This is a genomic window from Pseudomonas sp. HY13-MNA-CIBAN-0226 (assembly GCF_040310305.1).
GTDB classification, from domain to species: Bacteria; Pseudomonadota; Gammaproteobacteria; order Pseudomonadales; family Pseudomonadaceae; genus Aquipseudomonas; species Aquipseudomonas gregormendelii.
The window spans coordinates 113,546-171,216 of the sequence record NZ_JBEOPS010000007.1; the positions used below are offsets into that span (position 1 = coordinate 113,546).

At 54.5% G+C, this 57,671-nt stretch carries 51 protein-coding genes and 2 pseudogenes (2 of these 53 running past the window's edge); 30 read left to right on the top strand and 23 right to left on the bottom strand.

What is annotated here, in order from left to right; genetic code table 11:
• The 7 genes from AAEZ05_RS09695 to AAEZ05_RS09725 all read left to right on the top strand — a co-directional run.
• A protein-coding gene (locus AAEZ05_RS09695; RefSeq protein ID WP_045058950.1) for a hypothetical protein crosses the window boundary here: on the top strand, positions 1-154 show its end. 359 nt of this gene lie to the left of the window's left edge; only the last 154 of its 513 coding nucleotides appear in the window; its start codon lies beyond the left edge, outside the window; it ends in the stop codon at positions 152-154.
• A gap of 158 nt (positions 155-312) precedes the next feature.
• Positions 313-945, top strand: coding sequence for a TetR family transcriptional regulator (locus AAEZ05_RS09700; protein ID WP_205891998.1), 633 nt, complete (start codon positions 313-315; stop codon positions 943-945).
• A 179-nt stretch (positions 946-1,124) separates the two neighbouring features.
• On the top strand, positions 1,125-1,625 hold the full coding sequence (gene ureE, locus AAEZ05_RS09705) for an urease accessory protein UreE (RefSeq protein ID WP_045058946.1): 501 nt from the start codon (positions 1,125-1,127) through the stop codon (positions 1,623-1,625).
• The gene (locus AAEZ05_RS09710) at positions 1,622-2,296 is read left to right on the top strand and encodes an urease accessory protein UreF (RefSeq protein WP_350647052.1); all 675 of its coding nucleotides are present in this window, start codon (positions 1,622-1,624) and stop codon (positions 2,294-2,296) included. The genes ureE and AAEZ05_RS09710 overlap by 4 nt, the downstream gene beginning before the upstream one ends.
• 9 nt (positions 2,297-2,305) lie before the next feature.
• Positions 2,306-2,920 (top strand): urease accessory protein UreG, encoded by a 615-nt coding sequence (ureG, locus tag AAEZ05_RS09715; RefSeq protein WP_045058944.1) that lies wholly within the window; start codon positions 2,306-2,308, stop codon positions 2,918-2,920.
• Between the two features lie 31 nt (positions 2,921-2,951).
• Entirely contained in the window at positions 2,952-3,524 is a 573-nt protein-coding gene (locus tag AAEZ05_RS09720; protein ID WP_045058943.1) for a HupE/UreJ family protein, read from the top strand.
• Positions 3,525-3,763: 239 nt separating this feature from the next.
• Positions 3,764-4,891: an AGE family epimerase/isomerase gene (locus AAEZ05_RS09725; protein ID WP_350600584.1), complete on the top strand. Its 1,128-nt coding sequence runs from the start codon at positions 3,764-3,766 to the stop codon at positions 4,889-4,891.
• Between the two features lie 111 nt (positions 4,892-5,002).
• On the opposite strand, the gene AAEZ05_RS09730 is transcribed toward AAEZ05_RS09725, so the two are convergent.
• The 8 genes from AAEZ05_RS09730 to amaB all read right to left on the bottom strand — a co-directional run bounded on the left by AAEZ05_RS09730 (position 5,003) and on the right by amaB (position 15,041).
• Complete coding sequence (locus AAEZ05_RS09730; protein ID WP_350647055.1) at positions 5,003-5,773, bottom strand: SDR family oxidoreductase; 771 nt, start codon at positions 5,771-5,773, stop codon at positions 5,003-5,005.
• 836 nt (positions 5,774-6,609) lie between these two features.
• Complete coding sequence (locus AAEZ05_RS09735; protein WP_122841576.1) at positions 6,610-7,326, bottom strand: ABC transporter ATP-binding protein; 717 nt, start codon at positions 7,324-7,326, stop codon at positions 6,610-6,612.
• Positions 7,323-8,195 carry an ABC transporter ATP-binding protein gene (locus AAEZ05_RS09740; RefSeq protein ID WP_045058939.1) on the bottom strand — a complete coding sequence of 291 codons (873 nt, stop codon included), beginning with the start codon at positions 8,193-8,195 and terminating at the stop codon, positions 7,323-7,325. Before AAEZ05_RS09740 ends, AAEZ05_RS09735 begins: the two co-directional genes overlap by 4 nt.
• Positions 8,192-9,475, bottom strand: a complete 1,284-nt coding sequence (livM, locus tag AAEZ05_RS09745) for a high-affinity branched-chain amino acid ABC transporter permease LivM (RefSeq protein ID WP_045058938.1) — start codon at positions 9,473-9,475, stop codon at positions 8,192-8,194. Before livM ends, AAEZ05_RS09740 begins: the two co-directional genes overlap by 4 nt.
• A gap of 3 nt (positions 9,476-9,478) precedes the next feature.
• On the bottom strand, positions 9,479-10,393 hold the full coding sequence (locus AAEZ05_RS09750) for an ABC transporter permease subunit (RefSeq protein WP_045058937.1): 915 nt from the start codon (positions 10,391-10,393) through the stop codon (positions 9,479-9,481).
• Between the two features lie 241 nt (positions 10,394-10,634).
• Positions 10,635-11,768, bottom strand: a complete 1,134-nt coding sequence (locus tag AAEZ05_RS09755; RefSeq protein WP_045058936.1) for a branched-chain amino acid ABC transporter substrate-binding protein — start codon at positions 11,766-11,768, stop codon at positions 10,635-10,637.
• Positions 11,769-12,132: 364 nt separating this feature from the next.
• The gene (gene amaA / locus AAEZ05_RS09760; RefSeq protein WP_045058935.1) at positions 12,133-13,416 is read right to left on the bottom strand and encodes an L-pipecolate oxidase; all 1,284 of its coding nucleotides are present in this window, start codon (positions 13,414-13,416) and stop codon (positions 12,133-12,135) included.
• 134 nt (positions 13,417-13,550) lie between these two features.
• The gene (amaB, locus tag AAEZ05_RS09765; RefSeq protein WP_045058934.1) at positions 13,551-15,041 is read right to left on the bottom strand and encodes an L-piperidine-6-carboxylate dehydrogenase; all 1,491 of its coding nucleotides are present in this window, start codon (positions 15,039-15,041) and stop codon (positions 13,551-13,553) included.
• A gap of 175 nt (positions 15,042-15,216) precedes the next feature.
• On the opposite strand from amaB, the gene AAEZ05_RS09770 reads away from it, so the two are divergent.
• The 7 genes and pseudogenes from AAEZ05_RS09770 to AAEZ05_RS09800 all read left to right on the top strand — a co-directional run bounded on the left by AAEZ05_RS09770 (position 15,217) and on the right by AAEZ05_RS09800 (position 24,595).
• A complete protein-coding gene (locus AAEZ05_RS09770; RefSeq protein WP_045058933.1) occupies positions 15,217-16,128 on the top strand; it encodes a LysR family transcriptional regulator in 912 nt (303 codons plus the stop codon).
• A gap of 228 nt (positions 16,129-16,356) precedes the next feature.
• Positions 16,357-17,583, top strand: coding sequence for a nicotinate phosphoribosyltransferase (gene pncB / locus AAEZ05_RS09775; RefSeq protein ID WP_045058954.1), 1,227 nt, complete (start codon positions 16,357-16,359; stop codon positions 17,581-17,583).
• A gap of 4 nt (positions 17,584-17,587) precedes the next feature.
• Positions 17,588-18,112 (top strand): annotated as a pseudogene (gene nadE / locus AAEZ05_RS09780) (NAD(+) synthase); the annotation flags it as partial.
• A gap of 138 nt (positions 18,113-18,250) precedes the next feature.
• Entirely contained in the window at positions 18,251-19,525 is a 1,275-nt protein-coding gene (locus AAEZ05_RS09785; protein WP_350647057.1) for a tyrosine-type recombinase/integrase, read from the top strand.
• Positions 19,522-21,957 (top strand): tyrosine-type recombinase/integrase, encoded by a 2,436-nt coding sequence (locus tag AAEZ05_RS09790; protein ID WP_350647059.1) that lies wholly within the window; start codon positions 19,522-19,524, stop codon positions 21,955-21,957. Before AAEZ05_RS09785 ends, AAEZ05_RS09790 begins: the two co-directional genes overlap by 4 nt.
• A complete protein-coding gene (locus AAEZ05_RS09795) occupies positions 21,954-24,092 on the top strand; it encodes a site-specific integrase (RefSeq protein WP_350647061.1) in 2,139 nt (712 codons plus the stop codon). Before AAEZ05_RS09790 ends, AAEZ05_RS09795 begins: the two co-directional genes overlap by 4 nt.
• Entirely contained in the window at positions 24,089-24,595 is a 507-nt protein-coding gene (locus tag AAEZ05_RS09800) for a hypothetical protein (protein ID WP_350647063.1), read from the top strand. The genes AAEZ05_RS09795 and AAEZ05_RS09800 overlap by 4 nt, the downstream gene beginning before the upstream one ends.
• Before the next feature lie 286 nt (positions 24,596-24,881).
• On the opposite strand, the gene AAEZ05_RS09805 is transcribed toward AAEZ05_RS09800, so the two are convergent.
• Both AAEZ05_RS09805 and AAEZ05_RS09810 read right to left on the bottom strand, forming a co-directional pair.
• Positions 24,882-25,463, bottom strand: coding sequence for a hypothetical protein (locus AAEZ05_RS09805; protein ID WP_350647065.1), 582 nt, complete (start codon positions 25,461-25,463; stop codon positions 24,882-24,884).
• A gap of 865 nt (positions 25,464-26,328) precedes the next feature.
• Positions 26,329-26,844 carry an antitoxin Xre/MbcA/ParS toxin-binding domain-containing protein gene (locus tag AAEZ05_RS09810; RefSeq protein ID WP_350647067.1) on the bottom strand — a complete coding sequence of 172 codons (516 nt, stop codon included), beginning with the start codon at positions 26,842-26,844 and terminating at the stop codon, positions 26,329-26,331.
• 173 nt (positions 26,845-27,017) lie between these two features.
• Between AAEZ05_RS09810 and AAEZ05_RS09815 the strand changes: the two genes are divergently transcribed.
• A complete protein-coding gene (locus AAEZ05_RS09815; protein ID WP_350647069.1) occupies positions 27,018-27,920 on the top strand; it encodes a Fic family protein in 903 nt (300 codons plus the stop codon).
• Positions 27,917-29,020 carry an endonuclease gene (locus AAEZ05_RS09820; protein ID WP_350647071.1) on the top strand — a complete coding sequence of 368 codons (1,104 nt, stop codon included), beginning with the start codon at positions 27,917-27,919 and terminating at the stop codon, positions 29,018-29,020. Before AAEZ05_RS09815 ends, AAEZ05_RS09820 begins: the two co-directional genes overlap by 4 nt.
• A gap of 410 nt (positions 29,021-29,430) precedes the next feature.
• Here AAEZ05_RS09820 and AAEZ05_RS09825 read toward each other — a convergent pair whose 3' ends face one another.
• The 3 genes from AAEZ05_RS09825 to AAEZ05_RS09835 all read right to left on the bottom strand — a co-directional run bounded on the left by AAEZ05_RS09825 (position 29,431) and on the right by AAEZ05_RS09835 (position 31,742).
• Positions 29,431-29,865, bottom strand: a complete 435-nt coding sequence (locus AAEZ05_RS09825; RefSeq protein WP_350647073.1) for a hypothetical protein — start codon at positions 29,863-29,865, stop codon at positions 29,431-29,433.
• A 126-nt stretch (positions 29,866-29,991) separates the two neighbouring features.
• Positions 29,992-30,186: an AbrB/MazE/SpoVT family DNA-binding domain-containing protein gene (locus AAEZ05_RS09830; RefSeq protein WP_350647075.1), complete on the bottom strand. Its 195-nt coding sequence runs from the start codon at positions 30,184-30,186 to the stop codon at positions 29,992-29,994.
• A 227-nt stretch (positions 30,187-30,413) separates the two neighbouring features.
• Positions 30,414-31,742, bottom strand: coding sequence for a hypothetical protein (locus AAEZ05_RS09835; protein ID WP_350647077.1), 1,329 nt, complete (start codon positions 31,740-31,742; stop codon positions 30,414-30,416).
• Between the two features lie 206 nt (positions 31,743-31,948).
• On the opposite strand from AAEZ05_RS09835, the pseudogene AAEZ05_RS09840 reads away from it, so the two are divergent.
• From AAEZ05_RS09840 to AAEZ05_RS09845, 3 genes and pseudogenes are all read left to right on the top strand, one after another.
• Positions 31,949-32,083, top strand: a pseudogene (locus AAEZ05_RS09840) (hydrolase); the annotation flags it as partial.
• Between the two features lie 167 nt (positions 32,084-32,250).
• Complete coding sequence (locus tag AAEZ05_RS30705) at positions 32,251-32,568, top strand: DUF7693 family protein (protein ID WP_502947761.1); 318 nt, start codon at positions 32,251-32,253, stop codon at positions 32,566-32,568.
• A 54-nt stretch (positions 32,569-32,622) separates the two neighbouring features.
• A complete protein-coding gene (locus tag AAEZ05_RS09845; RefSeq protein WP_350647079.1) occupies positions 32,623-32,865 on the top strand; it encodes an AbrB/MazE/SpoVT family DNA-binding domain-containing protein in 243 nt (80 codons plus the stop codon).
• A gap of 578 nt (positions 32,866-33,443) precedes the next feature.
• Here AAEZ05_RS09845 and AAEZ05_RS09850 read toward each other — a convergent pair.
• Both AAEZ05_RS09850 and AAEZ05_RS09855 read right to left on the bottom strand, forming a co-directional pair.
• Positions 33,444-35,900: a YbcC family protein gene (locus tag AAEZ05_RS09850; RefSeq protein ID WP_350647081.1), complete on the bottom strand. Its 2,457-nt coding sequence runs from the start codon at positions 35,898-35,900 to the stop codon at positions 33,444-33,446.
• The gene (locus AAEZ05_RS09855; RefSeq protein WP_350647083.1) at positions 35,897-37,432 is read right to left on the bottom strand and encodes an NADH-quinone oxidoreductase subunit L; all 1,536 of its coding nucleotides are present in this window, start codon (positions 37,430-37,432) and stop codon (positions 35,897-35,899) included. Before AAEZ05_RS09855 ends, AAEZ05_RS09850 begins: the two co-directional genes overlap by 4 nt.
• Positions 37,433-37,536: 104 nt before the next feature.
• On the opposite strand from AAEZ05_RS09855, the gene AAEZ05_RS09860 reads away from it, so the two are divergent.
• Positions 37,537-38,409, top strand: a complete 873-nt coding sequence (locus AAEZ05_RS09860; RefSeq protein WP_266019649.1) for a LysR family transcriptional regulator — start codon at positions 37,537-37,539, stop codon at positions 38,407-38,409.
• A gap of 553 nt (positions 38,410-38,962) precedes the next feature.
• On the opposite strand, the gene AAEZ05_RS30710 is transcribed toward AAEZ05_RS09860, so the two are convergent.
• Positions 38,963-39,250, bottom strand: coding sequence for a hypothetical protein (locus AAEZ05_RS30710; RefSeq protein WP_502947762.1), 288 nt, complete (start codon positions 39,248-39,250; stop codon positions 38,963-38,965).
• A gap of 438 nt (positions 39,251-39,688) precedes the next feature.
• Between AAEZ05_RS30710 and AAEZ05_RS09870 the strand changes: the two genes are divergently transcribed.
• Positions 39,689-40,552 carry a diguanylate cyclase domain-containing protein gene (locus AAEZ05_RS09870; RefSeq protein ID WP_350647085.1) on the top strand — a complete coding sequence of 288 codons (864 nt, stop codon included), beginning with the start codon at positions 39,689-39,691 and terminating at the stop codon, positions 40,550-40,552.
• A gap of 66 nt (positions 40,553-40,618) precedes the next feature.
• Positions 40,619-41,287, top strand: a complete 669-nt coding sequence (locus tag AAEZ05_RS09875; protein ID WP_350647087.1) for a hypothetical protein — start codon at positions 40,619-40,621, stop codon at positions 41,285-41,287.
• 88 nt (positions 41,288-41,375) lie between these two features.
• On the opposite strand, the gene AAEZ05_RS09880 is transcribed toward AAEZ05_RS09875, so the two are convergent.
• A complete protein-coding gene (locus AAEZ05_RS09880) occupies positions 41,376-41,711 on the bottom strand; it encodes a hypothetical protein (protein WP_350647089.1) in 336 nt (111 codons plus the stop codon).
• A gap of 465 nt (positions 41,712-42,176) precedes the next feature.
• Between AAEZ05_RS09880 and AAEZ05_RS09885 the strand changes: the two genes are divergently transcribed.
• Positions 42,177-42,644: a 3'-5' exonuclease family protein gene (locus AAEZ05_RS09885; protein ID WP_350647091.1), complete on the top strand. Its 468-nt coding sequence runs from the start codon at positions 42,177-42,179 to the stop codon at positions 42,642-42,644.
• Positions 42,645-42,652: 8 nt separating this feature from the next.
• On the opposite strand, the gene AAEZ05_RS09890 is transcribed toward AAEZ05_RS09885, so the two are convergent.
• The gene (locus AAEZ05_RS09890; RefSeq protein WP_350647261.1) at positions 42,653-44,212 is read right to left on the bottom strand and encodes a diguanylate cyclase domain-containing protein; all 1,560 of its coding nucleotides are present in this window, start codon (positions 44,210-44,212) and stop codon (positions 42,653-42,655) included.
• A 1,486-nt stretch (positions 44,213-45,698) separates the two neighbouring features.
• Between AAEZ05_RS09890 and AAEZ05_RS09895 the strand changes: the two genes are divergently transcribed.
• Entirely contained in the window at positions 45,699-46,271 is a 573-nt protein-coding gene (locus tag AAEZ05_RS09895; protein WP_350647093.1) for a TetR/AcrR family transcriptional regulator, read from the top strand.
• On the top strand, positions 46,268-47,245 hold the full coding sequence (locus AAEZ05_RS09900) for a DMT family transporter (protein ID WP_350647095.1): 978 nt from the start codon (positions 46,268-46,270) through the stop codon (positions 47,243-47,245). Before AAEZ05_RS09895 ends, AAEZ05_RS09900 begins: the two co-directional genes overlap by 4 nt.
• Positions 47,246-47,478: 233 nt before the next feature.
• On the opposite strand, the gene AAEZ05_RS09905 is transcribed toward AAEZ05_RS09900, so the two are convergent.
• Entirely contained in the window at positions 47,479-47,979 is a 501-nt protein-coding gene (locus AAEZ05_RS09905) for a lactoylglutathione lyase family protein (RefSeq protein WP_350647097.1), read from the bottom strand.
• A 97-nt stretch (positions 47,980-48,076) separates the two neighbouring features.
• On the opposite strand from AAEZ05_RS09905, the gene AAEZ05_RS09910 reads away from it, so the two are divergent.
• The gene (locus tag AAEZ05_RS09910) at positions 48,077-48,982 is read left to right on the top strand and encodes a LysR family transcriptional regulator (RefSeq protein ID WP_350647099.1); all 906 of its coding nucleotides are present in this window, start codon (positions 48,077-48,079) and stop codon (positions 48,980-48,982) included.
• A 354-nt stretch (positions 48,983-49,336) separates the two neighbouring features.
• Complete coding sequence (locus AAEZ05_RS09915) at positions 49,337-50,419, top strand: alcohol dehydrogenase family protein (protein ID WP_350647101.1); 1,083 nt, start codon at positions 49,337-49,339, stop codon at positions 50,417-50,419.
• Between the two features lie 589 nt (positions 50,420-51,008).
• Here the strand turns inward: AAEZ05_RS09915 and AAEZ05_RS09925 are convergent.
• On the bottom strand, positions 51,009-52,001 hold the full coding sequence (locus AAEZ05_RS09925; RefSeq protein ID WP_350647103.1) for a TerC family protein: 993 nt from the start codon (positions 51,999-52,001) through the stop codon (positions 51,009-51,011).
• A 358-nt stretch (positions 52,002-52,359) separates the two neighbouring features.
• Between AAEZ05_RS09925 and AAEZ05_RS09930 the strand changes: the two genes are divergently transcribed.
• Positions 52,360-52,581, top strand: a complete 222-nt coding sequence (locus AAEZ05_RS09930) for an AbrB/MazE/SpoVT family DNA-binding domain-containing protein (RefSeq protein ID WP_350647105.1) — start codon at positions 52,360-52,362, stop codon at positions 52,579-52,581.
• Positions 52,581-52,943 (top strand): hypothetical protein, encoded by a 363-nt coding sequence (locus AAEZ05_RS09935; protein ID WP_350647107.1) that lies wholly within the window; start codon positions 52,581-52,583, stop codon positions 52,941-52,943. Before AAEZ05_RS09930 ends, AAEZ05_RS09935 begins: the two co-directional genes overlap by 1 nt.
• A gap of 340 nt (positions 52,944-53,283) precedes the next feature.
• Here AAEZ05_RS09935 and AAEZ05_RS09940 read toward each other — a convergent pair whose 3' ends face one another.
• The 3 genes from AAEZ05_RS09940 to AAEZ05_RS09950 all read right to left on the bottom strand — a co-directional run bounded on the left by AAEZ05_RS09940 (position 53,284) and on the right by AAEZ05_RS09950 (position 56,418).
• Complete coding sequence (locus AAEZ05_RS09940) at positions 53,284-53,886, bottom strand: hypothetical protein (protein WP_350647109.1); 603 nt, start codon at positions 53,884-53,886, stop codon at positions 53,284-53,286.
• Between the two features lie 1,049 nt (positions 53,887-54,935).
• Positions 54,936-55,166 (bottom strand): hypothetical protein, encoded by a 231-nt coding sequence (locus AAEZ05_RS09945; protein WP_350647111.1) that lies wholly within the window; start codon positions 55,164-55,166, stop codon positions 54,936-54,938.
• Between the two features lie 532 nt (positions 55,167-55,698).
• Positions 55,699-56,418 (bottom strand): DNA adenine methylase, encoded by a 720-nt coding sequence (locus AAEZ05_RS09950; protein WP_350647113.1) that lies wholly within the window; start codon positions 56,416-56,418, stop codon positions 55,699-55,701.
• A gap of 555 nt (positions 56,419-56,973) precedes the next feature.
• Here AAEZ05_RS09950 and AAEZ05_RS09955 point away from each other — a divergent pair.
• A protein-coding gene (locus tag AAEZ05_RS09955; RefSeq protein WP_350647115.1) for a hypothetical protein crosses the window boundary here: on the top strand, positions 56,974-57,671 show its 5' portion. Its footprint extends 454 nt past the window's final position; 698 of the gene's 1,152 nt are visible here — the first part of the coding sequence; its start codon is at positions 56,974-56,976; its stop codon lies off the right edge, out of view.

The window sequence follows — 57,671 nt, forward strand, 5'->3', positions numbered from 1 at the left end:
TCCACAAGGTCAAACCCTGGCTGCTGACGGTTCCGATCGCACTCCACAAGGTCAAACCCTGGCTGCCGACGGTTCCGATCGTACCCCACAAGGCCAGACGCTTGCCGAAGGTGGTGGTGACCGTGTAATCGAACGCAACAGCGCCTTGAGCTGAGCCCATGGCGGCCCTGAAAAAAAGCCCAGTCTGTCGATTGGGCTTTTGACTTTCTGAAAGTAGCAAATCCCCCGCTTTACCCCTCGATAGTCGTTCGACGCAGGCAAAGCCGATTTGCTAGAGTGCGTCGCTGTCCCTGTCCAGAAATCACCCTGCCGATGCTGCCCCGCGCCGAACAGAAACAACAAACCCGTAGTGCCTTGATGGACGCTGCCCGCCACCTGATGGAATGCGGCCGCGGATTCGGCAGCCTGAGCCTGCGCGAAGTGGCCAAGACCGCCGGCATTGTGCCTACCGGGTTTTATCGACATTTCGCCGACATGGATGAATTGGGCCTGGTACTGGTCAGCGAAGTCGGCCAGACCTTCCGCGAAACCATCCGCTTGGTGCGCCACAATGAGTTTGTCATGGGCGGCATTATCGATGCGTCGGTGCGCATATTTCTCGACGTAGTTTCAGCCAATCGCTCGCAATTCCTGTTTCTGGCGCGCGAGCAGTATGGCGGTTCGCTACCGGTTCGCCAGGCCATTGGCCGTTTGCGTGAGGACATCAGCTCAGACCTTGCGTCAGATCTGTCCCTGATGCCAAAACTGCAGCATCTGGACCTCGCCGGCCTGAATGTCATGGCCGACCTGATCGTCAAAAGCGTATTTGCCACTTTGCCGGACATCATCGACCCGCCGGCCCAAGCCCTGCCTGATCACCTAACGCCGCAGGCAAAAATTACCCAGCAATTGCGTTTCATCTTTATCGGCCTCAAGCACTGGCAAGGACTTGGCAGCACCGAATAGGTGACTTAGGCAATTCGCCACAACATGGTGCAGCACCAAAATGCAGCGCACCAACATCAGGCAAAACAGTCGAGCAGTTAAGATATTTACTACGCTTCCGACAGCTATTTCCTACACGCCGCCGATCTGGCAAGCCCCTTGCTCTAGCATGACTATCGTTCATTGCTGGAAGCTTTCCGATGCTGGTGATTCATCGCAGGATCGACCCTCAACCCGTCTGGGCCGCCGAGTTACACCTGACCTTCGAAGCCCGGAGCAAAAGCCGTTTGCGCTGTTTCAGTGCCGAACAGGAAGACGTCGGGTTGTTTTTGGAACGCGGTCAGCCGCCGCTGTATGACGGCGAATGCCTGCAGGCTGAGGACGGCCGCGTCGTGCGCGTGTGCGCCCGTCCCGAACAACTGCTGCACGTCACCTGCGCCAACGCCTTCGAACTGACCCGTGCGGCCTATCACCTCGGCAATCGCCACGTTGCGCTGCAAGTCGGCGACGGTTGGCTGCGCCTGCTCGATGATTACGTGCTCAAGGCCATGCTTGAACAGCTGGATGCCAAGGTCGAAAACATCGAAGCGCCGTTCCAGCCGGAACACGGTGCTTACGGCGGCGGCCATCACCACTCGCGCCACGGCGATGAAGATTTCAACTACCCGCCGAAACTGCACCAGTTCGGCGTGCGTTTATGAATCCGGCCTGGGCGCTGCTGCGCCTGGCCAGTCCGCAATTGCCGATTGGCGGCTACAGCTATTCCCAGGGACTGGAAATGGCGGTGGACAATGGCCGGGTCCATGACCCGGACACCGCCCGCCAATGGATCAGCGACCAGTTGCTGCTCAACCTGGCTCGTTTTGAAGCGCCGCTGCTACTGGCCCATTGCGAGGCGGCCGCCGCCGACAACTGGGGCGAATTGCTGCAACGCTGCGAGGAACACCGCGCCAGCCGCGAAACCCGCGAGTTGCATCAGGAAAGTCGGCAGATGGGTTATTCCCTGCAGCAGTTGCTCAATGGCTTGCCCGAGCTTGATCCACCGGCACGGGCCTTTCTTGCACAGCGCCCGGAACCCCACCTGGCCCTGGGCTGGGCCCTGGCCGCTCGCGCCTGGCAGATCAGCCCGCAGGACGCTTTGGCCGCCTGGCTGTGGAGCTGGCTGGAAAACCAATTGGCGGTGTTGATGAAAACCCTGCCCCTTGGCCAGCAGGCCGCCCAGCGGCTTACCAGCCAATTGCTGCCCCTTCTGCAGCAGGGCCAGCAAAACGCCACGCGTATTACCCCTGAACACTATGGCAGCGCCGCTTTCGGCCTGTCCCTGGCGTGTATGGCCCACGAGCGCCAGTACAGCCGTCTATTCCGTTCCTAGGAGAATCACATGAATACACAACCCTTGCGCGTAGGGATCGGCGGCCCGGTCGGCTCCGGCAAAACAGCCCTGACCCTGGCCCTGTGCCTGGCCCTGCGTGATCGCTACAACCTCGCAGTGGTGACCAACGATATCTATACCCGCGAAGACGCCGATTTCCTGGTGCGCAACGAAGCCTTGGCCCCGGGACGCATCATTGGCGTGGAAACCGGCGGCTGCCCGCACACCGCAATCCGCGAGGACGCTTCGATCAATCTTGAGGCGGTGGATCAGTTGAACCGGCGTTTCCCGGGGCTGGATCTGATCCTGGTGGAGTCCGGCGGCGACAACCTTTCGGCAACCTTCAGCCCCGAGCTGTCCGACCTGACCATCTACGTGATCGACGTATCGGCCGGCGACAAGCTGCCACGCAAGGGCGGGCCGGGGATCTGTAAGTCCGACTTGCTGGTGATCAACAAGATCGATCTCGCGCCATTGGTAGGCGCGTCCTTGACGTTGATGGACAGCGATACCACACGCATGCGTAACGGCAAGCCGTTCGTCTTCAGCAACCAGAAAACCGGCCAGGGCCTGGAAGAAATCATCGCTTTCATCGAGCGTCAGGGCCTGCTGACCGCGGCCTGACCCTTTCACATTTTCAACAAGGAAGCTCTACATGACACTCAAACGCATTCTCGGCGCCATCGTGCTGCTGCTGACACCGGCTGTCGCCTTTGCCCACCCGGGCCATGGCGACAATGGATGGATCGCGGGTATCAGCCACCCGATCGGTGGCCTTGATCACTTGCTGGCGATGGTTGCCGTGGGTTTGTGGGCGGCGCAGCAGCAAGGCGCCGCGCGCTGGGCACTGCCTTGCACTTTCGTCGGCACCATGTTGCTTGGCGGGATATTGGGCTTTGAAGGTTTGAGTATGCCTGCGCTGGAAAGCGGGATCGCGGCGTCGGTGCTGGCCCTGGGTCTGGCAGTGGCTTTGGCGGTACGTCCCCCTTTGGCCATGGCGGTCGGGGCAACGGCTTTGTTTGCACTGTTTCATGGCGTGGCCCATGGCCTGGAACTGCCTGACATGTCCAGCCCATGGGCCTACGCGGCCGGATTTGTCCTGGCGACGGCGGCATTGCATGCCGCAGGTTATGCGGTGGTTCGAGTGTTGCCGCAGGCAGCGGCGCCACTGGTCAGGCTGGCAGGTGCGGCCTCGGCGGCGACCGGGGCCTGGTTGCTGGCGGGCTGAGTTCTGTATGGCCTGGGCAGGCCTCATCGCGAGCAAGCTCGGCTCCCACAGGGTTCTGTGGATACAGACAATGGGGTTCCAGCCCGGGTCCCCTAGGGGGGTTGTGAACACCCCTAACCGGATTCCAGCCCGGGTCCTGTGGGAGCCGGGCTTGCCCGCGATGGCGGCCTGACAGACACCGCATCTCTCAGGCCTGCTAACATGTCGCGCAATCGCCCCTGCCGTGACGACGCCAGCCAATGCAGCCTGTTTCCCGCTCCGCCTCCCAGCCAGAATTGACCGCCCTGTTCGCCTCGGTGCAGCAGCATTTCCAGGAAGTGATCGTGCCACTGTGGCAAGGCCCCGGCTGGAACGCTGAACTGGCCCTGCCCTACGAGGCACTGGATGCCGAACACTCGCCACTGCCGCCCCAGCGCTATCGGGCCATGGCGTGCGCGCGGCAGCTGTATGTGTTTTCCAGCCTGATCGGCCAGGTGCCTGCCGCCGAAGAACGCAGCGCGCAGCTGTTCAGTTCTCTGCAACGACACTTCCACGACGCCGAACACGGTGGCTGGTTCTACAGCATCGACGCGCTGGGCGCGCCACTGGACCAGCGCAAAGACCTCTACACCCACGCGTTCATCTTGTTCGCCTGTGCACACTACTGGGACAAGGTGCGCGAGCCTTCAGTCGGGCACCTGCTCGATACCGCGCTGGAGGTGATTGCGCAGCGCTTCGCAACAGGCGACGGCCTGTACGAGGCGTGTCTGGAGCGCGACTGGTCATCGCTGCAAACCGGGCCCTTGCAGAACCCCCTGATGCACTTGGCAGAAGCCTTCCTGGCGACGCTGGCGGCACGTCAGGACGACGCTGTGCAAAGCATGCTGGTGACGTTATGCACAGCCATGCAGCAACGTTTCATCGATCCGCAGCAAGGCGTACTGATGGAGAAGCCGCTGGGCGCTGTGGATAACTGGTATGAACCGGGGCACCAGTTTGAATGGTACTTCCTGCTCGAATCGTCACCGCTGCTGCGCGGCTCGCAGCTGCACGGCTCACTGGAGCGGGCGTTCGCCTTCACCAAACAATCGGGGGTGGATCCACACTCAGGCGCCGTCAAGGCCATGCTCGACCTTAACGGCAAGGCCAGGGACGCCACCCAGCGCATCTGGGCCCAGGCGGAATACCTGCGTGCGCTGACCTTGAGGCCAGACGCCGAAGCCGCAGTGCAGCGTCAACTCCTGGCCTTGCAGCAGAACTTCCTGCATGCCGGAGGCTGGCATGAGTGTCGTGATGAACTGGGCCAGGTGAGCCGCAAGGATATGCCTTCAACCACGCCCTATCATCTGGCGACCTGTTATCGCGGGCTGGCGGACTATCTGGGCTAATCCGGCAGCCGTCATCGCGAGCAAGCTTTGCTCCTGCAGGTGACAGCCTTCACTGCGAGCAAGCTTTCTCCCGTGGGAGCAAAGCTTGCTCGCGATGGCCATCACTCAGGATCAAGCCTTGCCGCCATCACGATGAATGGCAAACCCAGCCCAGGTCTGGCTCACCGGCATCAGCTCAAGACTATTGATGTTGATGTGCGCCGGCGCATTAAGCACCCAGAAAATAGTATCGGCGATGTCCTGCGGTTGAATCGCCTCGGCGCCGGCGTAGGTCGCGTTGTAGCGCTCCTGGTCACCCGCGAAACGCACCAGCGAAAACTCGCTTTCGCACATGCCCGGCTCGATGTTGCTCACGCGCACGCCAGTGCCCTGGAGGTCGCAGCGCAAGCTCAGGGAGAACTGTTTGACGAAGGCCTTGGTCGCGCCATACACGTGGCTGCCCGGATACGGATAGTTACCGGCAACGGAACCCACGTTGATGATGCCAGCACCACGACCGTGGGCGATCAGGCGCGGTAACAGCAGGCGGGTGCTGTACATCAAGCCCTTGACGTTGGTGTCGACCATGGTGTCCCAGTCATCGAGATCACACTTGGGCGCAGGATCGACCCCTAAAGCCAGGCCCGCATTGTTGATCAGGCCGCGCAATGTGGCGAAAGACGGCGGCAAGTTGGCAATCGCGTCCTCCATGGCCTGGCGATCCCGCACATCCAGCACAAGGCCGTGTACCTCAGTCTGCTCGGACAATTCGGCACATAGGGCGTTGAGGCGTTCCTCACGACGGCCGGTCAGCACCAGTTTCCAGCCCGCCTCGGCAAAACGACGGGCACAGGCTTCACCAAAACCGGAAGTAGCGCCGGTGATAAACAGGGTGTCGGACATCGTGTTCTCCTAGCTTCGGCTGACGAACAGCCATTGGAATAGATAATCAGCCGGCAGCATGCCCTGCCTTGCAGGCACCGGCAACATCGAGCCACTGTACAAAAAACGACCAACCAGCGCCAAGCCATGGCCTGCCTGGCTTGCAGCCATGTACGCGCACGTTATCCACAGGCAGGTCCACAGTTAACGGGGGCAAGTCAAAAAGCCGCAAGCCGCTGTGTACAAGGCTTTGCGGGCAGATCGCAAAGTTTTTAGCTTGACCCTCGACCACGGGCGTTGTAGCCCATGGCATTTTGCACGATCCAGCTGCGTAATAGACGATGGCTCCAAGCCAGTAACTACGGCCCTCAGCCGAGTCTTTCCAGAGTTTAACCACAGACTTATCCACAGGGTGACCGGCTTGGATTTAGACCCATTCAACGTCCAACAAAATGGTTGACAAAGCCGGCCAACCAACCGCCAAAAATGCCTGATCAAATAACAACCACCTTGCTACAGGCCTTGATTACCGTGGCTCTCAGCCAGCTACTCCCACGTTATTCACAGCCAGTTCCACAGCAAACGGGGACAAGTCAAAACCGTGACAAAACAACTATTTGCAGCGGCTTTATGTCGCGGTTTAAGAGCTCGTGAATATTGTTTTCCACAATTTCGAAATACCGCGCAGCCTGCACCTGCGCGAGCGAGCCTGCTCGCGATAGCGGTCGTCCTGCGGGACGTTTTTCGACTGACATTCCACTGTCGCGAGCAGGCGCGCTCCCACAGGGTCCGGCAGCAGTGAAGATAAAAAAGCCCCGACGATCGCTCGTCGGGGCTGTTGATATCTCGGCAATGAATCAATGCCCGCCCAGATAAGCGTTACGCACCTCCTCGTTCACCAGCAGCTCCTTGCCGGTGCCTGTGAGGCGGATCTCACCGTTGACCATCACGTACGCCCGGTCCGACAGCTTCAACGCATGGTTGGCGTTCTGCTCGACCAGGAAAATGGTCATGCCGGTACTCGCCAACTCTCGCAAGGTCGAGAAGATCTGCTTCACCACAATCGGCGCCAGGCCCAGGCTCGGCTCATCCAGCAGCAGCAACTTCGGCCGGCTCATCAACGCCCGGGCGATGGCGAGCATTTGCTGCTCGCCGCCGGACATGGTCATGGCCCGCTGGGTACGCCGCTCTTCGAGCCGCGGAAACAGCTCGAACATGCGCTGCATGTCTTCTTTGGCGTACTTGTCGCCAATCGGGATGGTACCCATCAGCAGGTTTTCCTCGACGGTCATGTCGGGGAACACCCGCCGGCCTTCCGGCGACTGCGCAATGCCATGGGACGCAATGTAGTGGGACGACTTATGGGTGATGTCGACGCCCTGGTAGATAATCTGTCCGTCAGCCGCACGGGGCTGGCCGAAGATTGACATCAGCAGGGTCGACTTGCCGGCACCGTTGGAGCCGATGAGGCTGACGGTTTCACCTTCGTTGATGTGCAGCGAGACTTTTTTCAGGGCCTGGATCGGCCCGTAGAACACGTCCAGCTCCTTTAGCTCGAGGATCGGTTGAGTCATACCAACTCCTCTTCATCAGCGCCCAGGTAGGCCGCAATCACTTTCGGATCGTTGCGAATCGCTTCCGGTCCGCCTTCGGCAATGACGATGCCGTGGTCCAGCACCACAATGTGGTCGGAAATGCTCATTACCATGCCCATGTCGTGTTCGATCAGCACCACGGTCAGATCATGCTCGTCGCGCAGCAGCCGGATCATCGCGCTCAGCGCTTCGGTTTCCTGAGGGTTGAGGCCGGCGGCCGGTTCGTCGAGGCAGATGATCTGCGGCCGCGTGCACATGGCCCGGGCAATTTCCAGACGGCGTTGCTGGCCATAGGACAACTCGCCGGCCAGGCGGTTGGCGCAATCCACCAGGTCCACGACCTCCAGCCAATAGAACGCATGGTCCAGGGCATCACTTTCCGCCTTGCGGTAACCCTTGGTGTTCAGGATGCCGGCCAGCATATTGCGGTTGACCCACATGTGCTGGGCCACCAGGAGGTTTTCCAGCACCGACATTTCCTTGAACAGGCGAATGTTCTGGAAAGTGCGCGCCAGGCCGGCACGGTTTACCAGGTGGGTGCCGCCGAACATCTTGTAGTACATGCGGCTGAGGAAAGATTTTGGCGACACGAAATCGGTCGGTTTGAAGGACTCCCCAAGCAGCTGGATGACGTTGGTGCGTTCACCCCGCACATTGAGCTCGATTTTGCCGCCAGACGCCTTGTAGAAGCCGGTAAGGCAGTTGAACACCGTCGTCTTGCCTGCGCCGTTGGGGCCGATCAGGGCGAAGATCGAGTTGCGGTGCACTTTGAGGCTGACATCGCTCAACGCCTTGATGCCGCCAAAGTGCATCATCAGTTTTTCGACCGAGAGGACGACTTCGCTCATGGCGCTACTCCTTTACGCGGGGTCACACCGGTACGGCTGATCCGGATCAGGCCGCGCGGTCGCCAGATCATCATCAGCACCATCAGGATGCCGAACAACAGCACCCGGTACTCTGCGAACCCACGCAGCAGCTCCGGCGCAACGGTCAGTACGAAGGCTGCAATCACCACGCCGATGGTCGAGCCCATCCCACCCAGGACCACGATGGCCAGGATCAGCGCCGATTCGAAGAAGGTGAACGAGGTCGGGTTGACGAAGCCTTGATAAGTGGCGAAGAACACCCCGGCCAGACCCGCAGTCGACGCACCGATGGTAAAAGCCGAGAGCTTGACCAGTACGTGGTTCAGGCCCATGGACCGGCAGGCGATTTCATCTTCGCGCAAGGCTTCCCAGGCACGGCCGACGGGCATCTTGACCAGACGATGCTTGATGTACAGCACGGCCAGGACCACCAGGAACAACACCGCATAGATGAAGTAGTACTTCACGTCCGGGTTGTAGGCGATGCCGAAGAACTCGTGGAAAGGCACCCCGCCATCTTTGGCGCGCTTGCCGAACTCCAGGCCGAAGAACGTCGGCAGAGGTGCAGCCATGCCGTTCGGGCCACCGGTCAACGACAGCCAGTTGTTGAGGACCAGCCGGATGATTTCACCAAACCCCAGGGTCACGATCGCCAGGTAGTCGCCGTGCAGGCGCAATACCGGGAAACCGAGGATGCAACCGGCCAGGCCCGCCATGATCGCCGCCAGCGGCAGTACCGTCCAGAAGCCCAGGCCCAGGTACTGGTAACCGAGTGCCAGGCCGTAGGCGCCAATGGCGTAGAACGCCACGTAGCCAAGGTCGAGCAGGCCGGCCAGACCGACCACGATGTTCAAGCCGAGGCCGAGCAGCACGTAGATCAGGCCGAGGATGACCACGCCCAGCAGGTAGGAGTTGGAGAAAAACGGGAAGACTACGGCGATGACAATCAACAGCGGGATTATCCAGCGCAACCGTGATTTGTAATCCGGTGGCAGCACGTGCACGCCGGAGCCGGTGCTTTCAAAACCTTCGAGGATTTTCAGGCCTTTGGGGGTCTGCAGGAACAGGCTCAGGGCAAAGCGCCCCGCCATGACGATCGCGACAATCCAGGCCACGCGCGTCGTTTCCAGATTGAAGCCGTATCCGTCGAGGACCACGCCGACAATCGGGCCGAACACAATCAGGGCAACCAGACCGGCAAGAATCGCGTCAACCAGGCTTCTTTTGAGATCAATGGTTTTTTTAGTGGTTGAAGACATCGCTTACACCTTCGACACAAGAGGACGGCCGAGCAGGCCTTGGGGCCGAAAGACCAGAACGAGAACGAGCAGCGAGAAGCTGAAGACGTCTTTGTAGTCCGAGTTGACCAGGCCGGAGAACAGCGACTCGGAGATCCCGAGAATGATCCCGCCGAGCATCGCTCCCGGTAGCGAGCCAATCCCGCCGAGTACCGCAGCGGTAAACGCCTTGATCCCGATGATGAAGCCGGCATAGAAGTCGAAAGTGCCGTAGTTCATGGTGATCAGCACGCCGGCCAGGGCTGCCATGGCTGCACCGATGATGAACACGTAGGAAATCACCCGGTCGGTGTTGATCCCCAGGATCGAGGCCATCTTGCGGTCTTGCTGGGTCGCGCGGCACATGCGGCCGAGCTTGGTGTACTTGATGATGTAGGTCAGCAACGCCATGCCGGCAAATGCTGCGACCAGAATGAACACCTTGGTGTAGGTCAGTTGCACAAAACCTGTGCCGACCTCGACACGCCAGGCCCCCGTAAGCAGGGTGGGTACGCCTTGTTGCTTGGCGCCCTGGGCGATCTGTGCATAGTTTTGCAGGATCAGGGAGATGCCGATGGCGCTGATCAGCGGTGCCAGGCGGGTGGAGTTACGCAGGGGTTTATAGGCGACGCGCTCGATGACCCAGCCATACACCGCCGTGACGATGATGGTGAAGATCAGCGTGCCGAGCATCAGCAGCGGGAAGGATTCAATACCGAAGTATGCCAGCAGAGCCAGACTGATCGCCGCGAGGTAAGCGGAAATCATGTAAACCTCGCCATGGGCGAAGTTGATCATGCCAATGATGCCATAGACCATTGTGTAGCCGATGGCGATCAGGCCATAGACCGACCCGAGGGTCAGGCCGTTGACCAGTTGCTGCAGGAAAATACCATCCATAACGCAATCTCACGCAGTGAGAACCTGCGCACCGTCGGTGCGCGGTTCTTCTAAGGAAAATACAGATATACGTCGGAGCAATGTCAGTCAGGATCAGACTTCACACCACCGCCCCCCTGTAGGAGCGAGCTTGCTCGCGATTGCGGTTTAACATTCAACGAATGCGTTGCCTGTCAGTCCGTCATCGCGAGCAAGCTCGCTCCTACAGGGGAACTGTGGATTCAGCCGATCGAGTCAGCCCTTACTTCTGTTTTTCCAGCTGGTGGTATTTGCCATCCTTGTCCCACTGGTAAACCACGTAGTCGGAGACTTTCAGGTCGCCCTTGCTGTCCCAGGTCTTTTCACCCATGACAGTCTTGACCGGGTTCTTCTTCAGCCACTCAGCCGCTTTTTCGCCACTGTTGGACTTGGCGCCGTTGAACGCTGCCGCCAGGGTCTGAACCGAAGCGTAGGCGTACAGGGTGTAGCCTTCAGGCTCGGTGCCAGCTTTGCGGAACGCATCCACCACAGCCTTGCTGTCTGGCAGCAGGCGCGGATCAGCGCCGAAAGTCATCAGCACGCCATCAACGAATTGCGGACCGCCAGCGGTGGTCACCAGTTCGTCGGTCACGATGCCGTCATCGGACATGAACTTGACGTCTTTCAGGCCTTGCTCACGCAGCTGGCGAACCAGAGGACCGGCTTCAGGGTGCAGGCCACCGAAGTAGACGACATCGGCGCCAGCGCCGCGGACTTTGGTAACAATGGTGCTGAAGTCTTTTTCGCCGCGGGTCAGGCCTTCATACAGCACTGGCGTAACGCCGCGCTTGACCAGTTGAGCCTTGGTAGCATCAGCCAGGCCCTGGCCGTAGGTGTCCTTGTCGTGCAGCACGACCACTTTTTTGCCCTTGAGCACATCGACAATGTAATCGCCAGCGACGATGCCCTGTTGGTCGTCACGCCCGCACATACGGAACATGGCGCTCAAGCCGCGCTCGGTCACCTGTGGGTTGGTGGAACCCGGGGTGATGGCGATAATGCCCGCTTCGTCGTAGATCTCGGAGGCCGGGATTGTCGACGAGGAGCAGAAATGGCCGACCACGCCTGCCACTTTCTGGTTGGTCAGGTCCTTGGCGACCGTCACAGCCTGTTTCGGTTCGCAGGCGTCATCGCCCTTCACCAGTACGATTTTTTCCCCGTTGACGCCGCCTGCTGCGTTGACCGCATCGGCCGCAGCCTGTGCACCCTTCATGTACTGCTCGCCAAATGCCGCGTTAGCGCCAGTCATGGGACCCGCCACACCGATTTTCACATCAGCTTGTGCAAACGCAGAAACACCCAACGCAGCTGCCACTGCGAGGGCCAGAAAGCCTTTCTTGTAAAACGTCTGGGACATGAGGTGGTGCTCCAAGGTTTTTTTTAGTTGGCACTGCGACTTCACTGAATGCTCAGAGCAAGGGCCGTGCCATCGGTTTTTTATTCTTGAAAAAGTCGCTGAGTTATTGTTATTCCGACTGTTTTGAACCCGTCTTCATTGGGCGTGCAACCGTCTAAACCGCAGAAGGTAAAACCATTAATTCCCGAAGGCGCAACCCGCCCGCGCCATCATTGCAACCGCGACACCAAACGACGTGCAACCAGCCTGTAACATCGTGCGTCACCGAAGTGCACACCGCTGGTGCGGGACTGCTACAACCCGCACCATTACAGGCTAGTCGCTGCTCGAAAAAGCGCCGCTTTTCAGTAACATCTTTCAACAATCAAATGACGATGCGCAGGCACTGGCCTGCGTGATACAGCGAGAAGCCCGCCTCGTAGAGGCAACTGCGTATGCCCACGCCTGTCAGGGGTTGCATGGGTGCAAACGGAATCGGCAACGCCTGAGGATTGCCGTTACACAGGTAATCGGCAAACGCCTTGCCAACCACCGTCCCCGTGGTGACCCCGCGCCCGTTGTATCCGGTGACTGCCACAATTCCGGGCGCTGGTTCGAACAGGCGCATCAGGTGATCCGGGGTGAAGGCGATGCAGCCGGTCCAGGTGCACTCCCACTCCACCGGCTTGAGATAGGGGAAGTAATGCTGCTGTACCCGATCCGCCCACGCCTTGAGGAACCACACCGGCTTTTGATTGCCGTTGCCGAGGCTACCGAGCAGCAGACGCCCGTCTTTATCGCGACGAATACTGCTGAGCACTTGCCGGGTATCCCAGGACCCCTGGCCACCGGGCAGGATCTGTTGCGCGGCTTCTTCAGTCAGCGGGACTGACGCCACCTGGTAGTAATAACCGGGGAAGAAATTACGCCGCAGTTCGGTCCAGTCGCCCTCGGTGTAGGCGTTGGACGCGATGACCACCTGTTCGGCCAACACCGAACCCTGCGCAGTCTGCACCGACCATTTCTGGCCCTGACGCTCCAGCCGAGTCACCGCTGAATGGTCGAACAGCTGCCCGCCCAGGCCAATGGCTGCCTTGGCCAGGCCACTGGTGTAGGCCATCGGGTTAATCGTACCGGCACGCCGATCCAGCAGTGCGGCGGCAATTTTGCGGGTACCGGTGGCTTGCTCGCAGGCCTGGCCTGTCAACAATTCCACAGGCGCGCCGCGACGTTTCCATTGTTCTTCGCGACTGCGCAGATCCGCTTCGCCACGGGCGTTATGCGCCATGTGCAGCGTGCCTTCGCGGCGCAATTGGCAATCGATGTTGTACTTGTCGACCAGGCTGAACACCAGGGACGGCGCTGCACCGAGCATGCGATTGAGCTGACTGCCCACTGCCTCGCCGAACCCGGCTTCGATCTCGTCAGGCGGGATCCACATACCGGCGTTGACCAGGCCGACGTTACGCCCGGAACCGCCATGCCCGGCCCGATGCGCTTCCAGCACACAGACCGTCTTGCCCTGCTCCAGCAGATGCACCGCCGCCGACAGCCCGGTGAAGCCCGCGCCAATCACGCAGACATCGGCCTTGACCTCGCCTTTGAGCGAAGCATTGTCGGGCCTTTGCGGCGTCAGTTTTTCCCACAGACATTCTTCGCGTAGCGGCATTGCCAGACTCCAACAGAAACCTAACCAACACATCAAAAGATCGCAGCCTTCGGCAGCTCCTACAAAACCGCAGCCAGGCACGATCCTGTAGGAGCTGCCGAAGGCTGCGATCTTTTCAAGCTCACCACCATCACTTAGTCAAACGTGATCCCCTGAGCCAACGGCAACTCCAGCGAATAGTTCACGGTATTGGTCTGGCGACGCATATAACCGCGCCATGCATCCGAGCCCGACTCGCGTCCGCCGCCGGTCTCTTTCTCGCCACCAAATGCGCCACCGATTTCCGCGCCGCTCGGGCCGATGTTGACGTTGGCAATACCACAGTCGCTGCCGACCGCTGACATGAATTGCTCGGCTTCGCGCACGTCAGTGGTGAAGATGCACGAAGACAGGCCTTGAGGCACTGCATTGTTCAGGCGCAAGGCTTCCTCGAAATCCTTGTAACCGACCACGTAGAGAATCGGTGCGAAGGTTTCGCTGCACACTACATCGCTCTGCTCCGGCATCTCGACGATCGCAGGCTGAACGTAATAGGCGTTCGGGTATTGGTCTTCCAGCTGGCGCTTGCCGCCGAATACCCGGCCACCTTCGCTCAAAGCCTGCTCCAGCGCGTCCTGCATGTTCTCGAAGCTGTGCTTGTCGATCAGCGGGCCAATCAGGTTGCCTTCCAGCGGGTTGCCGATGCGCACTTTTGAGTAAGCGGCTTTCAGGCGGGTCACGATCTCTTCTTTGACCGATTCATGGGCAATCAGGCGGCGCAAGGTGGTGCAGCGCTGGCCGGCGGTGCCGACAGCACTGAACAGGATGGCGCGCACGGCCATGTCCAGGTCGGCACTTGGGCCAAGGATCATCGCATTGTTGCCGCCCAGCTCAAGGATGCTGCGGGCAAAACGCGCAGCGATTTTCGGGGCCACTTCGCGGCCCATGCGGGTGCTGCCGGTGGCGCTGACCAACGCCACGCGCGGGTCATCCACCAAGGCTTCACCGGCATCGCGACCGCCAATGATGACCTGGCTCAAATGCGGCGGTGCGTCGCTGAAGTTTTTCAGCACCCGATCAAACAGTGCCTGGCATGCCAGGGCGGTCAGCGGAGTTTTCTCGGACGGCTTCCAGATCACCGGGTTACCGCACACCAGTGCCAGGGTGGTGTTCCAGGCCCAGACGGCCACCGGGAAGTTGAACGCGCTGATCACCCCGACCACGCCCAGCGGATGCCAGGTCTCACGCATGTGGTGGCCCGGGCGCTCGGAGGCGATGGTCAAACCGTACAGCTGTCGTGACAAACCGACAGCGAAATCGCAAATATCGATCATTTCCTGAACTTCACCCAGGCCTTCCTGGGTGATCTTGCCCGCTTCCCACGACACCAGCTCGCCGAGGTCGGCCTTGTATTCGCGAAGAATGTCGCCCAGTTGGCGCACCAATTCGCCCCGGCGCGGTGCCGGCACCTTGCGCCACAATTCGAACGCATGATCTGCACGACTGATGTGCTGCTCGACTTCGGCAGCCCCTTCCCAGTTGACGGCAGCAATCTGGCTGCCATCGATCGGTGAATGCACCGGCACTTTGCCGTTCTGGTACAGGGCCGGGTTTACACCAAGACGATCAAGCAATGCGGCAACCATGGGTCACTCCTCAAACAAAAGACAGAACGTGTGCAGCCGCACGATCACGGCTGATCAGGCCTGTAGTTTTAGCTTTCCGGAGGTTACTCAACAAACGACCTTTAAGAGAGATATCATTCCGTTTATTCATGCTGTGCATTGCTGGCAATAAAGAGACAAGAAGAAAGGATCGCCCATGCTGAACAAACGCTACCTGCCATCGATCACCGCGCTGCAGTGTTTCGAGGCTGTCACCCGGCATTTGAGCTTCACCCGGGCCGCCGAAGAGCTGAACCTGACCCAAAGCGCCGTCAGCAAACAGGTGGCGCAACTTGAAGAGTTATTGCAACACCTGCTGTTTCGCCGGGTGCGTCGCCGCCTGCAGATGACTCCGGCAGGCGATCTGTACCTGGTGGAGGTACGAAAAATCCTCACTCAGGTCGAGATGTCTACCCATTATCTGCGTTCCTACGGTGGAGAAACCGAAGTCCTGCGGGTCTCGACGCCGCCGACCTTTGGCGCGCGCTGGCTGGTGCCGCGCCTGAAAGGCTGGCGCCTGCGGCATCCGTCGATCCATCTGGACCTGTGCAGCGAACAGGAAGCCGATGATTTGCTGCAAGGCCGCAGCGACCTGGCGTTCTACTTTGGCCAAGGGTCACGCCCGGGCACCGAATGCCTGAAGCTGTTCAGCGAGGAGCTGGTTCCGGTGTGTGCCCCGGGCAGCCTTCCGGCCACACCTTTCACCGACCCAACCCAGCTCGCTGACCTGGTCCTGCTGCAAAACGCCTCCCGGCCACAGGCCTGGCACGACTGGTTCGACAGTCAGGGCTATCACACCGAACACAGCTACCACGGGCCGCGCTTCGAAACCTTCTACATGTGCATCCGCGCCGCCCAGGTAGGCTGTGGCGTGGCGTTGTTGCCCAGGTTTCTGGTGGAAGAGGAATTGGCCGACGGCAAACTGGTCATACCCTGGAAGCATGCGATGCCCAGCACTGATTCTTACTACCTGGCATACCCGGAACATTCGGCGGACGTGCCGAAGGTGCGCGATTTCGTGAAGTGGATGCTGGAGCAGATTGATAGCCCGGAAATGCCGCAAAACTGAGGCATCACACCGCCTTCTGCGGGAGCGAGCCTGCTCGCGATAGCGTCGACACATCCGACATTCAGGTGACTGACACACCGCTATCGCGAGCAGGCTCGCTCCCACGGGATCTCCAGCGTCTAAAAAATCGCTGGCAATAACTGCCGTTGATATGCGCCACTAGCCCCATTCATTGAATCAGCTGCAATGTCGCCGCCACAGGCCGCGGCCAGCCTGGAGAACCCCGTTATGAGCGACAGCGTATTTGCCGATCGCATCGTGCAGAACCTGCTCGACACCGACTTCTACAAACTGACGATGATGCAGGCGGTGCTGCACAATTACCCGAACGTGGAAGTGGAATGGGAGTTTCGTTGCCGCAACAGCGAGGATCTGCGCCCGTACCTGGCCGAGATTCGCTTTCAGATCGAGCGCCTCGCCGAGCTGAGCCTGACCGCCGATCAACTGGGTTTCATGGAGCGCATCAGCTTCATGAAACCGGATTTCCTGCGCTTTCTCGGACTGTTTCGTTTCAACCTGCGCTACGTGCACACCGGGATCGAGAACGGCGAGCTGTTCATCCGTCTGCGCGGGCCCTGGCTGCATGTGATTTTGTTCGAAGTACCGCTGCTGTCCATCGTCAGCGAAGTGCGCAACCGCTATCGGTACCGGGAAGTCGTCCTGGAACAGGCGCGCGAGCAGCTTTATCGCAAATTCGACTGGCTGACGGCCAATGCTGCTGCCGATGAGTTATCCGAGCTGCAGGTCGCCGATTTCGGCACCCGCCGCAGGTTTTCCTACCGGGTGCAGGAAGAAGTGGTGAACGTGCTCAAGCACGACTTCCCCGGGCGTTTTGTCGGCACCAGTAACGTCCACCTGTCCCGGGAGCTGGACATGAAGCCCTTGGGCACCATGGCCCACGAATGGATCATGGCGCACCAGCAACTCGGACCGCGCCTGATCGACAGCCAGATTGCCGCGCTGGATTGCTGGGTCCGCGAGTATCGGGGCCTGCTCGGCATCGCACTGACTGACTGCATTACCACCGATGCCTTCCTGGGCGATTTCGACCTGTACTTCGCCAAGCTTTTCGATGGCCTGCGCCACGACTCCGGGGATCCGATAATCTGGGCGGAAAAAGCCATCGCCCACTACCACAAGCTCGGCATCGACCCGATGAGCAAGACCCTGGTGTTCTCCGACAGCCTGACGCTGCCCAAGTCCCTGGAAATATTCCGGGCGCTGCGCGGGCGGATCAATGTCAGCTTTGGCATCGGCACCAACCTGACCTGCGATATTCCAGGGGTTGAACCGATGAGCATCGTGCTTAAAATGGCCGCCTGCAACGGTCAGCCGGTGGCCAAGATTTCCGATGAACCGGGCAAGACCCACTGCAAAGACCCCAACTTCGTCGCCTATTTGCGACACGTTTTCAAAGTTCCTGCCGCCCTTTCCAGCACATCAAGCAAGGAGTGAATTCATGCAAGCCGTACAGCGTGAGATTGCTGAGCAGCTCAAGGTTCAACCACCATTCGCCGACGATGCCGCCCTTGAGGCTGAAGTCGCTCGACGGATCACGTTCATTCAGGATTGCCTGGTCAATTCCGGGCTCAAGGCACTGGTGCTGGGGATCAGCGGCGGCGTTGATTCCCTCACCGCCGGCCTGTTGGCCCAGCGTGCCATGCGCGAGTTGCGCGACAGCACCGGTGACGACAGCTACAAGTTCATTGCCGTCCGCCTGCCCTACGAGACCCAATTCGACGAACACGATGCCCAGGCGTCAGTGGATTTCATCGAACCGGATGAGCGCCACACCGTGAACATTGGCCCGGCAGTCAAGGCGCTGGCCAGCGAAGTCGCAGCGTTCGAAGGCAAACACGCGGTGTCGGTCGACTTTGTGCTGGGCAACACCAAGGCGCGTATGCGCATGGTCGCCCAATACACCATCGCCGGCGCGGCCCATGGCCTGGTGATCGGCACTGACCAGGCGGCGGAAGCGGTGATTTCTACCCCCCTACACTAAACTGCACAACCCCCTCTGTACACCCCGTCCCACCCCCTTCCTTCTGTCCCTCCTCCCCATTCATAATGCACACCGCATGTTCCCCAAACGGCTGGAACGGAATCCAAAGGTGGTGCGTAGATGAAGGTGAAGGTGGTCACAGTCAAAGAGAAGCCCCTAGACCTGAGCGACTCAGTCCTAGCCCAAGGCGAGTACCGAGAGCAGTTCCTTGCCCAGCCTGAAGGCAAGAACCCAGCAGTAGAGGTAACAGGGTGCGTGTTGATGGGGACTGGAGAGCAGCTTCAGCCCCTGACCTCGGACTACCTGTGCCGCAACTACCGAAAGAACCTGCTGGCCGATACCACCACCACATCCTATGCAAGCCGCATCTCTTACCTCTTGAACTACCTGAGAGGCCAGGTGGAGTTCGAGAGCAGTGATCGTGATGAAGCGCTGCTGAGCGTGACCATAGGCAGACTCGAGCAGTACCTGGCCAACCTCAACACTGCAGGCCTGGCGCCCAAAACAGTCCAAGGCAGAGACGCCGCCCACCACCACTTCTTTACCGAGTACCTGTGTAAGCGCTTCGACGAAACCCCGGCCCTACGGGAAGATAACCCGTACGAATACGGTTTGATCTGGAGCGGTAAGGCGAACACCCTCGGCATCATCCAGCCCTGCAGTATGGATGAGTTGGAACAACTCATCCTCCACGCAGACTCGGATCGTGAGCGGTGCCTGATTCAGGCGGTGTACGACACGGGCATGCGTAGGTCAGAAGTCCCCCGCCTTACGCTGCAGGCGGTTCGGGATGCGCTCGACTTCCAAAAGCTCCAGTTCATTACTCAGGGTAACGCGAGCGTCACACCGATGAAGGCGCCCTACTGCCCGCTCCACATTGCGGGGAGTAAGGGGAAGAAGAACCAGATCAATCCCCGCACGACGCTGGTCAGCCGTACGACGCTGGAGCGCATCGAGGACTACCACAAGACCCCGCTTTACCGCCGTTTCGCCAAGCGGTACCCGAGTCCAGAGGAAACGCCTGCGTTCTTCAACGCGCATGGTGAGCCCTACAAGACTAAGAGCATTGAGAAGCTGTTTGATCGCGTGACCAAGCGGGCTTTGAAAGCTGGGAAAGTCGGAAGGCTTATCGCGCCCCATAAGCTGCGTCACGGCGGGGCATACGCGATTCTCAAAAGCCCAGACCTGGGCAAGGACTATCTGGATCGTCTTAGCACGCTTTCGAAGTCGTATGGACATAGGCGGGAGATGACGTCTGAGGGATACACGCTGATTCCTCTGGATCTGTACCAATTACTTGCTGAGCCGAGCCCGTTGGTTAAGACCAAAGCCAGCGAGATGGAATTGCTCCGTGAAAGGACTCACAAGCGCATTCGTACAGGAGACAAGAAATGAACTACGAAGCTCCTGAAGGCGCTCTTCAAGAAGCCCCGATCCAACCAGCCAAGCGCAAGCGCTTGAAGCGCGATATCACACGGGAGATCGAGGCCTGGGCCACGCATATCAAATCGCGTAGAAAGAATCTGCTTGATGTGCAGCTTAATCAAAAGAATGAACCTAGCATTGCGCCGACCTGGCTGGTAAAACAGGTGAACGCAACTTACAACGTTATTAAGCTGAGGTCGGAGATCCTCGACTCAGTTACCCAACGGATGATTGACGAAAAAATAATTATCCTTGGGCACAACTCAATTGCCAATGAATGGCGACGCAAGTTGCTGTGCTGGTACGAAGGCCTTTCGGATTCAGAAAAGCAGGCTATCCCAGTATTCGGCCAGACTATTTCCGTCAGTAAGTGCCTGGGTAAAGTCCCAGGAATGGGTAACCTCAAATGGGCGCGCTTAAACATCCCACTCGTCGAAGATACCTTTAACGAAATCCTGGAGGATCTGAAAAAGCGCGGAGTAATTAAGAGCGACTATAAAACCGTTGCTGAGCGAAATATCGAAATTGAACAAAAGAGGGAAGAAAACCCAAGAGGCGACACTTGGCAGACACAGATGAATGCATTGCGCGCCATTCCTCTGTCGCACATTAACGACTTGGTGCCAGCTGATCCTACCCGCCCTTTTATTCAAATCTTCCATATGTTCGCCGCAGCATCCATGGGAACAAAGTCGCTATCCGGTCAACTGAATTTCGTCGAAGGATTTAGACAAGTCAGCCAACACCTGAAGGGAGTTGGATTCACGGGAACGGAGCGTGCACTTGCATGCATCACGCCTAATTATCTGACGCGCCTGCGGAATCACCTTAAAGAACAAATACTCGTTGGGGCAATGTCAACACACACTGCGCAAAATGCTCTCTCATGCACCCGCAAGTTGATGAATCGCGCACTCAAGATAAAAGGTATCAGCTTTACATCTTTTGTTGACACCCAAGGATTTGAAACGACTCGTTCCACCGACGAGTATCGTCCTTACACATCCCGAGAGCGACTCATAATTAAAGATGCATGCGAATCGGAAATTTGGGAAACCAATGCAATTGCAGCCGATTATGTAAAATTTAATGGTGGATGCGACCCAATCAATGAAAAAGGTCATTTGCAAAAGGGCTTTGGCACATTAGAAAATGCCAGATGGATTTTCGAGAACAAGCTCGACTGCCGGCGTGTAAGTACTGCCTTTGCTGACAAGGACAACCCCTACGAGAAGGGATTCAGTAGAATCCTGAATTACTCCAGCATGAGCATCGCTGATATTTATGCAAGCTGGGGCATGATCTATGAGCTCACCTCAAGACTATTAGCCCCGTATGTGACCCGCCTCGCACAGGTCACTGGGCTTAACGCGGACTCGCTGAAAACGCTTGACATTGATGACTTCATTAAAAGCCACGATATCACCAAGCGGCCCTATCTCCGCTACTGGAAAGAACGGTCGGGCGGTGAAAAACTCTACCATCTTGATTTGTTTCATGCTGACCTCATGTGGCTGAGCGTCGCGCAGAGCGTAGAAGTCGAAAAAATCTTCAATGGTGTGAGGCTTTTGACTCGATACATCCGTGAGCGCGCTACCCCGGCCGTCAAAGAAAAGCTGTTCATCTATGAATCTCTGAAGATGTCTGAGTACCGCGAAGTCAAATCGCTTGAAGGCTCCAACATCATTAACTTGATGATGAATCGGTTTGCAAAAGATCATAACTTAAAGAAAGACGACGACAGCGATTTGTCGATTTCGGCTTCGAGGTTGAGGCCTAGTCTCGTTGCGGAACTAGTTGAGCAAGATGTGTCACTGCGAGAAATTCAGATGATTCTCGGCCACAAACACGTCAGTACCACGATCAGCTATCTCGACAAGCTGGAATTCAGCAAGAAGGCAAGAAAGGTAGTGGATGAGGCCCTGAAAAAGATCCACAAGGAGTATGTGCTGGCCCAGGCGAGTGGCGATTACATCAAAGCACCGGCCAATAGCAACGTCGACACCACCAACAATCCTAGCTCACCAGCGGTCATCATCAGGACGGGCTTGGTGGAGTGCCGAAACGTTTACGATCCACCGCCAGAGATCCGTAACTCGCTTGGCTACAAGGAAGGCAACCCGTGCGCGCTGCTGAACAAATGTCTGTCTTGCCGCAACAGCATCATTTCGGTATCCAACCTGCCAGACCTGTTCGCGATGCGACGTGACTACCGATCTATGATGGAAACCACTGGGGTAGGTCGGACTCCCTATGGACGCGTCATCCGAGAGAACCTGGAGACCCTGGATAGCATCCTGACGCCTTCGGCCCAAGGCTTCGACGCCGAGCAGCTGGAGCATGCAGAGCGCCTGTCTGAACACATCCTCACGAGCACTCTGGTAGAAGGAATGACCCTATGATCGCAACCGCAACCTTCGACACCCTGATCTACCAAATCAAGCCGGTGAGGGAGCACTTCGTGCGCCTACTTAGCGCCCAGAATGTGCATTACGCATGGTATGCGAGCGAAGATGCGAGCCTACAGCAGAGCAGCGCTGTGTACGACCCTGTAGCAGTCTTCAATACGCTCATGAGCCTTCCCGTGAGCAAGCTCAGCGTGCTCCGGGATCCTGTATGGGACTTCAACGATGAAGCAGAACCACTCGCAAGGCTCATTGAGGGCTCAAAGTCCAAGATCGACTTCACGAACTACCCAAACCTCAACAGCACGATCTTGTTTGAGCTGAAGATTGCCTTCGTGTGTGCACTTCAAATGCCCGGAGCAATCCGTCGCGGTGATCGACTGGTCACTCCTAAACCTCACACGGTGATTGAGATCTTTAAATCAATGATACCGTTCTTCGACAAGATGTGTGAGCGAAAGCGACGTGAGCACGGTGACGAATACTTCGAGCTCTCTTATTACAGCCTCGCCGATTTTCTTGAAAGTGACTATATCGAAGAAGCCAAGGTTTTTGATCGAGCATTTCGACGCGCAACGAACCAAGGCTTCAAGTACCTGCGGTCAAATTTTTTGCACGAAAACCTGTTTGATAAACCTCTCCCCCATGTAGAAATGCATACGCTGGAGTGGAAGCAAAACAGTGTGACAAACCCCAAAAAAAGGGTTAAGCAGAAGCACTTCAGCAATAGAGTTTTTGAAAAGTGCTCTCGCAAGGCTACATTTGTAGTCGTAGATTTTCTCCGGGCGCTTAAAGAGAAGATCTATGACCAAGACGGACTTGAGCGTGTGACTGCGGATGGCTACAACGCAGCCGCAGAGATCAAACTAACCAAAAAGAATTTTGACATATATGTTGTTATCAGAATGTCATCCCGAGGCTACACAGGAAAAGAGATCGAGCCCCTCTTGTACTCCAAGGATGCGGAGTTCTGGTCACTACAACCAGGGCGTGAGGGCATGTTCAAGAAGAAAGACGCCCTGCGCCTGCTAACTAAAGCAAATCTTGATGATGATTTCTATCAATATCTGACCCACGTTAGTAACAGTGCATATTACATCATCGGCCAGTATACGGGCATGAGGCCCTCCGAGCTTTCGGGAATTATGGCTGAAGGTTGTTTGGTCAAAGACGATTTTGGCCACAATCTGATTTTGAGCACCGTCATCAAAAACCGCGAACTGGCAGGCAAGCTCTTTGGCGATAAGTGGGCGGCAATCCCTATTGTCATGGACGCCGTGCGAACCCTCCAAATTTTGAACAGATTCAAGCAAAACCCCTACCTAATTTCCAATATGAATACTATTGCCCTTGGCGAGAAAGACAAAGCCAACTCAATCGGAGATTTTACATACGTCTTGTGCGCATTCTTGGCAAAGGTTTTAGATTTTGAAGAACTCGAATCTCTGGACGTATCTGCTTACACGCTACGGCACTCATTGGCGCATCAAATGATGCGAGCAGCGGTAGGGCTTCCGTTCGTTTCCTACCAGTTGAAGCATTTCGGAAACGTGGTCGGTGCAATAGGGCAACATCGCATGAGTGCCGTGACGATTGACTACGGCGGTATTGGTGACGCTCTTACTGCAGACGGGGGCAGGTCAGTCGGGAGATCTATTCGGCATGAAGCTGAACTCGAACTGATACAGAACACTTGTGACCCAGACGGAAGCTATGTCGGTGAACATGCAGGTGCTTACCGGGAGCGGCTGAAAAAATATTATCAGGGATACATTGAAGCTGGTTACACCAAAGAGGAGATCTTTGATCGGATGGTGGAAAATGACTTCGCCATCATCAACGTAGGCCAAGGCTTCTGCTATGGCGAGGCCACAGAAGAATTTGATGTTTCCGTCCCCTGCATCGGCTCGCTTCGGTGCAACCCAAACCGGTGTAAAAACGCCTTTGTGACTAAGGCGAATGCTCCCAAATGGCGAGAGGTTTATGTGCAAAACACAATTGCCCTGAAAAAAATTGAGTCGAGCGACGAGATCATTCATGGCGACATCGACAAATCGGTCGCTCAGTTGAAGGCCGCTATTGCGGAGGCTAGAGCGGTGCTTGAAGGCTTGGGAGAGGAACTGGTCGTATGAGCTCGGCACCCTACGACGACAAGAACGCGGAACTGGCAGCGGCTATCACTCAACAGCTGAACATGGCACTGCGACGCCTAGAAAAGGACTCCTCTCTGTCCGCTTCTGCTTCATCGCTGGCCAAGCTGTCAGGGGTGCACCGGAATACCATTTACAACCGCAAATGGCCTCTTGAGAAACTCAAAGAGATCAAAGCCAAGCGAGTGCAGCAGAAAGAGGAGACTGCCTGCCAGGTTGCTCCGAAGCTTCCGGAGGAGCTTTTAGAGCTGAGCCGGCTTGAGGTCATCTACTGGTTTACTCAGCTTCAAGATGCGAGAGCCTCGAACAAATCGCTGACCAAAACAAGCAAAGAAACGGAGGCGAGTCGCAATTTCTACATGAGGCTGGCTCAAGAACGCCTCACCAAGTTGAATAAGCAGGCTGCCGAAATTTCAAAACTGCAGGATGCGCTCGCGATTCAGGATGAGGAGATTACGATCTTAAGGAACAGCATACCGTCCTGACACATCCAATCCCTGTTCGAGCGCTCTCGACCAGGTTTTCGAGCCCGGCCCTTTGATCTTTTGGTTCGACACCTCGAATTCCACCCGTGGCCGGCTCAGGGCCGAACAGAGCAACTGCAGCCTCCCCTGTGTGCCCCTCACGAGTCCACGCAGCGCGATGGAGCTGAACCAATCGACCTACTATGTGCTTAGGCGGTATGAACCGGCGAGCTCATCCATTCCAGTGCTGCGGTCTATATTTTTTTAGTTTATCGAATAATGAGTCTTTTTTACGGACTGGCGCTATTTATTCTTTATTGGAGATATAGTGCCAATCGATTCTGTTGTCCCATATCATCCAGCGCCGCTGCCTCAGAGAATACGCAGCATCACTCAAATCCTGACAAAGCGTGATTGCTTGGTGGGAACTAAAGAGATACTCGTCGTCACCCTTTTTAAAACCAACGTCGCCCTCAAGCGTTGTGCGTATGAACACGACATTAGCTGGATAACTCGGATCTTCACCTTCCTTCTCATATATCCAACCCACCGCGACGAAACTGTAGGTTTGATTTTCACCATACCAGGTAGAGTCCTCGACTCTTACTCCTTGTCTCTTCCTTTTACCAGGTTCAGGGACAAACTCATGGATCTCCCCTTTTTCCCACGGCACGTTGAAGCAATCAACTTTTGTTCGCAACGACGCCATCAGAAACCCCTGAGCTAGAATATCAGCTTGCACAGCACTTAGTCGGTGTTCGTCCGAACCTATCACCAAAACGACTTCTCGACCATCCTCTGTTTTCACGGAGAGCCGATCGTCCAACCGCATATCGGTGAAATGTGGATTAAGTACAAACTTTGTCGCTTGCTTCGGAATCGCTTCCATTAAGTCCAACCCTTATTGTTTTCCTTTAAGATCGGCTAAAAAAGGAGGAATCTTTAATCGCTTTTCAAAAATACTTCACATAAATATTGGCAGCACCAATGCACTCTATGTGCTGTCGCGATATCGATTTAGGGAGTCGTTTTGAATAGCCTTGCTTGGATTTATCACCGAGGAGATAAACGATGCCAGAAATGTCGTGTCCATCATGAGGAAGATTCTTGGCTTCAGTGTAAGCCGGGCCCGAGGGCCCGAAATCACGACGAAAATAGATAGTTCCAGTACTCTCACCCTGTAGACAGCCTCATGAGTCCACCCAGTGCTTCGGAGCAAGTCATGTCGACCTACTATGTACTTTTGCGGGATGATCAGCTCGTGCGGTTGCACGCTAGATCGTGGATCAAATAGATGAGCTCACTGGGTCTGGAATAGCGGAAAATAATGATGACCGACGTGAATCGTCTCTGGCAGCGTGAACGTAAACGTCGCTATGCTTTGTGGGATATAGAACGGCTGCAACCTGGATCGGATCGAGCGATTCAGTACCTGGCGATTCTCGATGAAATTGAACGTGAAGATCGAGATGACCCATTGGTGATGCCGCCGCCATGTCGGTTGAGGAGCTACGAGAAGGTGTTCCTGAAACCGAGATCCAGGGAGTCAGTGGATCCCACTTTGTAGTCGTGCTCGACGAGCACATACCAGAGCCTTGGAAGTCTCGTTTTTCGAAGAAGCGAGCACCGGGTCTACTCGACTGCGGCAAGGCTGCTATGCGAGAGATTGGCGTCGTTTTTTGCGGCTTTGGACAGCCGAGATGCAGCACCTCGCAGCACATAGAGAAATGCGCTAAGCCCTGGCCTGACGATTCTCAAACAAAAATCCCTCTCTCCAATCGACCGATAAAATCGAGGACTGCTATCGTTTCCACCCGCGTCCCCAGCATGTCGATTGGACGCTTCGATCCGAGCCCTCGAACCGGCGAGCTAATCCATTCCGTTGCTGCAGCCTTATCGTTTTCGAAGAAGCAAAGTGCGCCGTCGAAGACAGATAGCAATGCGACGAGGCGGTCGCTTTCTAAGGCGTTGAACCGCCCTGCTTTCGCTCTACGCGCCAACGTCATTGGTGCTATGCAAATAGCCTTGGAGATTACCCCTTGCTGCACCTGCAGTAGGCTCGCTATCCGATGAAGGAATTCGAAAGACAGCCCTTCGCGAACTAGGTCATGAAGCCTGGTACCGCGTGACGGTAGCCCTAGGGTCATCCAAACGCTCTGTGGGATCTGGGGCCCTGGTTGGTATTCCTTGATCGATGACAGCACTTTCACCTCCATCTCAAAACATAACACCAAGCCGTGCCAGGTGGCCCGAATTAGCGATATCCCCATTGCCCACTGCGTAGGATCTGTCAGGCCCAAGAAGACGTAATATTGAGAGGCAGTGAGTTCATCCTAGACTCTGAGCCTTCGTGACTTCCACGAAATGGTACGAACCGCTTCGCTCGTTTCGAAATCTCACTTGTTGCATGACAAGCGCCTCAAGCACGGATAGTGTCAGCGCCATGATTGTCTCAAACCCGGCCCTTCCCGACTCAGTTACTCCGTCAATACTGGCGAGCGCCGACTTGCTTGTAACTAAGTCAGCTTTCCTGGCCGGCGTGGTCGCGCCTGAAACCGCTGCGTCCTTGAGCAGGCTAATGATGGACACTGACGCCCGTTTTTCAAGGATCATTGACGGCTACAATACAGAGCCAGAAGCTCTGAAGAATGCACTGAACTTAGCGAACCAGCAGTCCACGCTGGAGAAGGTACCCGAGCTTCGTCGACGCATAGTTACGGTACTAGCCCACCACTTTTACCTTCTCCAAAGCCAAGCGTTTTCCGATGCTAAAGGAGCTGTCGCGAGGGAGATCATTCACCAGCATTTGGCTCAGCTCGAGTTGCATCCCCACCTGTGGTCGCTTGCTCGCGGTCTGGCACGTAGGCACGAGGAATATCGGGCTTTGGCTTTGACTCATCGCACGCGAGTGAGCGAGCCAATTGGTGGTGCCCAACCGTCACGTGAATCCACCCTCAGCTTCATTGATTTCATGCTTGAGGTTTGTCTTGAAGAAGTGGATTACATGACTACTGTGCTAAATCGCGGCCAGGTTCGGGAAGCTGTGATGCACGTCTTCAGGACGCATTCGCTGTTAGCAGAGGCAGGGATCAGAGCAGAAATTGCACCAGCTTACCTCGCGCTGCTGATCCAGGGCCCGCTTCCTCGCTCTGAGTTTGAAACTTTTACCGGACTTCAGCCTAACGAAGCATGCGATCAGCTCTGCAGGTTGATTCACGTTGGCCTTGCGGTGAAATCGACATCTAAATCCCATACGCTGGAGGTAGGCATACCGACCTGGCTTGCCCAGGATATTCTTCCTGACTTCTTCCTAGTGAAAAACGTAGTACGGTCTCCTCTGCCGTGAGCATCGAAGCAAAGCTTATCCACCTTCAATCCATCCATAACCTTCTCGCGCCATACCGCTACCTCTATTGCGTAGACCTTGAAGCAACCTGTGACGAGGTTGACAAATTGGAATCACCAAGATCGCTTTCAGTCTTCCTGGATCAGATGGAAACGATCGAAATTGGCCTGGTGTTGATCGATCTGGAGACGCTAGAAGTGGTCGATGAGTTCCAGCGTTTCGTTCGACCGCAGATCAATCCTATCCTCACCGACTTCTGCAAACAGCTCACATCCATTCAGCAAGCGGACGTAGATGGTGCAGGAATTTATGTGGAGGTTGGCCAGGAGCTAGAAGCGTTTATTGCGCGATATCCAAACGCTGCTTGGGCATCGTGGGGTGACTATGATGCGAGGCAGCTCGAGCACGATGCTGAATTCGCTGCGTGCCCTTCCCTCCTCGCCGGTCTACAGCATTTCAACGTGAGGAAATGGCATAAAGGCATGTATGACAATCAGCCGAAGGGACTTAAGCAAACAGTAGAGTTTATGGGGTTGGTTTGGATGGCTAGCAATTTCAACTATGGTATGGCCTCCGGGGTCTCGCCGCAGTATGGCCAGTGCAAGACGCGAGTTGATTTCGATCAACGTGCTGCGGAACCGCGTAACGAGGTCAAGGGCCTGGTTGCCAGGACAACGTTTTACATGTTCGACAGATACAAACTGAGCATGTCTCGTCAGCAGCAACAGCTACTGATGGCCTGGGACAAGCAGTACCCGGTTTCGTCTTGGGAGAAAGAGCGAGATCGCCGCATTGCAGCAATCATGGGGCACTCCAATCCATTCGTAACTGGCGAGCGTCAATGGTCACAAGGGTACAAGGCAGTTGGTGATGGGGTCGTTAGCGCAATTCCTGTTAATTCTCCGCGAGTAGCAGCCCAGCCAACCCTCGCGAGCGCGAGCGGGATAGGTGTGATCATCGGTAACCGGAAGAGCCAGGTGTATCACCTCTCAGTGGGGTGCCCTAGTTATGGTCAGGTGTCCGAGAAAAATCAGATCTCCTTCACTTCAGAATCTGAGGCTCAGGCGGCGGGATATCGTAAAGCAGGCAACTGCAGCTAGTTGCTTCTTGTTGAAAGCCGGCCTCGCGAAACCGAGGCCGTTTCCAATTCGTACCGATTACCCGGATCCATCAAAGTCATGGCCCTTGGGAGCGCCGCTGACTCGCTGCGAGGCTGTGGCTGGAGTTTTAGTGTTTGCTGAGCCCCAAGATCAGGTTAGCCAAGCCTATACCAATCTTCAGCAGATCAAGTATCCGGTCAAACCAGAGGCGCTCGCTAGTAACGATACGAGTTGATTCTGGAGAGAGTTTATTTACTGACGATGTGTCGTTGCAGACTTGAGTTGCTGGCACACAAACGCATTTCAGCTCGCCCTTTTCGGAGCAAGCGGTACAGGTACGACGGTTTTCTGAGGTCATACGAACGATCCCAATCGAAAAAAGGAAAAATGAAAATTTTTCGAAAGGGGGATTAACGAAGGCGGTGCTTGTATCCGCTGAGTTCTGGGCCGTCCATAAAGAGTGGGACGCGCAGAGTTGCTCTTAGAGAGCGAGCAATTAGGGCTTTGAGCTTAGCCAGGGCGGCAAGGCAAAACGCTAAAACGCGGCTCCAGTATTTGTACTGGCGGGATAAAACGGACGATGGGCCAAAGACACTGAAGGCATGGTCAATCGCTTCCAGTGCCAAGAACGCACGGTCGAGGCCGCAGTTGATCATCCTGTGATCGTGCAAGCCCTCAGCGAGATCAAGAGCGTCAAGCGCAGCCTTAACCCGTCGAACTGCGTGACTATCAGCCTGAACACTTTCGCGCTCAAGCCTGTCAAATTCAGCCCTCAGCTCTTCGATGACGGCATCAACCTCATAGGCTTCGGCCGGAGGTCGTACTGTTGATAGTTGATCGTCCATACGGATTCTCATTTATTGACACCCATCCAACATAACGAGCCCGTTTGGGAACTACAACCAGTTTCTTGTCGGATTAACATATCTACGGCTGAAGCTCAGGGTGTTCTGGGAATCCCAGTTGAGCATTTACTCCTTCAGCGCAAAGACTGCGTTCATGTCATCAACGCTCACGTTGACCTTCGGCTTGCGAATCATGCCCTTCAGTCGCTCAACGGAATACATTGCTGCCTCGATTTCATCTCTTGGTCGAAGGCCAAGAGTAGCCCGTACCTGGACAGGGATGGTGATTTCGCCTTTAGCGTTCACAGTGGCAGTAGCCATGAGGGATACCTATGCGATTGAGCACTTACATGATAGCCGTACTCACCATCCAGTAGCGTTGAGATGAGGATGCGATCGCTGGCCGCAATGCGCGCTGAGCCGTTTTGTTACGGCGTCCAATTGTGAGAGTCGGCACATGTGGCGAGCATTGCAACAGAGCAAAGGGTTTGCGAAGAGACGCACGGGTACATCCTTGTAGAACGAACGGTAGTGAGAATGAGGGAGGCTTAAACGAACACATCGCCGTGTTGGCTCACAACCTCCAAGATCGACTCTTCCGTCGTCAACCCAGCACGGATGTTGTTTGCGAAATGCTCTAGGGCGGCCCATGGATCTGGCCCGTCTAACGCGCGACGCATAAACCCATCCGCCAGGGAGCGCAACTCATCACTGCTTCCAGTACCGCTGGAAGCACCAAGCCGGCTAAAACTAGCGATCACTTCAGCGCCTTTAGAATGCTCATCGATCCGGAAGAGGTTCGAAAACACCATTCCCAGTGAACCAGCAATATGACTTTGAGGCCGATCCCAGGATTTGATAACTCCGCCTTGCTGATCCGAAGCCTCCAGCAGTTTCCTGATCTTATTGGGGATGGTGGCAGTCGCCTTAGGTCGATTGTAGTACTCGCGATTTGCAAGACTCGCTGCGTCTCGTACCACCCTCCACATGAGCGACCACAACTGCGAGACGCTATAGGTATGCAAAGCATGCCTGACTGTGCTCTTGACCTTGTCGACCGCATCCTGATCCAGATCGTGGTTGTACGTACTGCACTGATCAAAGAGATAGTGCAGGACATCGCCGACCGCATAATCCAACCAGAGATTTGTCAGAGCCTCGGTGTCTGAAAATACGCGCTCTTGCAGGAAGTTAAGTGCGCCAAGTCCACGTCCATGAATGATATCGGGGGGAAGGAAGAGCTCCAGCTGATAGGTCTTATGCCAAAGATCACCATCCTTGAGATAGTAGGTTCCGGGCTTCGCAGCGGAATAATCCTGCAGAAGGTACCGCTTACTCACAAGCTTTATCACAAGCTCGTCACCATTCTGAGGCGCCAAATCCTCACAGTCGCCAACGCCAAATGTACCTTCGGCAAGGCGTGGCGCCACCAAAGCGTTGATTGCAAGGAGCACCAGTACCACATCATCTGGTAGCTCGGCATAGTTGAGCGTTATGGAGGCGCTTCGCTTAGCAAGATCCGCTAACATTTTGCTGACCTGATCTTGCTCCCGCGCTTGCTGTTCAGCGAGTTCCTGGCGCTGGTCGTCGGCGCAGCTCTCGCAAGGTGACGAAGAGATTTGGTAAAACTTTTTGACTTCCGCTCGACCATTGACCGCTAGCGGCTCGCTGCATAGACAGCACCTTTGGTTCTCGTCAAAAGCTATGCAGAATTCACGAACGCGCTTGGCGATCTGACCAGACTGCTGGATATCTCGAAACGGCACCATATCGGCGACCCGCTCGAGGTATGCCCCTTCGTCGTCCATCGACCAATATCGTGTCGCCAATGCGACCTCTTCAGAATCTTGAGTTAAAAACTCCAGCCTCACTGCCATGTTAAAACCTTTCTCTACTGGCCAATGCGAACAAATCTATAGCGCTTCACGATCAGTGTCCCCATGAGAGGCCTCGTATCATCCAACCGATTACCCGAGAGGCGATCCTAACACCCACCAGGCCTCCGGTTCCTTCGAAGCCTCTCAAATAGGTCGTATCAATTCATGCGCTTTTACAATGATGCAGTTCGTCGCACAGGAGGACGGCCACCGGCACCTTCAATACCACCGTGCGACTGGCGGCATGGAACCGCATGTCGCAGGCAGGCGCTCAGATGATGAATTGGCTCTCGTTGGCCCATGAGCTGCAAAGCGATTGGCGCTACGCCATTAAGGACTTGGATACCCATCACCGTGAGATGAACGATGCCAGGAATGTCGCGTCCATTATTAAGAAAGATGCTCGGCTGATTATGTGAGCCGGGCCCATTGGCCCGAAGGAGCGATCTCTTCATTCACTGCACACCACCGCATAGCCGGGCAAGCAATGACTCGAGCGTAAAATGATTTGAGCACAACCTCCTCTCTCACCGCCCACGAGGTCTGCCAGGTACTGAAGGACGTCGCGCTAGGAAAACGTACCATGATGCGGAGCTCGATCCAGTCATGGGGGGAGATCTATCACGGGCTCATGAGCGCGGAGATTGATGAATGGCTACTAACACTCTCCAATGACTGTGACACCCTGGACTACTGCGAGTACTGCAGATCGCCTGATGGCAGAGTCGGGACGCTAGAACTCTCGCAGCGCGAAAGAGTTGATCCTGTCGACCTATTGAGTGCCTCGGAGAGTGACCAGCTCGAACGGTTGCTCGCCGCGCACTGAGCCTGTACGCAAATCAAGGTACCATTGCCGGCTTAAAAGCAATGGAGACAACACGTGAAAAAGCCACCTATGAAAATCATGATCGAAGAATGGGATGGTGACGGTGCGATTCGAATTCCCGATGAGGCATTGCAGGAGCTGGAGCTTGATGTTGGTGACTCGTTGTATTTGATAGAGGAATTTGTCGGCAACACGCGCTGCCTAGTCCTATCGAAAACGCCTCAAATTGCGGATCGAATAGACGAGATCACTGAAACCTGGGATGGCGCACGGCTTGGTAACGCCCCGGAGAAATGAGGCAGCTGCAATGCGTCGTGGTGGGCCAAGTGTGGAGTGACTCGACCAAGGTATGTGAAGACTTGGGGTCGAGCCGGGCTTAAGCCCGAAGAAGCGATAGCCTTAGTAGCTTTATCTCCAAAGCCTAACAAGTCGCCTAAGCATTGATGGTCAGCCAGCTAAGTGGCTTTCGTTTAAAAACCCTTGCAGCGGATCGAATTGCTACATTGCATCTCAGCCGAAACCAGTGCGGCCTGCACCGCAACCTGCTCGTAGACCTGCCCCTGAATATGGCTCTTCCTGTACTTGTTCTTCAGGCAGTGTATGCATTGACCTGATAGGTGGCAGGTACTGCATCAGATCAGGCGGGAACAAGCGCTACGGGGTTTGAACCATCAGCATTGGTCGAGCCTAGTTTGTAACTCTCAAACGCTCAACTGCCGAAGCCATACGACGTGCTGGACGAATGGCCACGACATTTTCGGAAGCGCGCTACATACCTATGAGTGCCTAGGTAAAGCCACTCAGCACAGTAGGTTACGCTAGGTAAAAATAAGCTGATCATCTCTGTGCAAAGGCTGCAGCTACATTGCCTGACTTTATATAAAATCCTGCTCCAAAAGTTGCCAGCCCTCGGCAGTACGCCGCTCCATCATATCAGTGCATGCACTGTCAGTACGCAGTAGGTAGAGCCATCCGTGCAACACGAGATTTCTAACCACTGCATGCTCAGCCAGAACTTTATCGATCATTTTCTGGGGCGCCTCGATTACTACACTCAGACGCAATGGACGATGTATCCAGCGCTCGCCGTCATGCAATGATTGCCTCGCCAGACCAACACGCAGATCGCCGCCATTCCCTTCAAACACTCCAATGCATCCACCTACGACGTTGTGCAAAACCTTGTTGCCGCTTCCGAAGCGCAGATTGTCGGTGGTGGAGGTCAGGTACTGCATGTTGATCCAGTGCGCAACCACCATGGGGGCCGTCATAATCAGCTCCAGCACTTGCCCCTCTTCATCCTGTCGCCAGTCGTAATCGTGCAGGAATGACCGCCCCTGCAAATTCAGTCCCCTCGTTCGTGATCGTGGGGCAGCAATAAAGGCAGCATTGCCTGCTAACCCCCATTCAGGACGGGTCTGCGCCCAGTCGACTGCGCGTCTGCGAAGGGCTGCTAGTAGCTTAGCCGGATGCCCGCACAGGTGTGCCAATCCCAAACGCGCGGCGCGCTCGCGTCGGGCAAGTACGCTGGCATCATCGAGGGCCTGGCGCAACGTCAGCCAAGTTGGTCTCAATGTATCCGGAAGCGACTCGCTCTCAAAAACCTGAATTTCGTCTGTAGTGGTGTTGTGCAGCCCTGCCAGCACTCGGCAAGCCACAGGCATGTCGATACCCTGTTCGCGGAGAGCGCTGCGCACTCCTGCATCGTTGAGCATGTCCGCCACCAGTCTGGCGTTGATCTCGCCGCTTTGGCCACAGCACGCACCACAATCTAGCCCGGCTGCCTGAGGGTTATTGGCACTCTGGCTACCATGTCCAAGCAGTAGGATCATAGGCGGGAAGTCGCGAGTCAGGCTCATTGCACGCAAGATGCTCGCAGCAAATTTGGCACGCTGTCCTAGGGGAAGCTCCGGTAGCGTTGGCTTCAGCTGTTGCCACTCATCCGGTCGTAAAGCACTATGATCTGGCGCGGATGGGCGGGACAGCAATCCACAGGCGCGCCCAAGTAGCGCGCCCGCGTAGCCTAATCCCAGCGTTTCAATCAAAGTAAATGTTGATGCAGGCAAACGCTGGAACAGCTGCCACCGACCGGCGCGTTCCAAACGCATTTTGCGCTTGCTGGCCAAGGCGCGGTCACAGACGGCATCGCCGCTGCTGTCAGTAACCGTTAGTTGCGCAGCAAGCAATCCGGGTAGTTGTGGACGCGAGGCATTTGTACCTAGGGGCATATAGGCAATAGGCATGCCGAAAAAACCGGCGAATCCACCGGTCTGCACTTGCGGGCAAGCCTGTTCTAGTGCTCTTCTCACCACCTCGGATCGCACGTCTATACAGAAGTAAACGCGCGCAAGCGCGGTGCTATCGGTCACGGACGCTGGGGGTTTTCGCATCATACTCTGCAGCTGCTCCTGCCAAGCCAGTTCTTCCGCCCGTTGCCAAAGCTGTAGTGCCTGCCAAGCTGCGGTCGGAGCCTTTTTTCGCCCTACCTGCCAAAACTTGCGCCAGTCACTCCAGCAACTCTCGGCATCGCGCCTGCGGTCGTCCACCAACCACTCCCAAGCTGCACGAATTGCCAGCAGTTCAAGTAGAATCGGATCATCGCTACCTTGTAGTCGTGCTTGCCAGCGCCGGTAGGCGCACCAAGAAGCCCAGCCGAGGCTACGCAGCAACAGGCAATCGAACCACTCCTCCAACTCATCTTTAGCAATGCCCAAACGTTGCACCGCTGCCGCAATGGCATCCTTCGGGTGATGTGGTAGTTCACCAATCCGTTCACCTAGCGATCGGCAAGCGCTAAGTACACTTAAGCCGCGATCTTGCAACATTGACTCACGCCAAGCCTGATAGAGCCCCGCCTGTTTAGTCGCACACCAATCGGCCTGATCCTCATCGAACCAAGAGGCGCAGCACTGGCTAATCTGATGTGTTATCAGTGCGGGCCAACCTGCTGACGTAATGTCTGTGTTTGCCATATCCTCTAATAGCGGCATACCTTGGAAACTATCAAGCGGCTCATCCAGGAACTGTAGTAGTTGCGTCGGCGTCCAGTTAAGAGAGGCTTCGGACAGGGACAAGTAGAGGTGGCGTTCGGCTATACGTTTTTCTTGCCAAGCGAGGCGATAGTCCGCTGGTGAAAGGGTCATGCGGCTCCCTGCGCGTCGCCAGAGCTCCTCGGTCACCTTCGCCCAGGGTTGATCGCGGCGCTCCCAGAGCGGACTAACCGCGATCATGCGATCCAACGGCCAAGCTGGGGCTATACGTTCGCAAGCCTGCAAGGCGATGTCGTGGAGAGCATCTATATCAATGGGTGCGGAGTGTTCAAGCACGGTCATAGGCTGTCTCCGTTCGCATGTATGGGCCGCTGCTGACTGCGTACTGGCCAAAGGCGGAAAGTCAGGCGGGTAAAGTGTTCATCTAGAAAGAATCCGGCGAAAGCCAAGGGATATAGTCGCCGCGCCAGCGCTCCTTGGGGCCTTGCCAAAATCAATGCTTGAATCACGTAGAGGATGAGGAACATCAGTATCGCTATCAATGCCAGATACTGTTGTAGGGCACTTGGGGAAGGGCTCGCACCAAGTACATATCCGGCGGACACATGCCACATCAGGTAAATTCCGAGCAACAGTGTGAGCGTGCCCAAATTGTGCAGAATGCCGCTCAGGCGCATACACCACGGAGCCAGGCCGATAGCGAGGACAGCAAGTGCCATTAGGGGGATCTCATGTGTCGGTAGCAGTTGGCTCCACACTACATGCAGCAAAGCCACCCATAATGCTGCAATGGACAGTGCCAGAAGTATCTGCGAGAGCGTCGCTGGCGGACGCCGCTCATACAGTGCCTGACGCCTCACCTGCGCGACCGTTTCACCGGCGCTGAGGAAGGCATAAGCCTTATAAAGCGAGTGAGCTATAAGGTGTACAAACGCCAACTCGTATAGACCCAGACCGCACTCCAGCAGCATGAAACCCATTTGTGCACAGGTTGACCAAGCCAAACGAACCTTAATGCTGATGCGGGTCATCATCACGAGACTTGCAAGCAAAGCCGTCAGCCCACCTATTACCACCAATAACGTCTGAGCCACCGGTGCGGCATTCAGTAAGGGTGCGAAACGCAGCAGCACAAAGCCCCCAAGATTTACAAGACCCGCATGTAACAAAGCCGAGACTGGTGTCGGTGCCTCCATCACCTGTATTAGCCAGCCGTGTACCGGCAGTTGTGCAGATTTGAGAATAACTGTCAGGATCAGCAGCACTACCGCCAACTGTAGATCCCAGCTCAGAGAACCGCTTAGCTGCAGGCGCGCTGCGACATGTTGGAGGATCATCGCGATGTTACTGTCGTCGGCTGCCTGCACCAGCAATACAGCAGCTATGAGTAAGCAGATGTCCGCCAGACGGCTGGCAAGAAACTTTTTATGGGCCACCACTTGGGCCATTGGACGGTCATGATAGAAGGTGAGCAGCAAGTGCAGGCTTAGGCTGGAGATGATCCACGCACCGACGAGCACATAAAGATCATCGCATGTGACCACCAATGCTACTGCAGCCAAGGTGCTGAGCAGCGACATTAGGTATCGGCGCTGCCCTCGTTCACCTTCCAGGTAGCGCGATGAGAAGTCGATGATGACCAGCGCCAGTAGGCTAATCAGTGTGGCCATGGCCAAGCCCAGACGGTCATTTTCACGCCCGTCCAGCGCTGCTTGCAACAAAGCTGTTAACACCAGCGCAAAGCCCGCATATCCGGCCAATCGTGCTGACCACCAGAGACGACCGACCGTCGCCTTACCGAATGCCACTGGTAACAGGGCTAGCGCGTAGATCCAGGGCAGCATGGTACTCAGTTGGGGAAGCAAGAATGGCATCAAAGAAACTCGCGAGGGTGATCGGCAGATTTAGTCTTATCCAGTTGCTTTTTTATTGAAAATAGATTGAATGGAACGTATCGATATAAAAAAAAGAACGAATCATGCGTCGACTGAACTTTCATCATCTGCATTACTTCTGGGCCGTTGCCAAAGAAGGCAACCTGACCCGAGCAGCTCAATCACTGCATGTCGCCCAGTCGGCACTGTCGACACAGATTCGCTCCTTGGAAGATCAGCTCGGCTATGCACTATTCATCCGCTCAGGTCGCAGCCTTCTGCTCACTGAAGCAGGTCGCTTGGTTCTGGATTACGCCGAAAGTATTTTTGCGCTAGGCAACGAGCTACAGATGACACTGCAAGGGGGCCAACAGGCCAATCAGCAGCTACGCATCGGCGCCGTTGCTACCCTTTCCCGAAATTTTCAAGAGAACCTACTGCGTCCATTCCTCGGCCGCAACGATGTTCACATCACCCTGGAGTCGGGCAGTTTGGGAGAGCTGTTGGAGAGGCTGGTGTTACACAAGCTTGATGTAGTTCTCACCAACACACCGGTAAGCTCGGATGCGCATCGCTCCTGGCGTTGCCAACTATTGGATCGCCAATCTGTTTGCCTGGTTGGCCCGCCCCGGGACGGGCAGCCGCCTTTTGACCTGCGCCGTGACCTTCAGCATGTCCGCCTGATTTTGCCCGGCCGCAGCAGCGACATTCGCAGTCAATTTGAGTTGTACTGCGATAGCCACGAAGTACGCGCGACCATCTTTGCAGAGGTGGACGACATGGCCATGCTGCGCCTGCTTGCTCGCGACTCCGGCGACGTAGCACTACTGCCAGCGGTAGTAGTGCAGGATGAACTACGCAGTGGTGCTCTACAGCTATATTTGGAAATCCCGGAGATTGTTGAACAATTTTTCGCCGTCACCCAGCAGCGGCATTTCAGTTTAAGTATCCTCGACGAGTTATTAAAAGCTCATTAAGTTTTAATGCAACACTATGTGTGGTAAGTTTAGAGCATTGACGTACTCATGATTCAATTCAGCATTCGCAGCTTAGCAGACTTGAATTCATTTAATTTTTTAACTGCGATCTATTATATTCAGTTAGTAAAAAGCTCAGCACAATGAATTCGAGCTAAACTTTCCGACTCGCACAATTTAGCGCTGCCAACCCCAAAAACTCTAGCCTTACGCTTAGAAAAAAATTTAACCGCGCTAACTAAATTTTTCGGAACAGGAAATAATACATCACAGTTAATCCACAGCAGGCACACACATTGCAGGTAGTCTTTTCCCGGATGACGAGAGACAATCGCTCATCATGCTGCTATATTAATAAATACAGGCTAGCGTGGTTCATCTCGTCTGGTCGACAAAGTAGTGAACGTATTTGAAGAAGGTTTTTGTGGATAATTTACAGGCATTTAGATACCTAAAACTGTTCGGATTAATATATGTGCGCACTCCTCCATGGCTTCAGCCAAGCATCGGCCTGCAGTTTTTGTCAGCAATACAGGTTAGAAGGCTTCGGCCTTCAGAGTCCTGCCGACTGAAAAATGGCCTCACCACTGTAGTGAATCGCCAATTCAATACGGGTATTCTCGCCGCCACGTTCGCCAATCATTAAGGGATGAAGGCGAAAATAGAAGCCCCTAAGACGCGAACCTTCGGGGCTTTGCATTTTTGCATCACGGCCACTGTAATTCGCTGCTGCGAAGTGTGCATCGCGGACAAACTCGAACGCCAGGCGACCTAGTTTTCCGACCCCAACCAACGCATCATCACAGCCTTGTTCAGCCAAGCGTTCCGCGAGCGCGTCCATATCGTTATCGTCAGAAATCAGCTGGTATATCAGAGTGAGCGTACATCCATCTCTATTCCTCTCCCCCAGCAATTTCTTGACTGTCATTTATTCTGACGGGGAAAGTGAGCAGGTGCCCATGGGGTTAGGACAGTCTAGCCAGCTATTGAGGCAACCCTTGGCTTTGGCGACGTCGAAGATCTGACTCTGCAAAGCCAGTATGAGCGTGTCCAAAACTCGGTAGCGTGCCAGCTAGACCAAACCGTACATCGCGTCTACACCTACACGAATCAGTAGCTCTACTTTATTTGAGATCGGAGAAACGCCGGTTTTCTTGTCTGCGGAATTTCTGCGCACCCTGCTCATGCTCCGAGCTACCTTATGCCTACAAGATTCCTCGCAATCCACCCTGCAAATCGGGATATGATCGCGTTCTACGACTCAGATAGCACATGACTTATGGCCATCGATTTACAGGCGCTCTACCCCAAACTGATCCACCTAATGCTGGATACAGTATTTGTGGTTGATGGAAGCGACCACATTGTTTTTGTGAGTGATGCCTGTAAGGCCCTGTTGGGCTACCGCCCTGATGAACTGATTGGCACCAATATCACCAGCTATATGCATCCTGAAGATTTGGATGCGACGCGAGGTTCGATCACCCGGGTGATGAATGGTCAACCTCATTTCGATTTCCGGAACCGTTACATCCGCAAGGATGGGACAGTCGTTTACATCCTATGGGCTGCATTCTGGTCGGAGGAAGTTGGTGCTAGGATTGGGGTCGCAAGAAACGTTACAGCTTTAGCTAAAGCGGAGGAGGAATTGCGCTTCCTTGCTCATCACGATCCGCTGACGAAATTAACCAATCGGTCGCTCTTTAGTGATCGACTGATATCTGCACTGCAGACTGCGCAGCGCCACGGTAATGAGCTAGCTTTGCTATTTTTGGATATCAATGACTTCAAGAGTATCAATGATGTCCATGGCCACGCAGCGGGAGATCGTGTTCTGTGCATTATTGCCCAACGTCTCAAAAGCTGTGTGCGTGAGACAGACACCGTGGCTCGGATTGGCGGCGATGAATTCACGGTGCTGCTGACAGACGTCCAGTCGAGGGACACGATTTCCAAAAAGCTAGAGCAGATTCATAAAGTCATGGCTGAGCCATTGGGCCCTGAATTAGGCACACTCAAGATGCCATTGTGCAGTATTGGAGTTGCATATTATCCCGAGCACGGAAAGGATGCCGATACACTACTCACCCACTCGGATAGTGAAATGTATCGTATGAAGAGATATCGCACTTTAGAGAGTTAAGATTGGGGCGATACCCCAAAGATTTGGACACCATTGGCGTAGCCTGACATAAATTAAGGACAAAATATGTTCAGCAAATCTCAGATCATTACCATCCCAATCCTGATCTCATCGGTACTTTTACTCACCGGCTGCCCCCCATCACCGGAATTCACCCGATGGCAACGTACTTCAACCTCTGTAGATGGTGTAAGAGCCGCAATGGCAGAATGTGGCGACCCTGTGGCAGGGCCACAAAACCATTTTCCAATAAACGAAGAGATAATTCACTTTCAGTGTATGCAGCGCCTCGGTTTTACCCGTAAAGACGGCTTTGAATACTGTGAACTAATGAAGAATATGCCAGCCTGCGTCGAAGAAAGGCAGGGCCATCCGCTCAGTTTGTCGCAGCTCGAAGCGTTGCCGTTTGTAGAAGATGAAGCATTTCACCCAATCAAGCCTAATTCTGGTCGGGATGAACGTATGCAGGTCTCATGGCGTAAAGCGGGAGCATCACGCCATTTCGAATTCAAGGTAGCCAATGATAGTGAAGCCCTGCCAGTGATGTATGCGTGCGGCTATGCGAAACCACTCGGGTCGAATCTGGACGTCGCCAGCATCGGGCGCACTGCAGAAGTACAGCGCTGCATGATTGATCATGGGTTTGAGCCCAAAAACAAGATTATGCTGGTATGCCAGACTTACCCACGAGTGACGGGCTGTTCGTTGACAGCGCCACCGAGTTCACGCAGATAGACTACATAGCCTAGAGGGGGTTGCTCGTTAGAGATAAGAGAGCTTTCTAGGCGCACGACCTTTCAACTCATCGGCCCAGCTGCGTTTTCTACATCGATTTAACCGATACCACTTCAACGTACTTGTACTTCTTCTTGGCAGCCCTTACAGCCTCCTGTTCAGCAAGCAGCGAGCTCAAGGTATCCGCCTCGTGAATCAACTCGTGCATCTTCCCCTCAAATTCGTTGCCAACCCGGAGCGTGACCCTCAGCCTAGGAGTAAAAGCTTTTGCCGCTTTCTTCTTCACTTGGGGAGCTGCTGCTGGCTTTATAGGAACAACCTCGGACGCAGGCTCCTGCACCGGAGGAGCAGAAACCTGCACTTCGGGCTCATCCGCACCGAACAGGGCACGACGCATTTCTTCTTCAGTTAACTCAGAGTTCATAGGGCATCTCAAAGGAGTGGTATTTAGCTCGATAATTTTACTAGGATTGTTACTGATCGGTGTCATCGGTGACCGCTAGGGTTCACATCCCCAGTTCGATTTCGATCCGAGAGCCCCTCATAGCTGGCAACAGCCTTTCCTTCGGCAGTCGTGTGATAAGACCGTCAGCTAAATCACTTGCATGACGTGCGTACAGCGTTACCTTGTCATGAATGGGCCTTCGATCCGGTACGAAAGCGCCCACTCGCTCCTGAGCAATTTTCAGGATATTCAGAGCTTCCTGGCTCATCCTATCGGTGGACAAGTGTTCCGCGACTGGTCTAGACGGAGGAGCTGCGCTACCCCACATCTCTACTACCATTTGGAGCAACACTTCTGAGCCAAAATGCTCAAGGGCCATATCCCACAGCAGAGCTTCCTGCGACATATCCAGGCGACCCCTAGTCATTACGGAGTTCTAACGGCATGCGGCTCTTTCTTGATTGCGAATTTACGCAGCTCTCGGCGGCAGCAAAGCTTATCTCGCTGGCGTTAGTAGCCGAGGATGGACGCGAATTCTACGCGGAATTGATCGACACATGGCGAGAAGCAGACTGCAGCGACTTCGTAATCAAGATCGTCCTTCCTCAGCTCTGGGGCGGGAGCTATGCATTACCCATCATTAGCGCAAGGTCAGCACTGTTCGAGTTCCTCACGGCGTTCGACGAAGCCCTGGAAATTGTCACAGACTCCCCGCAGTATGACTGGGAGCTTTTCTGTGAACTAGCGTATGACGAGGGGAAATGGCCAAGAAATGTGCGAAATCACCCTATTGATGCTCACACTCTGAAGGTTATAAAGGATGGGGTACCGCTTCCACATCACGCCCTCTTGGATGCCCGTATCATCACCAGCATGTTCGCAACAGGGCATGAACGCGAAGACATTTCATGAGAACGAGCTCAGATCGCGCGCTTTTTAGTCACTGCAATACCCATCCGACCCAGTTGTTTAACGCCATACATGGCCTGATCCGCTGCTTTTAGCAACGTATCCAAGCTCTGCCCATGGATAGGACAGATCGAAACTCCGATGCTACACGAGAGTGGTACCTCGCCTATGGTCGTGACGACCGGTTGCGCGATAGCTTCTAGCACCCTCGTGGCCTTCATTTCTGCGCTTTCTGGGCTCCTGAGATCTGTGATCAAAGCCACGAATTCGTCTCCCCCGTAGCGTGCAACGGTGTCACACGAGCGCGTGGCCGCGAGCATGCGGTCTGCAACCACTCGAAGAATCTCGTCGCCGACCTCATGGCCGTGCTTATCGTTAATTTCCTTGAAGTAATCCAAGTCAATTAATAGCACTGCAAACGGAACACCCTTCTCTTCCCAGTCGGCATAAACCTGATCAAAGCGTTCGGCGAAAAGGTAGCGATTCGGCAATTGAGTAAGCACGTCATGGGTTGCGAGATAGGCCGAGCGCTCATGCTCGACCTCAGCCCTTTCAATCGCCTGGAAATGCCGAATTAAAACAAGCGGCATGAGTACGAGTGCACTTCCCAGAACCGCGAGGATAATCAATGTCTCCGCCGTTAAAACATCCTCTACACGCAACTGACGCTCAAACAGCAGTGTCATCGGTTGTGAAGTGGTTCTGATCTCAACTCGGCTGGCCAGGCGCGGCAATAGCAGGCGATCCAGAAAACTTGCTTGCTGAGTCTGCGTGGAAAACACATCACTTTTAGACCCGGCTGCAGTTTTCAGGATAGCTCTTATGTGAACCAAGAAGTCTACGTTCGCGTTGTTCACGGCATCGAGCAGCGAGTTCGTCTTGACCAACAGCAAAGTCACCATCGTACTGCCGAAGAAATTGGGACGGGTGTCCTGTCTTACCTGCTTTGGCCGACTGACTGACTGCATCAGTATGTAAGCATTGCCTCCCTCGTACATGGAGAACACCGGTGAAACAACAGGTTTCTGGCTGCTGTGGGTTCGTGCCAATGCGTAGGACAGGTAGGCCACGGTTTCCAGCCTTACTCCGTAGATTGAGCTGGATTCAGGGAGTAGCGGGTACATAAACAACACCGGCCACGTCTCATTGAGAAATACCTGAGGTTGGCTAGGCTGCTGAGTGAGGCTCGGGAAATCTTTCAGCTCAAAGTCAGGCCGCCATGTTCGCCGCAACAGTTCTTCAAAGGCGGCTTGCTCAGCTAGGGGAACAGCCCGCGCGGCCTCAAGCATGTAGATATGTGGGTATGCTGATAGGACGGCTGCCGCGTAACGGGCCGCAGCATCCGTGTCGCTCTGATCCACGGCCTGGAGGAATGCTGAAAAACCCGCAAGAACAGCTTCATTGGTATCAAGCTGATTTCGCACGATGCCGGAGATATTCTGCACGTATTCCGAGAATCGCTGTTCTCTGCGTTGAGTCTCGGACTTCAACAGCAGCCAAGCAGAAAAAGTAACCAGGCCAACAGCAAAAAAAATAAAACTAACCAAAGAGCTGCGCCGCTTAGTCAACATCATCCTGATTTCCCAATGCGCAGAGCGTTAATCATCATCGTTCCGACTTTGTCAGCTTTCCTAGGGCCACTGAATTTGGGCTCTCAGCTGGACGTACACACCAGTAGCCAGAACCAATCTGCGGCAGGCTAAGGGCCTCAGGTCGAGTTCTTTGGACTCCGTTCGGAAGCTTGTATCAATTTCGTTGAACTGGCTTGGATTGTTGCTGAGCAAGGACGGCGTTTACCAGCTCAAGGTTGAGACGTTGGCATTCGCCTTCAGCTTCTGACCGCGTCTGATACACAGCCTTGGAACGCGACTTCTCGTCATTATCGTAGATGTTGAAACCTATAGGCGCAGTTTCGCAGTAGAAGCGTGTTCCGTTGCGCACAGATCCCGTTTCGATAGGGATCGCAGGAATTACAACGAATCTCGTATTCATTTTCATGCCCTCGTGAATCACCACATACCTATTAGCGGCTATGGGCCAGTACAGCAAGTGATCGTCGCCAGTTTCCGATGAGGAACACCGAGGGATTGACGTCTAGGCGCTTCGAATGCTCGATTTCACGAGTTTTTGAGGCTAGCCAGGCTGCTTGAAATCGTCCTCGTATTCGCCTCCTACTCATAGGTTTCCGAAATTTTCGAGGGCCCTCGAAGACCTTTGAAAGAAAACGCTAAAGCTAGCCGCGACCTTCGTCGCGAAGTAGCGAGGTTTCACGACTTACAGGAAGCTTGGGCTGACACCCTTCCTGAGATAGTCGTCCTTTCAAAATTTGTAAGCAGAGACAAAAAAGAGGCAAAGGGAGAGGAAGAAGCAATCGATCCGATTTCTCTAACAAGTCATACCTCCGGGAAAAATGGCCAGGTAGATCTCTGCTTTTTTTTGTTTTCAAATATAAGAACTCCGTCGCGATTTTTTGAATTCAAGGGGGACTCCTGAAATATATTTTCGCGACACACGTTTGCCTGCTGGTGAAAGCAGCCTCCGGCCAGCTGCCACTGACCTTCGAAAACGAGTCCGCAAGCCAAGATGAGACGGGGCAACCTCGATTTCTGATGGAGGGATTGAGGCCAATTAGCTCGTTTAGGTGGTTTAGCGACTTATAAGCCTTCTTGGAATTGTCCGGGAGAAACGCTGCTGTGCGGCATCCAAACCCAATGCAAAGCCTGTCTTCTAAGCCACGGATGGCTAGTTTAGGCATCGCCCTCAAGCTCGGAAGTCGGCTTGAGTGTTGACCAGAAGGAGCGAGTGCTGAACAAGCAGTCATCGATGGAGCACTCTCATGCCCTCCTGTTCGGCGTTGTAAGAAGCACGGCCTTCGACGGTCTAAACACGCGGATTCAGGGGGCGCTTACCTAGCGTAGCGAACTTTCTGACTGGCCAAATACTGCGACTTCCTGCTGCGGCAGTGTCGCAACCGCTATGATTCAGGTCGTATTTGCAAGCGCCTCAATCTTACCGGTCAGTATATTGAACTCCTTCACCACGCCGGAGTGCCTTCAATTGGACAATACCCGTAAGCGCTTGATTGATTCGGCGCTAAAGTTGTTTCTGTCACAAGGTATATACATTACTGGTGTGATGGCCATCGCGGCGATGGCGGGTGTTACCAAGATGACGCTCTACAGCCATTTCCCCTCCAAGGATGCGCTGATAGTGGCTTGCCTTGAGGAGCGTGACCGACGCTGGCGTGAAGAGGTAGCGCGCACCTTGGCGGAGCATCCTGACCCGGTCAGTGGCATGCTCGCTTTTTTCGATTTGTATCAACGCTTTCTTTTGCAGGATAGCGAGCGAGGGTGCCTGTTCGTTAACAGTGCGGCTGAATTCCCCCAGTTTAGCCACCCTGTGCATTTGGCAGTGAGCAGGCATAAGCAAGGGATACGCGACAATCTTACTGCCTTGGCCCTGAGCGCCGGTATAAGCGACCCTGACGTAATTGCTGAGGGGCTGTTTATCTTGCTGGAGGGCAGTTTTGTCAGCGGTGCCATGGGGCATGACGTAAGGGTATTCGATACTGCCCGACACGTAGCCCATTGCTGGATCCGGAAGCATGGCCAACAGGAGCAGAGCGTATGACCCTAGGTTTATTGGCGGCCATTGCCGCAACATTTTCCTGGTCACTGCTCTACATCTTTCCGGGGCTGGTCGGCGATTACAGCCTTTTTGATCTGGCTGTGGTGAGCTATGCCTTTGCCGGTTTAGGTAGCTTGATAGTGCTGTTTGTTCACCGTAGCGAAGTGCGGAAATTGCGATTGAGCGACTGGGCTTTCGCCGCACTGTTAGGCTTCTTGGGATACATCGGTTACTTCTTTCTGATTACCACTGCGGTGTCGGCCGCTGGCCCGGTGATCCCTCCGGTGATGATGGGGTCAGTACCGATAGTGCTCGCGATTGCTGGCAACATGCGAAGCGCCAGCGTGCCTTGGCGGGCCATTGCTGGGCCACTGTTGGTCGCGGCAGTCGGCATAAGTTTGGTCAACCTGAGCGTATTTAATTTTAGTAGCGCAACTGTAGTGCTCCCGACCGATTCGATAGTGCTTGGGCTGCTCGCATCGTTAATGGCAATTGGATTTTGGACTGGTTTTGGATTGTTAAATGAAAGCGCTATGGCTCAGCGCCCAAGCATGTCCTCCATGTTGTGGTCAGCCATGCTGATCTTCATGTGCAGCGTCGAGATGCTGGCCTTCATACCCGTTGGTCTGCACTTGAGCTTGTCGCACTTCGCTAGCCATCCGAGCGGGTTAGCAGGTACTGAGGCGCTAATAGTCTGTGGGTTGATTCAGGGGTTAGGGGCCACCCTTGCAGGTGCCTGGGCATGGTCAATTGCAACTCGGCGGCTACCTCTGGCTCTAAGCGGGCAATTGATTGCCAGCGGAACCATTTATGCAACGACGATGGGCCTGCTCATAAACCAACGCTGGCCATCTCCTATGGAGGCGCTTGGAACAGGGTTGCTATTCTTAGGCGTGGTGTGGGCAATTCACGCCTTTTATCGCAGGCAAACACGCCTCGCGACGCGTGGTGGGATAACTGACCTTAGCCAAAACTAATGCGAATGTGCCTGTATGGGCATTTCAGGGCGTCCGTCTTGGATTGGTTTGGCATCACTGCCTAAGTGCCGGGGTCGGGGTCGGGGTCGGGGAGATGTGTTTGCCGAACGGTTGCGGCGAAGCGAGCGGCAATCACACCTCTTTTTGATAGGTGAGCAGTTGTGCGGTAGCAATTCAGCGAGCGGCATAAGACATGATGCTGAGGCTCTCTGAACCTAGTCCTCCGCTAGCATTTACTGGTAAGCCCCAGCCGAATAGATCAGCTCGTAGCTGTGGCTATAGATTTCAAGGATGTTGCCAAAGGGGTCTTCCATATAGACCATGCGGTATGGCTTTTCACCAGGAAAATACTCGCGTACGGGCATGCGCTGCTTGCCACCAGCGGCAACTATCTTGGCGGCCAGTCCTTCGACGTCTGGATCTTGGACGCAAAAGTGGAAGATACCGGTCTTCCGGTACTCGAAGTTGTTCTGCGGCTTTTCGGCATTGCGAAACTCAAAGATCTCTACGCCGATCCGATCACCTGTGGACAGGTGCGCAATACGGAACGAACTCCAGCCGGCTCCAAATACATCGGTACACATGACTCCGATAGCTGAGTCGTCCTCAGTAATCGTGGTCGGCGGCATGATCAGATACCAGCCCATGACTTCAGTATAAAACTTCACGGCGGCGTCTAAATCGGTGACCGATAGGCCTAGATGAGAAAAGCTACGCGGATAGACAGATGACATAACCAGTACCTCTTAATGATTGGTGATGTGGTTAGTCTAGGAAGGTAATGGCATAATGAAAACCATCATCAGATTATCGGCTTGATAAGAGATCGTTATGTTGAACCCGCAATGGCTGCGCTCTTTCGCCGCGCTGATTGAGCAGGGCAGCTTCACACGCTGCGCCGAATATCTCGACCTGACCCAGGCCGCTGTCAGTCAACATGTACAGAAGCTTGAGGAGCGGCTCGGCCCATTGCTGATACGCCGTCCTCGCCAGCTCGAACTGACGCCCGCCGGGCATGCGCTATTGGAATACTGCGAGGAAGTAAGCGCTGCCGATCAGCGTCTGAATAAGCGCCTATCCGAGCATGATGACAAGCACGGGGAGATCAGCTTGATCTGTCCCGGCAGTATCGGACTGGCCCTATACCCGATGCTGTTGAACTTGCAGCAGACAAATCCAGGACTGATCGTTCGTCAACGTTTTGCCCCAGATAAAGAGGTGCTAGAAGGCGTGCTGGAAAATCGCTTCGAGCTGGGTTTGGCCACGCTTAAGCCTGACGACCCTCGCCTCCTTGTTAGTCGCTTCACCGAAGAGCCACTGGAGCTGATCGCTCCAGTCTCAGAGCGTGTCGAGGGCTGGGAAGATCTGAAACGTATAGGCTTCATAGATCACCCTGACGGTCGAGCCATGAGTAGTCGTCTGCTCAGTCGTTACTTCCCTGAAGCACCAGGCATCGGCAGCCTCCCTTGTCATGGTTTTACCAACCAGATCGGTCTGATCCTTGAACCTGTAGCAAGAGGTTTAGGCTTTACCGTGTTGCCGCGATCTGCACGCCTAGCGTTTCAACGACCGGAAAGTATCCAGGTCATCGAGGGGCCACGGTTAGTTGAGGACACTCTTTGGCTGATACATCGCGCCGAGTGGCCGTTGTCTACTCGGGCGAAGCTGGTCGTTAAAACACTGAAGGCACAGATTGAAGGTCTGTCACTGAGGAATCACGCCTGCAGGAGGGCATAGCCCGCAAAGTCGTCGCAGACCAACTTGCCATTCCACTTTCCCAAAAACTGCGCGCATTCTCGCCAGCACGGCTGCGCCAACTGAATTTGAATCCCTGACGGAATCGCCGAAGCTTTCGTGCATTAATGTGCTTTGGGTCAATGTTCACCTTGAGCAAACGCTTCATAGGCAATCACCGTGATGACATTTTCAGAAATCCTAAGCGATGGGAAACTCGAGGCGTTTTTTCACACTGCCGGCTAGGAGCTATCATTGGCTTTACTGAATACAATGAACTTTTAGGGGCGGGCACTTTCCAACCAGACTCCACTGGACTTATGCATTAAGCATATCTAAGTATAGGAGTAAGAAAGCATGAATTACGGGTTAATGAAAGCTGCCGTCACAACCGGTAATGGTGGATACGAAAAACTAGAGTATACAGATGTCGCCATCCCGAAAATCATGCCAGGTGAAGTGTTAGTTAAAGTGTTAGCTGCTGGCGTAAATAATACAGAAATAAATACAAGGCTTGGATGGTACTCATCATCCAATAAAAACTCCACAAATGCGACTTCCGACGGTAAGGCCAACCAGAGTTCAGATGGTGGCTGGAGTAAACAGACACCCTTTCCCTTAATTCAGGGTACGGACTGTTGCGGGCTGGTTGTCGGCACCGCCGAAGATGGCGATAGCAGTCTCCTAGGTAAACGTGTATTAATCCGTCCCTGTGTCCGTGAACATGGATTTAACTCGCTGGATAGTTCCTGGATGGGATCCGATTTTGATGGGGCATTCGCTCAGTATGTGAAAGTCCGCGCAAGTGAAGTATTCCCAATTACTTGTGACTGGACTGATGCTGAACTGGGCACGATTCCTTGTGCGTATGGAACATCTGAGAACATGCTGCACCGAGTAAAATTGCAAGCGGGTGAAACCGTTTTGATAACAGGCGCTTCCGGTGGTGTAGGGTCGGCCACGGTGCAGCTAGCGAAACGTAGAGGAGCTAGGGTCGTCGCGATTGCAGGCAAAGAAAAGCATGAGTCAGTAGCAGCTATTGGTGCTGACAAACTGATTGGCCGCTCAGAAAATTTGTTAGAAGTATTGGGTGAGTGCTCCGTGGATGTTGTGGTCGACAACGTAGCTGGAAGTGACTTTCCTTCTATGCTTAAAGTATTAAAACGCGGAGGACGGCTTGTTTCTTCAGGCGCTATCGCTGGCCCTATTGTTGAGCTCGATATGCGTGATTTGTACTTGAAGGATATAACACTGATCGGAACGACAGCATGGGATGAGCGTGTATTCTCAAACATTGTGAGATACATCGAGCGAGGTGAGATACAACCACTGCTGGCTAAGACCTTTCCGCTTTCTTTAATTGTAGAAGCACAAAAAGAGTTTTTAACAAAAAAACATGTTGGCAAGTTTGTTCTCATCCCTCCTCTCTGCAGATCATAATTAATCTAGGCAGCTCTAGTGGCAAATCGATGAATCTATTTTTTATCACGAGTTTTCATTACGCACCGGCTCAAGATGGCCTCAGCCGCCTTACTCCACCTTAAAGGCTTGTCTGAGTGCCCATAGTGAGCCTTGATAAATTGGCAGATTGCCGCCTTGAGGTCAGCGACCTCTGATTCAGGCGGCCCGGTGCGACGCTCTTCTTTCCAGCTACGTAAATCAGACTTCCAAGGCGTTCAGCGAAGAAGCGCTGATCGTTGAGAAGTGCAATTCGAAATGCAGGAGCTTGTCCAGTCACTGCTTGATTGCAGCGGTTTCCCGCTCATTGATTAAACTATTGTACATCGTATCTGATAGTTGAATTGTCGCATGGCTCCATCGACTTCTTCGCGGGCTATAACCCGCAAAGCTTGTCCGGTCTACTCGGCCAATTTCTGCGCCATTTACTCTGCAGCCTAACAACCAACCAGGCCGAGCGGTGATAGCCCCTTTGTTATAATTTGCAGGAGTCTTGTTCATCATTCTCCCCATTTCTCAGAGTTGCCAATTCGCTATTAGGTAGCCGACAGGGGCCATCACCGCTTGAGATTCACAGCTGCGAGCCAGCAGAAGCCTTGTCGCGGGTTTTCCACAGCGACAGCAGCACACCGCCCAGCAGCAGCCCCAGGGTCACGCTCAGGGAAATGACCGCCGGAATCTTGCCGATGATGCCGACCAGGAAGATCTTGCCACCGATAAACACCAGCACCAGTGCCAGCGCGTACTTGAGGTAGGCGAAGCGGTGAATCATCGCCGCCAGGGCGAAATACAACGCACGCAGGCCAAGGATGGCGAAGATGTTCGAGGTATAGACGATGAAGGGGTCTTGGGTGATGGCGAAGATCGCCGGCACGCTGTCCACGGCGAACACCAGGTCGGCACACTCGATCAGCACCAAGGCTAAGAACAACGGCGTCGCCCAGACTGCGGACTTGCCGCTTGCATCCGCCTGACGGACAAAGAAGCGTCCTTCATGCAGTTGCTCGGTCACCCGCATGTGTTTTCGCAGGAACTTCACCAGCAAGTTTTCGCTAAGGTTCGGATGGGCATCGACCTTGCTGAAAAGCATCTTCACTCCAGTTAACAGCAGGAAGATGCCGAACACATACAGAATCCAGCTGAACTCGGCGATCAGCGCCGCCCCCAGGCCAATCATGATCGCGCGCAGCACGATGACACCGAGAATGCCCCAAAACAGCACCTCGTGCTGATACCTACGCGGGATAGAGAGGAAGCTGAAGATCATCGCCATCAGGAACACGTTGTCCATCGACAACGATTTCTCGATCAGAAAGCCGGTGTAGAAATCCATGCCGGCGTCTCCGCCCTTGACTTGCCAGACCCAGAGGCCGAACAGCAAGCCAGCCGTGATATAGCCAGCAGACAGCAGCAGACTTTCAGTAACGCCGATTTCTCGCTGCTCACGGTGGAGAACCCCGAGGTCGAAGACCAAAAGGCCTATCACGATGCTTATAAAGACTAGCCACAACCAAGTGGCGGTGCCGAGGAACTCGGCCAGGAAGAACGGTTCTAGGGCAGTCATGAGCCCCTCCTCTAAGTGTCGAAGTTATACAAACTGCAACTCCGACATGGCAGCGGGTAGCTGTCAGAGGGGCCCGGCATTGCGACATCAAATCTAGAGAGACGCGTGCGGTTTCTCAATCACGCAAGGGTTGCAAGGTGTTTCAAGCTGGTAGGCAGCATCGGAATGAATCGCCCCTGGCTTTGTCGACGCATCTGAAGCGCTTCTCTTGGCCGTCTTCTGCTTAGGCGATTAAGCGTGAACCGGAGGACGTTGGGGCTCCTAGCCTTAGGCTTGATGATTATCCGGATCTGTAAACGAGCCACCGCGAATCTAAATGCGGGAACGGCTTGCCGACTCATAGCAACGGAGATCAAATGTGAAAAAATCACCTATGAAAATCATGATCGAAGAATGGGATGGTGACGGTGCGATTCGAATTCCGGACGAAGCGCTGCAGGAGCTCGAACTGGATGTCGGCGACGCTGGGTACCTGATAGAAGAATTTGTCGGCAACACGCGCTGCCTCGTCCTATCGAAAAAGCCTCAAATTGAGGATCGAATAGACGAACTCACTGAGGCATGGAATGGCGGACAATAATGATGATTGACGCGAACCGTCTCTGGCAACGCGAACGCAAACGTCGCTATGCATTGTGGGATTTAGAAAAACTGCAGACTGGATCTGATCGAGCAATACAGTACCTTGCGATTCTTGATGAAATTGAGCGCCAAGATCGAGATGACCCCATTGGCGATGCAGTCGCCACGTCAGTTGATGAGCTACGTGAACTTGTTCCAGAAACCGAGATCGTGGGCGTCAGCGGATCCCACTTTGTAATCGTGCTCGACGAGCATATACCAGAGCCTTGGAAGTCTCGTTTCGAAGAAGCGAGCACCGGGTCTACTCGACTGCGGCAAGGCTGTTATGCGCGAGATTGGCATCGATTTTTACGGCTATAGAACTAACTCGCGATTGACGGAAGCAGGCGTCAGCCCAGAAACGATGCCGGCGCTCCTAGCGCTGTTAATCCAAGGCTCACTACCTCACCGAATTCGTAACCTTTACCGGTCTTCCACGTGAAGCAGCGAGCGACCAGCTCAACCGGCTGCTCAACCTCGGCATCGTGGTGATGCCCGCCATCTGACCACCAAAGGCTGGAGGCAGGCTTGCCGACCTGGTTTGCCCAGGATCTCCTTCCCGACTTTCATTTAGCAGCATCTTGACCGTAATCCGGGCAAATAGCCCAGAGGGTTGATAACGGTCATAGCCGCAACTCGGATTGCCGGGGTTATCCTAATTTCAAGCAAGCCCATGGTGTTCTAATACGGCCAGCGGCACGGAGCTCACGTGGCTCACGTGAGTAGTTTCCAAAACATCCAGAGGCTCACCTCCGATGGCTTCCATCAAGCTGTTAGATAGCCAAACCGCGTCATGCATGCTGAACGAATAGCACATGAACTCGAGTACAAGCTCCACTCCACCTTCAGGAACTGTGTAAACACCTAATTGTTCAGTTGAATCATTCGCATCCGTAGAGAGTTCAACAAAATAAACGTCACTGTCTGAACCTTGACGGTTGAAATCCCAGTCGGCGTAATAACTCCATCCAAAAACTCCTTTTCGATATTTTCTTTTAAGCAGGCTGTCCCGCGCAGCCGGGGTGGGTGCAAATCCTGCCATGTTTCCTACGGTAATCAGTACAGCATCGTAAAGACAGCGCGCGATCTCCTCCGCTACGGCGTCGGCAAGTCTAATGGGCATGATGTCTAGTTTTAGGCTGACGTAATGATCCTCATGTCTGGCTACCTGGCACGAATACGTTTCGTCATCCTCACGCCCTCTCCAACATATAAATTCGCGTTCTGCAAAAAACGCTGCTGGTTGCGCCGTAACTTTTTTCATAAATATCGCCGTCACTATGTTCTTAAAAACTAATCGGACGGGTTAAGGGCAAACTTTAACGTAGAAGATAAATATTTTTCGTAAGAATAGATTTTTATGAAAACCGCTGTAGATAAACGTTGCTCTCGTTACTGCCTGAGTCAAGCCAATAAGCACGAACGAGCGATCGCTCCCGCCCGCGAAACAAATCTGGCGTATCCGAAATCTGGGCTGGGATCGGAGTCAACATGGCAAAAATCTGCTCGTCATACCCACGAAGCAATATGCACCGCTTTGCTCCACTTTCCTTTCCAACTCGCTAGCCTCCTCCCGAATCACTCCTCGTTTACCCCTTTCGCCTGGCCGGATGGGAAGTTTCAGCCGTTCCCTGCCATCTGGGATGCTCCCCCCGCCCGCGAAGATATTGATGCCTTGACGGTGATTGAGCGTCGAAGATCGCGGCGTAGCTTTGCGGCGCTCAATCACGACCAGCTTGGGCAATTGTTTTGGCATTGTGCCCGCACGCAAGGAATCGCCACTTCTGACCTAGGCTTTGATCTAGAGCAGAGGCCAACTCCATCCGCTGGCGCCGTTCACCCCATTCACATACTAGTAAAGCCTGCCCAGACCCATAAATGGTTTCGCTACGATGCCCGCCGCCATGGCCCCATAGAGGTGAAACGCTCAGAGTACGAGCTAAAATCACTTGAAGAATGCAGCAAAACTATTCTGCCATCTGAGGATGCAACCCGGTTGCTGCTCGTTGCAGAGCCGGGCAAAACTTCTGACAAATATGAATGTGGGGAGAGCCTCCTTTGGCGGGACGCTGGTGCACTTCTCGCAATAATGGCCGTGACAGCGGAAGCCCTAAACCTTGCGTTCTGTCCTTTAGGCATCACGGGAGAGCCATGGGCCAGCGAGCTAGCAGCGCCCGGCATATTGATGGGCGCTGGGATGGCACTGGTTGGTAGTAACCTAGAAAGGCCTCCAGACAGAGCGCCGAGTACGCCAACCAGAGGAACCGAAGACTAGACACAACCGATAGGTCATCCAGAGATAATCAACTAGCTTCAGGCAGCCTTGAGTCCTGCTTGGCTCAGAAGTCCGTGAACGATGGTAGGTGCTGACATCATCTGGTACCACATTAGGGCGTCGAGTTTGGAAGGTTGAACATCCAAGCCGCGACTCAGCATCAAAAACTCTTCTTCCAGTTCCAAATAATGGCGCTGCACGGTTAGTCCCGGCGAGAAGAAACCTGCAAGTGCCCCTGCCCTTAAAATGTGGATATCCAAAATGGCCACGTCATCAGCATCAAGCCAGTTTCGGGCGATCCAGGACGCGGTTTCACGCCAGGGATGGTTAGCAACCAGTCACGAAGAGCTCGTCCGGAATACAACGGCGGCTGGGCATCAACTAATTGCGACAGCGCTGCATGGAGGTACCGCGCTTTTTGTTTGGCGAACCTTTAGCGCACCTGTTTGCCTGAGACGTTCAAAGGAGCCGAGAGCCACTCGAGCAGTTGCTACTGAGACGGCACTTCCTCTTTGAATGCTCCAAGCTCACAAAGACGTGCGAAAGCAGCCAATCCGACGTTAGCTGGAATACCGTGTCCGCCGAGCAAGCATGCCCCGACCTCCTCTTTGAGAGAGGCGCCGAGCTTGTAATTGAATGGGTCTGGATCCTGATCGTTAGCCCAAACCTGGTACGCCCAATAGGCGGGACTTGGAAACGCTTCTATTAATCCCCAGGCCACGCCAGGAAGCACTTCACTAGTAGCTTCAGGGAATTCACGACGATAGACCTGAGATTCAACCTACACGACACCCTTCTGCATCACACGGCCTCCTGAGCATGACCATATGTCTCAGCAACCCAACGAACGAAATCATTCCGCTCCACCGGATCCATCGAGTGAATGCGATCCTGCAGTCGCGCTTGACGACGAGCGATCGTTTGACGCGCCCTAAAGGTATCGCCTAAATATCGGCTGTCGTGGAGTTCTTCAGGGGCAGCGTAGTTCATCCAGACACACTCCTCCCTGACCTCTACGTGAGTTTTTGCTAAGAACGTGATCTTTCTCCATCCGTAGAGGGTGTCGTTGTACAGAGTGCTGTCGTAGCCCGAAATCATCACTTTGCAGGGAACATCGCGCAGAGTACTAAGCAGTTGCTCATGCATATCGAAATCATATTCGAAGCGATAGATTTTAGACCTGCGACGAGTCTCGGTGAGGTACGGAGGATCAGCATAGATGAGCACGTCACCTTCGTAGGCGAACCTACCTATATAGGAGGTGGCGTCGTCATGGACGAGTTCGATGTTTTCTTGGCCATCAAACTCAGACCATAGCTTATGCACGCGCGGATCTATGTCGACGCCAATATTGCGAGTGGCGATTTTTTTGTTGCGCATGACCGCGCCCGCACCTAGATGCGTCTCGATATACGTCTGATGCGGCGGCATCAGATTGATCAAGCGCTGATAGCACTTGCCCTTCCCACCTGGATATTTCATGCCCTCATCATCGTCAAAAGTGACGATGATGTCAATCACGCCCCCCTGAAAGCGCGGGCCAACTCGCCTTCCGACCAAAAGCATTAGGGGCGCCAATAGACCGCACGATGATCCATTCGCCGTTCAACTGAGCGCAGTTCTCTCAAGCGTGAGCCGGGCCTAGGCCCGAAACAGCGATTCCTCGGTCGACACTGGAGTAGATGGAGTCATGGCAGGATACCCATCTCGAGGGCGAGTTAATGGTAAGAATTCTCCATTATTGAAGAAATATACGACTAACGGCGTGAGCCAGGTACAGGCCCGAAATGGCGATCCCTCGATCTAGAGGCCTCATCCATCGTGGTAAAACCAGGGCAGCCAACACAAGCGTAGATCGAACGAGTCAGACTTCTACCGCTCATCCTACTAACCGTCTTTTCAATGCGATTAGTTTTAACTTCGTCATCGATTTCCGACAAGCGGGGCAGTTGATTATTTTTTAACGGCTAAATTAATTGTGGATCACTTCTATTATTGCCTGGGTATTTCTCACCACTGAATTGAAAAATAGTTAGTTTTCAATATTCGGCGGAGCTATGCCCTGAGGGCTCCGCTATGAACGCTAACAAGTCTTTAAAGCGTTATCTGCTGTTGACAGTCGCTGTGTGCAGTTTGCTGGCGGTAACATCGGTGAAGTCGGAGGAGGCCATGGCGCCTGCGGAAACTGCAGAGACTACCCCTGCAGCGACCGCACCACGCGTAATGCAGACCTTCGCGCAAAAGAAAGAACAGGATTTTAATGTATTCTCAGCCATCACTTCAGGTGGAGGGGAATTCGGTCAAAGCTGCGCGCTAATTTTAACCGGCGACAATGTGTACGACGAACGTCAAGTTATGTCGAGCAGTTACCGAATTCAGCAGTATTACAACTGGGCCTGTAGATCAAAATTTGAAACTGCTTCAGACATGAAAAATGCCGGATTGATACTGAAGATTCCGATTGAAGGCTTACCTACACCGCTTGGCCTGGATGCAGTCTTTTCATCGTCTAACTTCAAGGAGTCCCTGGATCAGTGGTGCGCTGTTGCTTGGACGACATTAACCGATCAGGCTATACGGGAGGAATTCAGTCGAGTGGTGGATGCGGGCATGGTGTCGGCCTATAAAACCTGCATCGACGCCGAGAAAGATACCTTGCTACAACGGTTTGGCGTATTCGCCTACGCTATCCCCCAGAATTTTGAGCTCAATGACTTTCTGGTAAAAGTTGAATTTCGCGCAATGGATTTTGACAATCCAAAGATCACCACAAT

Coding starts and splice junctions, on each gene's coding strand:
- AAEZ05_RS09805 (WP_350647065.1), bottom strand. CDS start 25,463: ATGGAAGCGATTCCGAAGCAAGCGACAAAGTTTGTACTTAATCCACAT.
- AAEZ05_RS09790 (WP_350647059.1), top strand. CDS start 19,522: ATGAACTACGAAGCTCCTGAAGGCGCTCTTCAAGAAGCCCCGATCCAA.
- AAEZ05_RS09915 (WP_350647101.1), top strand. CDS start 49,337: ATGAATTACGGGTTAATGAAAGCTGCCGTCACAACCGGTAATGGTGGA.
- ureE (WP_045058946.1), top strand. CDS start 1,125: ATGCTGGTGATTCATCGCAGGATCGACCCTCAACCCGTCTGGGCCGCC.
- AAEZ05_RS09875 (WP_350647087.1), top strand. CDS start 40,619: ATGTTCAGCAAATCTCAGATCATTACCATCCCAATCCTGATCTCATCG.
- AAEZ05_RS30710 (WP_502947762.1), bottom strand. CDS start 39,250: ATGGACGCGCTCGCGGAACGCTTGGCTGAACAAGGCTGTGATGATGCG.
- AAEZ05_RS09880 (WP_350647089.1), bottom strand. CDS start 41,711: ATGAACTCTGAGTTAACTGAAGAAGAAATGCGTCGTGCCCTGTTCGGT.
- AAEZ05_RS09720 (WP_045058943.1), top strand. CDS start 2,952: ATGACACTCAAACGCATTCTCGGCGCCATCGTGCTGCTGCTGACACCG.
- AAEZ05_RS09830 (WP_350647075.1), bottom strand. CDS start 30,186: ATGGCTACTGCCACTGTGAACGCTAAAGGCGAAATCACCATCCCTGTC.
- AAEZ05_RS09810 (WP_350647067.1), bottom strand. CDS start 26,844: ATGGGGATATCGCTAATTCGGGCCACCTGGCACGGCTTGGTGTTATGT.
- AAEZ05_RS09710 (WP_350647052.1), top strand. CDS start 1,622: ATGAATCCGGCCTGGGCGCTGCTGCGCCTGGCCAGTCCGCAATTGCCG.
- AAEZ05_RS09755 (WP_045058936.1), bottom strand. CDS start 11,768: ATGTCCCAGACGTTTTACAAGAAAGGCTTTCTGGCCCTCGCAGTGGCA.
- AAEZ05_RS09850 (WP_350647081.1), bottom strand. CDS start 35,900: ATGACCGTGCTTGAACACTCCGCACCCATTGATATAGATGCTCTCCAC.
- AAEZ05_RS09825 (WP_350647073.1), bottom strand. CDS start 29,865: ATGGACGATCAACTATCAACAGTACGACCTCCGGCCGAAGCCTATGAG.
- AAEZ05_RS09815 (WP_350647069.1), top strand. CDS start 27,018: ATGATTGTCTCAAACCCGGCCCTTCCCGACTCAGTTACTCCGTCAATA.
- ureG (WP_045058944.1), top strand. CDS start 2,306: ATGAATACACAACCCTTGCGCGTAGGGATCGGCGGCCCGGTCGGCTCC.
- AAEZ05_RS09935 (WP_350647107.1), top strand. CDS start 52,581: ATGATGATTGACGCGAACCGTCTCTGGCAACGCGAACGCAAACGTCGC.
- AAEZ05_RS09925 (WP_350647103.1), bottom strand. CDS start 52,001: ATGACTGCCCTAGAACCGTTCTTCCTGGCCGAGTTCCTCGGCACCGCC.
- AAEZ05_RS09740 (WP_045058939.1), bottom strand. CDS start 8,195: ATGAGCGAAGTCGTCCTCTCGGTCGAAAAACTGATGATGCACTTTGGC.
- AAEZ05_RS09750 (WP_045058937.1), bottom strand. CDS start 10,393: ATGGATGGTATTTTCCTGCAGCAACTGGTCAACGGCCTGACCCTCGGG.
- AAEZ05_RS09940 (WP_350647109.1), bottom strand. CDS start 53,886: ATGAAAAAAGTTACGGCGCAACCAGCAGCGTTTTTTGCAGAACGCGAA.
- AAEZ05_RS09770 (WP_045058933.1), top strand. CDS start 15,217: ATGCTGAACAAACGCTACCTGCCATCGATCACCGCGCTGCAGTGTTTC.
- AAEZ05_RS09700 (WP_205891998.1), top strand. CDS start 313: ATGCTGCCCCGCGCCGAACAGAAACAACAAACCCGTAGTGCCTTGATG.
- livM (WP_045058938.1), bottom strand. CDS start 9,475: ATGTCTTCAACCACTAAAAAAACCATTGATCTCAAAAGAAGCCTGGTT.
- amaA (WP_045058935.1), bottom strand. CDS start 13,416: ATGCCGCTACGCGAAGAATGTCTGTGGGAAAAACTGACGCCGCAAAGG.
- AAEZ05_RS09885 (WP_350647091.1), top strand. CDS start 42,177: ATGCGGCTCTTTCTTGATTGCGAATTTACGCAGCTCTCGGCGGCAGCA.
- AAEZ05_RS09855 (WP_350647083.1), bottom strand. CDS start 37,432: ATGCCATTCTTGCTTCCCCAACTGAGTACCATGCTGCCCTGGATCTAC.
- AAEZ05_RS09905 (WP_350647097.1), bottom strand. CDS start 47,979: ATGTCATCTGTCTATCCGCGTAGCTTTTCTCATCTAGGCCTATCGGTC.
- AAEZ05_RS09735 (WP_122841576.1), bottom strand. CDS start 7,326: ATGACTCAACCGATCCTCGAGCTAAAGGAGCTGGACGTGTTCTACGGG.
- AAEZ05_RS09725 (WP_350600584.1), top strand. CDS start 3,764: ATGCAGCCTGTTTCCCGCTCCGCCTCCCAGCCAGAATTGACCGCCCTG.
- pncB (WP_045058954.1), top strand. CDS start 16,357: ATGAGCGACAGCGTATTTGCCGATCGCATCGTGCAGAACCTGCTCGAC.
- AAEZ05_RS09870 (WP_350647085.1), top strand. CDS start 39,689: ATGGCCATCGATTTACAGGCGCTCTACCCCAAACTGATCCACCTAATG.
- amaB (WP_045058934.1), bottom strand. CDS start 15,041: ATGGTTGCCGCATTGCTTGATCGTCTTGGTGTAAACCCGGCCCTGTAC.
- AAEZ05_RS09800 (WP_350647063.1), top strand. CDS start 24,089: ATGAGCTCGGCACCCTACGACGACAAGAACGCGGAACTGGCAGCGGCT.
- AAEZ05_RS09910 (WP_350647099.1), top strand. CDS start 48,077: ATGTTGAACCCGCAATGGCTGCGCTCTTTCGCCGCGCTGATTGAGCAG.
- AAEZ05_RS09890 (WP_350647261.1), bottom strand. CDS start 44,212: ATGTTGACTAAGCGGCGCAGCTCTTTGGTTAGTTTTATTTTTTTTGCT.
- AAEZ05_RS09730 (WP_350647055.1), bottom strand. CDS start 5,773: ATGTCCGACACCCTGTTTATCACCGGCGCTACTTCCGGTTTTGGTGAA.
- AAEZ05_RS09900 (WP_350647095.1), top strand. CDS start 46,268: ATGACCCTAGGTTTATTGGCGGCCATTGCCGCAACATTTTCCTGGTCA.
- AAEZ05_RS09795 (WP_350647061.1), top strand. CDS start 21,954: ATGATCGCAACCGCAACCTTCGACACCCTGATCTACCAAATCAAGCCG.
- AAEZ05_RS09860 (WP_266019649.1), top strand. CDS start 37,537: ATGCGTCGACTGAACTTTCATCATCTGCATTACTTCTGGGCCGTTGCC.
- AAEZ05_RS09785 (WP_350647057.1), top strand. CDS start 18,251: ATGAAGGTGAAGGTGGTCACAGTCAAAGAGAAGCCCCTAGACCTGAGC.
- AAEZ05_RS09835 (WP_350647077.1), bottom strand. CDS start 31,742: ATGGCAGTGAGGCTGGAGTTTTTAACTCAAGATTCTGAAGAGGTCGCA.